Below are 42,180 nucleotides of genomic sequence, written 5' to 3' on the forward strand. Positions count from 1 at the left end.
CCCGGTCGAGCGCATGATGCGCGACGCCAAGATCACGCAGATCTACGAGGGCACCAACCAGGTCCAGCGCATCGTCATGGCGCGCAACCTGCCGTAGTGGCCTTGCCGACGGCCCCCGGCAGCGCGCCGGGGGCCGTCGGCATGTCCGGTCCCTACCGCTCGTCCTGCGGGAGGTGCGCCTTCGCGTCCTCGTACGTCCCCTCACCCGTCTGCTCGGCCGGGGCGTAGAAGAGGTGCAGCACGCCCGTCTCGAAGGTCTCCGAGGAGAGCAGCTTCAGCGGGATCGGAGTGTCGCCCTCGTCGAACAGGCGCATGCCCTTGCGGACGGCGATCGGGTGCACCAGCAGCTGAAGCTGGTCCAGCAGCCCCGCGGCAAGCAGCTGCCGGACCACGGAGACGGAACCGCTCATCGCGATGGCGCTGTCGCCCGGCTCCTTCTTCAGCTCCGTCACCGCCTCGACGAGGTCCCCCTTGATCAACTCGGAGTTCCGCCAGGTGAATTCGATCTGCTGTCGCGAGACGACGATCTTCCGGGCGTCGCCGAGGATCTTGGCGAAGGCAGCGTCCTCCCCGCCGGCCGCCTCCCGGCCGGGCCAGGCGCCGGCGAAGCTGTCATAGGTCCTGCGCCCCAGGATCAAGGTGTCGGCCCTGCCGAGGACGGAGTCGACGGCGGCGCCCATCTCGTCGTTGAAGTAGGGGAAGTGCCACTGGTCGGGCGCCTCCACGACACCGTCGAGCGAGACGAAAAGCTGCGCGATGATCTTCCTCATGCCGGCCTCCACACGTAATCGGTACTCTCACCTCAGTAGACGGCACGTGCCGGCCGGACTCATCGGTGACGCGACGTCGGAATCCGATGGCATGGAGATCGCGCGATGGTTCGCGGCGTCGATGTCGTCGTTCACAGTTCCTCCGGTGCTTGCTGGGGTAGGGCGGGCACTCGCTGCCCGTGCGGCCGCTCCGGCGCGCGAGCCCGTGCCGTGCGAATCACCCCAACAAGGCACCCTCACAAGATCTGCACCCATGCAGGGCCGCAGCTGCCATTCGGGACGTGAGGAATCCACTGCGCGCACAGGGCTTTGATGCGGTCATACGATCACGAACCGGACGCCGTGTGGCTGAGTGAATTCCCTGAGCGGCATCCTTTGACCGATCATCTCCTTGTCATGTCCACATGTTGATGAGCTACCGTCGTCGGGGATGCGGTTCCAACATGGGGGAGAATTGCGATGGTTGAGGCACCGAAGCAGATACTCGACATCAAGACAGCTGATCTGAAGGCGTCGGCTCCAACATTCCAGGAACAGAGCGCGGCGTTGCGGCTTGCCGCCAGGACTTTGGCAGAAAAGCTCGGCGAGCTCGGTACACCCTGGGGCGACGACGAGCAGGGATCGCAGTTCGCAGACATCTACCTACCACACGTGAAACAGATCAAGAAGTCGACAGGCATCCTGATCGACGGTTTGGCCAGCATTCACCTGGCAATGACGGACATGGCTGACGGGCACATCGAGAATGAGGCACTGATCGCCGCCATGTTCGCGAGGCTGAAGCCTGAAAACGGCCGGGACGGCGGCGCGCACGAGAGCAGTGCCAAGTGAGCGTCGAGGAGACCGCCAAGGACGTCCTCATGGAGATGGGGATGTGGTGGCCGGACGCAAACTCGGGCAGCCTGCGCGCGGCGGCAGGGCACTGGCGCGACTATGCTGACGCCGTCGATGACGTGTGTCGGATATCCAACGGTAAGGCTGCGTCCCTCATCCGCAACAACAAGGGCGAGGCGATCGACGCCTTCGAGGTCTTCTGGGGCCGGTACCACAGGGAGTGCGCCCAGGGCTGGCTGGACGACCTGGCGGTGGTGGCACGTCAGATGGCCAATGCGCTTGAAGAGTTCGCAGCCGCGGTCGACGACGCCATCCAGCAACTTTGGACAGAGATCGGGATCGCGGCAGCCACCATCGCAGCGGGCATCGGTCTGGCGGTCTTCACCTTCGGTCTCTCCACTGCCGCTTCGGCTGCCGCCGCAACCACCATCATCGAACTTGCCGCAGGGCTCGGGATCACGGTCTCGACGACTGTGGCCAACATCGCAGCGGTCACACTCACAGGAGTTGTCTTCGGCAGCATCGAGTCCGTGACGGTCGAGCTCGCGGTCGCTCAACCCTTGAAGATTTCAACCGGCCTGCAGGACGGTTTCAATCTCTCCCATGCGCAGGACGCCGCCGCCTACGGCGCCGTCTTCGGAGGCGCTCTCGGCGCGGGAGCCGGAACCGTACGAGCCGCATCCGACGCCGGCGGGTTCGTCAAGATGTTTCAGGGAATCCCGATCAACGTGCGGGGCCCTGCACTGGCCTACCCCAATGGGCACCTGCTGCTTCGGGAGGGTGATTACAACGCCTGGCCACGCTCGAAGCGAAGAGGGCAGCTCAATCCTCCCCAGCACAGGGCCGACATCAAGGGGGACGAGGGAAAGAACGGTTCGCACACCATAGACCGTCACGTGGACGTCACGACGCACTACCTACGGGATCGGCTGCGCAGCAATCCCAATATGGACGTGGCCTCGCGTTATGTAGACGAAGCGTCCGCGCAAAAGTTCACAGACGCCGCCATGGCAGGTCACCAAAAGGAGATCACCGCCTGGCTCGCCGGAAACAAGAAGAAGTTCGACCTTTCGGCACACTTCGACGAGTTCACTGGCGTGAGTATGACTCGACACAATTTCCGAAACGGTTTGCCGGTAGAATGGGTTACTGGCGTACAAGTCGTCCTTAAGCGCGACCCGTCGGCCGAATCAGGGTATCGAATCCTCACCTCATATCCCATCAGCTAACACAGAAACCAGTTGTGACACCAATGACGTCGTTCAACGACCGCTTCAAGGAGCTGCGGAACCTGCTGCGTTCCTATGAGGAGACCGGTTATACCTTCGATGACGCTCCCGATCGCCCCGGAGCGGCACTTGCTGCATTCTTGCGGCAGGCCGGACGTCACCCCGGCCGGGCAGCCGAACTAGCCGCAGAGATCGACGATCTCCTTTCGAAAGGGCTCTTCAGTGAAGAGATCGCGGAAGATGTCGATCTATTGCCACACATCAAGCCTCCCATTGGTGCGAGCGTAGAGGAATGCCTTCTCCTTATTCGTCAACATTTGGTTGACTTTCTTGAGGTGCCCGGGCGGCCCGCCCCGGTCACGCCGCCCCAGACGGCTTGGGAGTGGAAGGGGCGCTTCCCTGAACTCTCACACTTCCTGAGTGCCTACTTCCATCAGGATTTCGATGCTGAGTACGCCTCGCACAGAGAGGCGGTCGATGATTACCTTGACGGTGTTTCAGAGGGCGACCTGCGCATCGTCATCAAAGAGATTCAAGATTTTCTGGACATGAATACGGACGATATTTCTCTGCGTGATGCCAGTCGGACACTTGGTCTGTGTATCAGTCCACCAAAGGGCGTCTCCTTGCGGCGCTGGCTGAACGACGTACGCGAGATAATCGCTCATCATAAGTAGCCACTTTGGCGATGTCAGGGCTGATTCAAAGTATGAGTAATCAAGGGTCGCTACTGGTCAGCGCGGGCCGATGAGGTCGAGCGGGCGGCGGTGGGGGTTGTAAGAGAGGTGGCGGGGGTCGGGGCCCAGAAGATTGCCGGCCCCGGTCCGCGGTCCTGGTCCGGTGAACTTGATCAGGACCTTCTGGTCGCCGATGCCCAGGGAATGCGGCGCGGCGGCATCTTTGTCGGCGGCGTGCCGTGTGCCGCCCAGGCGGCTGCTGGCGGTAGCGAGCGACGGGTGTTTCTCGCGCGGCGGACTCGGCGGCGGCCGGCGTCATCAGGCCGACTGCCGTGACTCAGCACGTGTCGAGGTCCTGCCATGTGGCACGGCGTCCGGGTAACTCGGTGCCGATCTGGACGTGTCGTTGCAGGAGACCTTCCTTCCGGGTGCTGACCATGCGGAGCCGCAGGGCGTACCCGCGCCTGGCGTACAGCTCGCGGGGCGCCGGGGTGTGCTCGCCGATCAGCACTTCGTCGTAGGTGCCGCTGAGCGCGAAGTCCACCGCGGCGCGCGGCAGGGAGGAGCCCGAGTAGGGGCAGTAGAGGCGCAGGCTCAGTCCGGGGGAGAGGAGGAAGACGTCCAGGTACGTCCAGTCCTCGTTGGTCTGCTTGGGTAGTTGGAGCCGGTGGTCGAGTCCGCACGCCTCCAACCAGTGGCGCACTCCCTGGCTGAGATACACGTGGTCGGCGCCCCGAGCAGCGTCCCGCACCAGAAGGCGTCCGAGCCGTGGCGCCGCTTGAACAGCAGCGCGTTGTCGTGCGCTTGCGGGAGGATCACCGGCTGGTCGTAAGTCCGGCTGCCGAGCACGGCGACTTTCACCAGTCGGCTGTCTTCGCTGAACATGCGCCCCACTCGCTGTTCTTCAGCGGGCCGCGCGGCCAGTGCCGAGGCCCGGAACGACGAGTATGTATTGTCGCGGTCAGCGCGGGGACCGGTTTGTCATGTTCCGGGGAGGTGTCCCGTCGCGCGGTATGCGTGAACTTTCACATGCCGCACTGGCAGTGTCGTCCGAACCGCAGGGTTGTCGTGCGCTTCAGGCGGGAGTGGTGTCGGCGACCAGGCACAGGGGCAGGATCCGATGGCGAACTCGCCGATCTTCAGGGCTGCTTGACCATTGTGCGGCGAGTCCGAGCGGGTACTCGGTGTCGTGGCGGTGGCCGGGCGGCGGGGAGTCCGGGGTGGTGGGCCAGAGCGCGGTGACGGAGAAGCGGATGGCGTGCAGGGACGAGCCGATGTGCGGGTCGACGCCGTTCTGCAGGCATACCAGCCGGTGGAGCCGGGCGGCGGGCTCATAGCGGCGCAGGCCGGCGAGGAGGTCGGAGCCACGCCGTGGCGCTCCAAGTCGGGTGCCTGGGGCTGGGGTGGTGGCGGGCGCGGGGGTGGGCGTCGGAGCCGGTGGCTGTACGGAGCGGGGGCGGGCGCTGCCGGGGCTGGTTCAACGCCGCGAGCACCTCGATGCGGTCGCCGCCGAACTCAACGGCCGTCCACGCAAAACGCTCGGCTGGGAAACCCAGCCGAGCGCCTGCTCAAACTGCTCGAGGCCTGATCAACACGACCACGTGTTGCAACGACCCCCAGAAACCGCCCATGTGCGCGGCGGGCCCCTTGGGCGGAAGACGTCACTTGTCGGACACGGTGACCTTCTCGTCGTTCTGGATCTGCTGCACCAGCTGCCGCACCTTGGCCTTGTCCCAGACCAGGTTCCCGCCGCGGCTGCCCGACGTCGGCATGTTCATCGACGTGCCGCTGCCGTCGGTGATGCCCTTCATCGCGAAGAACATCTCACCCAGGTCGAACAGGGACATGTCCTTGTCCACGATCAGGGTGTCCAGGCCCGCGCCCATCGTCGGGTACAGCTTGAACGGGTTGAGGATCGTGCCCGGCGTCGCCGCCTGGTTCGCCATCGCCGACAGGAACTTCTGCTGGTTCTTGGTGCGCGCCAGGTCGGACTCGGCGAAGGCGTACCGGGTACGGACGTACGCCAGGGCCTGCTCGCCGTCGAGTGTCTGCTTGCCCGCCTGGAAGTCGGCGCCGGACTTCTTGTCCTTGAAGCCCTTGTCGATGGTCATCTCGACACCGCCGAGCGCGTCCACGATGTTCGCGAAGCCCGCGAAGCCGATCTCCGCGTAGTGGTCGATGCGCAGACCGGTGTTGTGCTCGACGGTGCGCACCAGCAGCTCGGGACCGTCCTCCGCGTACGCGGCGTTCAGTTTCACCCGCCGGCCCGTGCCCTGGAACGTCTTGCCGGACTCCGAGCCCACGAAGGTGGGTATCTCCACGTCCGAGTCGCGCGGCAGGGACACCATCGTGTTCCCGCTGCCGCAGGCCGCGAGGATCATCATCGAGTCCGTGCGCTTGCCCTCGGCGGAGCCGGTGTGCAGCTTCTTCTTCTCCTCGGCCGTCATGCCCTCACGGCTGTCCGAGCCGACGATCAGGTACGTCGTGCAGTCGCCCTCCTGCGGCCGCTCGATCACCTTGGCGAGGTCGACCTCGCGCCGCACCTTGGAGTCGGCCCAGAAGTACGTGCCGATCGCCGTGCCGAGCACTGCCACCAGCACCACGACCGAGCCGACCTTGAACCGGCGACGCCAGTCCGGGGCCGGGCCGGGCTGCCGGTAGGGGCCGCCCTGCGGCGGGATGCCCCGCCCGCCCCCGGGGGAGCCGTAGACCTGGCCCGTGTTGTAGCCGCTGTCGTACCCGGGCTCGGCATAGCCCTGGTCGTAGCCGCGCTGCTGCTGGGGCACCGAGCCGCGCGGAGGTGCGGCCGGGCGCTGGACATGGCGCATCACGCGCGCACCTTCGGGCTGCGCACCGGCGCTGCCACGGCCGTAGCCGCGTCCCGTGCCGCCGTCGTCGGTCCATCCTTCGGGCCAGTCGTTCATGCGGAACAGTGTGCCGGTGCGACGCGGCGCGCCGACAGGGCGGGTGGGGAATCACACCACGGCTGTAGCGAACCTGATGCAATGCGGCACCGGCATATGGTGGAGGGCATGACAGATCAGGCCCAGCACCCGGAGGCCGAAATTCCGGGTAAGCCCACTTCGGCATCACGTACCACGCTCAGCCACATCATGACCGGCAGTGACACGAATCTCCTCGGTACCGTGCACGGCGGCGTGATCATGAAGCTGGTGGACGACGCCGCGGGCGCCGTCGCCGGCCGCCACTCCGGCGGCCCGGCGGTCACCGCCTCCATGGACGAGATGGTCTTCCTGGAGCCGGTCAGGGTCGGCGACCTGGTCCATGTGAAGGCCCAGGTCAACTGGACGGGCCGGTCCTCGATGGAGGTCGGCGTACGCGTCCTCGCGGAGCGCTGGAACGAGTCGACGCCCGCCACCCAGGTCGGCAGCGCCTACCTCGTCTTCGCCGCGGTCGACGCGGACGGCAAGCCGCGGCCCGTGCCGCCGGTGCTCCCGGAGACCGAGCGGGACCGGCGTCGCTATCAGGAGGCGCAGATCCGGCGCACCCACCGGCTGGCCAGGCGGCGCGCGATCAAGGAACTGCGGGAGAAGCGGGCCGCGGAGGGCATGGAGGACTGACCGAGCGGGACACCGCTACGGGCAGACCACCTGGTCGCCCGTGACCGCGCCGAACTCGCCCTGGTGCGGATCCTGCGCCCGCACCGGCGTGACGCCCTTGTAGTCGGCGCCCGCCACCACCCGCAGCGTCGGCCCCTGGTTCTTCACGGGCCGCAACTCGCAGCCCAGGGCCGCCTGGAGCGACTTCGCCGACCGGTCCCAGCGCGGGTCGTACGTCACATGGGTGCGCCGCACCTGGCCCTTGCCGGTGTCGAGCGGGGCCCGGGTGGTGCGGAAGCCGGTGCCGCGCAGGTCCTTGTCGACCCGGTCGCCGAGGCCGGGCACCAGGGTGCCGTTGTAGACCTGCACCCGGATCTGCTGCGGCGAGACGTCGACCGGCGTCGCGCTCGGGAGCCGGGGGCGGTGCGGGGCCAGCGGCTTGTCCTCCCGCAGCAGCTGGAAGAGCTTCTTCGACTTCACGGGGTCCCACTTCACCGTGGAACCGACGCCCTTCACGTGGTGGCCCACGTCGCCGACGGGCACCGAGGTGAACTCCGACGAGGCCGGCGTGAAGCCCCGCATCGCCGTGCCCAGCGCGAGCATCTGCTCCGTGCCGAAGCCCTTGTCGGCCCGCACCGAGCCGAGCATCGTCGAGGTGACCCTGCGGAACTTCACCGGGTTGAGCAGGACCCCGCTGCTGGTCGCCCGGTCCACGAGGGCCGCCAGGAACCGCTGCTGGCGCTGCATGCGTCCGAGGTCCGCCGCCCCGTCGATATGGCGGGAGCGCACGTACTGGAGCGCCTGCCCCCCGTCCAGCTTGTGCGTGCCGACGCGCAGGTCCAGGCCGGTGTACGAGTCCTTCATCGGGCGGGCCGTGCAGATCTCCACGCCGCCGACCGCGTCCACCGTCTTCATGAAGCTGGTGAAGTCGATCTCCAGATAGTGGTCGATCTTCACCTTGGTCATGTGCTCCACCGTGCGCACGGTCAGCGCCGGGCCGCCCTCCGCGTACGCGGCGTTCAGCTTCACCGGGTGCGTCGCGTGGTGCTTGCCGGAGGTGATGTCGGTGTGCTCGGGGATCTCGGCGTAGCTGTCCCGCGGCAGGCTCACCACACTGGCGCGACCCCGGTCCTCCGAGATGTGCACGAGCATGATCGTGTCGGTGCAGCGGCAGGGCGCGCCGCCGAGCCGGTACTTCTTCTTCTGCGCCGGTGTGATGTTGTCCCTGCCGTCGGTGCCGACGAGCAGGATGTTCGTGCCGTTGCTGTCCCCGGGGCGGTTCTTCATGTCGCGGAACGGGTCGACCCGCCCGATCCCGGTGTCGAGGCTCGTCACCACCGCGTGCCCGATCCCGCCGACTCCGAGCACCAGCACCGAGAGCGAGGTCACCACCCGAGCGCCCCAGCGCGGCCTCTCGCGCCGGACCGGCGTCGCGCCCGCACGCCGTCCGGCACGCCCTGCCGGATTCTGTGCCGGGCGACGGGGGCGGGGCGGTGGGGGCGCCGGCGCCGCACGCCGTCTGACATGTCCCGCCGGGTTCTGTGCCGGGCGACCGGGGCGGGGTGGTGGGGGCAAGGGGACACCTCCGCGACGACAGGGGATCTTGAGCACCGTAGGTCCATACGATCTGCGTCACCGACCGCCGCGCCTGGCTGTCCCCCGTTCGCGGTAACGTGGCGGGCGATGAACGCCACGCCCGTCTCCGTGATCATGCCGGTCCTCAACGAGGAGCGGCACCTGCGCAACTCGGTCCGTCACATCCTCGAGCAGGACTACGACGGCGAGATGGAGGTGGTGATCGCGCTCGGACCGTCCACGGACCGCACCGACGAGATCGCCGCCGCCCTCGTACGCGAGGACCCGCGAGTGCGCACCGTGCCGAACCCGACCGGTCGCACCCCCGCCGCGCTGAACGCCGCCATCAGGGCCTCGCGCCACCCGATCGTCGTGCGCGTCGACGGCCACGGCATGCTCTCGCCGAACTACATCGCGACCGCGGTGCGTCTCCTGGAGGAGACCGGCGCGCAGAACGTCGGCGGCATCATGCACGCCGAGGGCGAGAACGCCTGGGAGGACGCGGTCGCCGCCGCGATGACGTCGCGGATAGGAGTGGGCAACGCCGCCTTCCACACCGGCGGCACCGCGGGCGAGGCCGAGACGGTGTACCTCGGTGTCTTCCGGCGTGAGGCCCTGGAGCAGCAGGGCGGGTACAACGAGGAGTTCATCCGTGCCCAGGACTGGGAGCTGAACTTCCGCATCCGCGAGGCGGGCGGGCTGATCTGGTTCTCGCCGGAGCTGAGGGTGCGGTACCGCCCCCGGCCGTCCGTGCGGGCGCTCGCCAAGCAGTACAGGGAGTACGGCCGCTGGCGCCATGTCGTCGCCCGCTACCACCAGGGCTCCATCAACCTGCGCTACCTCGCCGCCCCGACCGCGGTGTGCGCGGTCGCCGCCGGCCTGGTCCTGGGCGCCGCCGTGACCCCGTGGGCCCTCGTGGTGCCCGGCGGCTACCTCGCCGCGATCACGGCCGGCTCGGTTCCCGCCGGCAGGGGACTGCCGCTGAAGGCGCGGGTGCAGATCCCCCTCGCGCTGGCGACCATGCACATGTCCTGGGGGTACGGCTTCCTGACGAGCCCGCGCTCGCTGGCGAAGAAGGTCATCGCGAGCCGCCGCCCCTCGGTGAAGACCGCCGCCTGACCGCCCGCACCGGCCTACGGACGCCGGTCCGCCCCAAACGGGGCGGACCGGCGTCCTGTAGGGGCGCGCTGCCTCAGAAGCGGTACGGCGCGTAGATGTCCATGCACGCCTGCTTGTCGTCGCCCATGACCGTCTCGGTGTTCTTCGGCGGGCCCTCGGCCGGCTCGGCCCTGGGGAACGTGTCCCCGCTCCGCCAGTCGGCGCCGACGACCAGGGTCACGCCCGAGACGTCCGTCGACCTCTTCACCGCGCTCGTGGGCACTCCGAGCGCCTTGGCGACCGCGTGCGCGTCGCCCTGGAGGTCGGCGCTCGGGAACAGCACCTGAGTGCGCTCCTGGGGGTCGGGAGTCGAGTCGGCCTTCGCTCCGGTGAAGCCCTGCCGCGCCAGCAGGCCCGCGACGGCGTTGGCCCGCTGCGGTGTGGCCGGCCCGTCGGCCCCCGTGCCGTTGCGGACCATGACGCCGATGTCGGCGGGGTCGGCGGCCGGGTCCTTCGGCGTGGCCGGCGTCTTCGGCTTCGACGTCGGGGCCTTGCCGTCCACCGGGACGTCGTCGCGCAGCATCTCCCAGAGCCGGTCGGCCTCGCCCGGGGCGGGCAGCACATGGCTGTTCGGGTTGGCCGGGTCCGGGACGCGCGGCATGGTGAGCATCGCGATCCGGTCGGTCGGCACGTCCTTGAGCGTCATGCCGAGGTCGAACAGCTTCTTGACGGTGCCGATCTCCTCCGAGACCTGGAGGGACTCGGTGGCCGTCTCGGCCAGGTCCATGAGCCGGCCGCCGTCGGTGAAGGCGTTCTGGTCCTTGAGCTTGCGGATCACCGAGTTCATGTACATGTGCTGGGCCTTGGAGCGGCCGAAGTCGCTCTCGAAGGCGTGCCGGGTGCGCAGCCACTGGAGGGCCTTGACGCCCTGGATCTCGTGCGAGCCCCTGGTCAGCCTGAGGCCGGACCCGCCGGGCACGCCCGGCTTGGGGCCGTCGTAGACGTTGTGGTTGACGCAGACCTCGGCGCCGCCGATCGCGTCCGCCATGTCCACCACGCCCGCGAAGTCGACCATCATCCAGTGGTCGATGTAGACGCCGGTGAGCTCCTGCCAGGTGGCGAGGGTGCAGCCGGGGCCGCCGCGTCCGAGTGTCGCGTTGATCAGATCCCTCGTGGCGGCGTGCTTGTCCCCCGTTTTGGGATCGGTGCACTCGGGTATGTCGACCTTGGTGTCACGCGGGATGGAGACCACCGAGGCGTTCTTGCGGTCGGCCGAGACGTGCAGCAGCATCTGCACGTCCGCGAGCGGCGGCGCTCCGACGCTCTTCTTCGAGCCGCCGAGTTCGAGGTTCTCCGAGGAGTTCCTGCTGTCGGAGCCGATCAGCAGGACATTCAGCGGGGTCTGCCCCGCCGCGTTCGGGGCCGACTTCTTCACGTCGGAGTCGCCCGAAGTGCGTTGGCCCTTGCGGATGTTGCTGTTGAGGTGCTCGTAGTACAGGTACCCCGCCCCCGCGGTACCCAGGATCACCACGGACACGGTTGTCGCGACGCCGCGCAGGATGCGGCGTCTGCCGCGCTTCGCGCGCCGGGCGGGTGCCCGGCGGCGTTGGGGGCCGGAGCCCTCCGCCGCCGGGTCCTGCTCGCTCCCTGAGTCCTGCTCGTCGTCGACGGCCGTACGGGCGCCCGGGACGCGCCCGGCATCGTCCTCGTACAGGCTGTCGTCCCAGCCCAGATCGCGGGCGTGCGGTACGCGTCGCCGCGTCCCCTCCCCACGCACGCTGCTGTTTCCCACCCCTAGAACTCCCTGTGTTCAGGCTCTCCCCATGAGCCGTCTGCCGGTGTCATTTGGCGCACACCTTCTTGTCCGCCTGCACCGCGTCCTTCGGCGCCTTCGCCGGACCGGTGATGGGCACACCCGCGCCCTTGAAGTCGGGCCCGAGCGTCAGCGTCATCGCCTCCAGGCCCTGGGCGTCCTCCGTGCCCGGCTTGAGCGCCGCGGCCGGCAGACCCATCAGGTCCGCGAGCTTGCGGGCCTGGTCGGCCTGGTTGGGCGCGTACTCCAGCGTCGTCGCGGTGACGTCCGCCGGCGCGTTGCCCTTGTTGGTGGACTTGAGCACGCCCTCGGTGATCTGCAGCCACTCCAGCGTCTTCTGCGCGGAGCCGGCGGGGCCGCCGCCGTTGAAGACGTCGACGCGGACGTCCGAGGCCTCGGCCCTCGTCCCCTTGAGCAGCTCGGCCTGCTTGTCCTTGGCCGCCTTCTTCTTCTCCTCGACCTCGGTCAGCGACACGTCGTTCCTGACCATCGAGAACAGCGCGTCCGACTTGGACGTGTCCAGCACGACCGTCGCCTTGACCTTCTCCGCCGGATTGTCCAGGACGGGGACCGTGGCGAAGGTGAGGTTCTTCATGTCGAACTTGCCGAGCTCCAGACCGAGGTCGCGGAGCTTGAACATGTCGTCGATCTTGTCATCGACGGTCAGGGCATTGGTGCCCGCCTCGGCCAGTTTGACCAGCTTGGTGGGGCTCGTGAGCGTGTCGTTCGACTTCAGCTTGCGCATCAGCGAACTGAGGAACTGCTGCTGGATCTTGATGCGGTCGAGGTCGCCGCCGAAGCCCACCGCGTGCCGTGTGCGGACGAAGGCGAGTGCCTCCTCGCCCTCGAGGACATGATCGCCCGCGGGCAGGTCCAGCTTCGACTTGTCGTCCTTTATGTCCTTGTCGAGGCAGATCGGCACGCCGCCGACCGCCGACGAGAGCGTCTTGACGGCGTTGAAGTCGGCCACCATGAAGTGGTCCATCTTGATGCCGGTGAGCTCGGTGACCGTACGCATGGTGCAGCTGGGCGTACGGCCCGACTGGCCGAGGCTCTCGTTGAACCGCGTCCCCTGGGTCCCCGGGATGACCTTGCTGGAGCCGTCCTCCTGTGTCGTCGGACAGTCCGGGATGTCGGTGATGAGGTCACGCGGAATGCTCAGCGCCGTCGCGTTGGTGCGGTCCTTGGAGACGTGCAGCAGCAGCGTGGTGTCCGCGTGGCCGGGGCTGTTCCTGTCGCCGTAGCTCCCGTTGCCCTCGCCCGTGCGCTTGTCCGTGCCGATCAGCAGGATGTTTATCGCCCGGTCCTTGCTGAAGCCGCCGGTGCCGGCGTTGTCGTCGGGGACGGACGTGATGTTCGAGTTCAGGTGCTCGAAGTACAGGTATCCCGCGCTCACTGTCGCGACCATCAGCAGCGCGAGGGTGCCACCGGTCCACAGCAGCACCTTCTTCTTGCCCGAGGCGGCCTGCTTGCGCTTGCGCCGCCCGGCCTGCTGCGGTCCGCGGCCCTGGGCGCCACCCGCGCGGCGGCTGCGCTGCGCGGGGACCTCGGGGGCGGGGTTCGCCGCCCTGCGGCGTGTGGCGGTGCCGCCCGCCGGGGTCGCCGCCTGCGCGTTCTCGGCGGACCGCCGGGACCTTCTTGCGCCGGCGGCTCTGCTGGGGGAGGCTGTTGACTGCGCTGCGGATTGGTCCAGTCGCAGTTCGTAGTTGCCCGTTTGCGGGTTCATGACCCACTGGTCGGCGGGGTCGATCTCGTCCGCCCGTCCACGGCCTTGTGCATCCACGGTTGCTTGAGTCCTCCGTCGGTGCCACGCGAGGCGCCTCCCCCGGCAGGCGCTCGGTCCTTCGATCCAGCAGTGCGCGACACAGGGTCGGAAGCACCGGATCGCGTCACACTATCCGCCCAGTTCAACCGCGAGCGACGGTCGTGACAAATTCCACGGTCCTTACAAGGGGGCATTCCGCCCAATCCACCTGAGCTGTCGGTCTCCGTTCGGTCATTGCCTTAGTCACACATGCCCTCGGCCGCGTTGGTTCCCGGGAACGTCGGCGTCGGGGCGGGGCTTGTGCCGTCGCCTGCCTCCCGGTCCGTCTTCTCCTCCGGCACGACCGCGACCTCGGTGTCCTCCCTCAGCCGCTCGAAGAGCTCGCTCGCCTCCGGCTCCACCAGCTCGTCCCTGTTCGGATCGAGATGGTACGGCTTGCGCGGGACCGTCAGGAACTGCACCTTTTCCGTCGGTACGCTGCGGATCGACCGGGTCAGGTCGTAAAGGTCCTTGAGCGAGTCCAGACCCGCGTCCGTGGTGATGGACTTGGTCGCCGCGTCCAGCACCGGATAGAGCCGGGTCGGATTGAGCAGGACCCCGTTGCTCTGCACCTTCTTGACCAGCGCGCCCAGGAACTGCTGCTGGCGCTCCATGCGTTCGGTGTCGCTGCCGTTGCCCAGCGTCTTTCTCGCCCGTACGAACCCCAGAGCCTGCTCACCGCGCAGCGTCTGGCGGCCCGCGGGCAGCTTGAGTCGTGCGGCCTTGTCGTCGATCGGCTCGGTCAGACACACCTCGACGCCGTTCACCGCGTCGACCATGTCCTTGAAACCGCGGAAGTCGATCACCATGTGGTGGTCGACACGGATCCCGGTGAACCTCTCGACCGTACGGATGGTGCAGGCCGCGCCGCCGAACTGGAACGCCCAGTTGAACTGCGCGGTCTGCTGCCTGATCCGCTTGCCGTCGGGCTTGCCGCAGGCGGGGATGGTGACCATCAGGTCGCGCGGGATGGACATGGCGGTCGCGCTCTGCCGGTCCCCGGCGATGTGCAGCAGGATCGTGGTGTCGGAGCGCTGGCTGCCGTGCGCGTCCCTGCCGTACCTGTCGTTGCCCTCGCCCTCCCGCGTGTCGGAGCCGAGCAGCAGGATGTTCTGCGCGCCGGTGACGAGCGCGGTGGGGCGCTCCTTCTCGTACGCCTCCAGCTCCGCCGCGGCCGAGGTGTCGGTGGTGATGTTGCCGTCGAGCTTGCGGTAGAGCCACCAGCCGGCGCCGGCGGCAGCGAGCACCACGACCGATGTGCCGAGCGCGGCCCAACGCAGCCACTGCCGCCTGCGGTTGGACCCGCCGACGGCCTGCCCCTCCTCGTCATGGCTCCCGGACCCGCCGTCCACGCCCTCACGAGCCCCGGGGGCCTCACGAGCCCCGGCGGCGTCCGGGCCGGAGTGCGCATCCGTGGCGGCAGTGTCCGACGGCTCGGCCTCGTCCCCCGTCGGGCCGTCCGGTTCGGCGGGCGTACCAGCCTTGTCCGTCACGTGTGCGTCCGTCCTTCATGGCATCGGCGGCGCGCTGGGCCGCGGGACATCCGGCTAGACAGTTGAACCCGGCGCTTGGTTGTGCGTGGAAACGCGCTTGTCGCCGATCATCCACCGGAGTTGACGCCCGGGCCGGAGGGCTCGGCCCGGGTGTGCGCCACATGAGTGGACCTCAGTGGCTTGTCATACCGCGGTGCCCGTGACCCGCTCGCTCTCGATCCGCTTCGCCAGGCCGTCCTCGGACAACTCGCCCAGGTTGCGGCACAGTACGACGGAACCACCGGCCGCCAGCGGAGCGAACAGCCCCGCGGACAGTCCCTCCCAGGTGTCGTACGGCAGGCCGGACAGCAGCCGGGAGCCCGGTCCGAGCCCGAGCCGCTCCGCGTCCGCGCGTGCCCGCTCGACGAGTTCGGCGCCGGTCAGCTCCACACCGGCCACCGCGAGGGCGGCCTCGTCCGGGTCCACCGGCGCGTACGGGGCGAACCGGTCCCCCTGACTGGGCACCTCCACCGCGTAGTCGGCGTAACCGGCCGGCGGGACGGGGAAGCGGCGGCCGAGCGGTGCCAGCGACAGAGCGATCCGCTCGCCCCGGCACGCGAGCCCGGCGTCGAACTGGCCCGGACCGGCGACCACGTGGTCCGCACGGGCCGGATCGCCGCCGACGTCCGCGACGACGCCCACCGACGAACAGGCCAGCAGCCACACGGCGGTCTGCCAGTGCGCCGGCAGCAACAGCGCCAGGCGTTCGCCCGGTTCGGCGGCGAGGTCTCCCTGAAGGAGATTGGCGGTCTTGGCCACCCAATTGGCGAAGGTCGCGACGGACAATTCCACGCGCTCACCGGTGGCATCGTCGTAGAAGGTGACCAAGGGGCGTGCCGGGTCCGCGGCGAGCGCGGATCGCAGCAGGTCGGCAGGGGTACGGTCGCTGGCGTTCACCCGCGCAAGCGTACGCCGGGGGCGCCGGGCGGGGCCGCCGTACCGGTGAACGGGGTCCTCCGGTCGGCCGGGCGCGGGGCCGATTTCCCGGCAGGCGCTCTCCGCGCACCCGTCCCAGGCTTTCTGCCATGCGTGGATATCTGGCATCTTCGATCACCGTGGCGTGCGCGGCCGCGCTCGTCCTTCCGCTCTCGCTCACCTCCGGCGCTCTCGCCGCACCCCCTGGTGACGTTCCGGACGTCCTCGGCGGCACGCGGGGTGACGTCGCGGACGTCCTCGGCGGCGTGCGGGGCGACGTACCGGACGTCCCCGGCAGCACGCGGGGCGACGTACCGGACGTCCCCGGCAGCACGCGGTCGCTGCCGCTGCAGCCGCTCGGCACAGCGCCAGCCGACCGCGCGGTCCAGGCCCCGGTCCAGGGCCTGCCCCGTCAGGACGTGGAGCCGTTCTCCCTGGTCGGCATCGTCTGGGACGACGCGTCCGCACACCTGGACGGCACCGTCGAGGTCCGCACCCGCGGCATCGGCTCGTGGACCTGGTCCGCATGGCAGGAGGTCCAGACCCACAACGAGGACCACGCCGCCGACCCCGGCACCGCGGAGAGCCAGTCGGGCCGGGTGCGCGGGGCAACGGCGCCCCTGTGGGTCGGCGCGTCCGACGGCGTGGAGGTGCGGGTGCGCCAGTCCGACCGCCGAGCGGGCCGGCTGCCGGAGGGCATGCGCCTCGAACTCGTCGACCCCGGTGACGACCCGGCGGACACCGGGCCCATCACCTCTGGCCCCGGCGGCGAGGGTCCTGGCGGCGAGGGTTCCGGTGCCGAGGGTCCTGGCGGCGAGGGGCTCGGCGGCGAGGGTTCCGGTGCCGAGGGCTCCGAGGGGCGTGCGCCGGCCGGCGGACTGGAGATCCCGGCGCTCAACCAGCTGGACACGGAGGCGGAGGCCGCGGCGGCGGGCGACCTCGTGTTCGACGCCGTGACGGCCAAGCCCTACATCGGGCCCCGCCCGCGCATCATCACACGCAAGGGGTGGGGCGCGGACGAGAGCCTGCGCGAGCCGGACTTCGTCTACACGAACTCGGTGAAGGCCGCCTTCGTGCACCACAGCGACACCGGCAACAACTACAGCTGCCAGGAGGCGCCCTCCGTCCTGCGCAGCATCTACCGCTACCACGTCGAGAGCAGCGGCTGGCGCGACATCGGCTACAACTTCGTGGTCGACAAGTGCGGAAACATCTACGAAGGCCGGGCAGGAGGCGTCGCCAAGCCGGTGCAAGGCGCCCACACCCTCGGCTTCAACAAGAACAGCACCGGAATCGCCGTCCTCGGCTCGTTCAGTTCCTCCAATCCGCCGGCGGCCGCCGTGACCGCCGTGGCCAAGCTGACGGCGTGGAAGCTCGGACTGTACGGCGTCAACCCGAAGGGCAGGGTCACACTCGTCTCCGGGGGAAGCGGCAAGTACGCGGAGGGAACGAGGGTCACACTCAACGCCATCGCCGGACACCGCGACGGGTTCGACACGGACTGCCCGGGCGGCAGGCTCTACGGCAAACTCGGCACCGCCCGTACGGCATCGGCCACTTACCAGGGCCGCTGACCCGTACACCGGGGCCACGCGCGTCGTGACAGCGGCATCCCCTGCATAAACTGACCGGTCCCACCAGCGACCGTGCCGGCCCCAGCAGGAAGCAGAGACCGCGTTGAACCAGGCCCCAGAAGCGATTCTCCTGGTCGGAGGCAAGGGCACCCGGCTGCGTCCGCTGACCGTCCGCACACCGAAGCCGATGGTCCCCGCGGCCGGCGTCCCCTTCCTCACCCACCAGTTGGCGCGGGCGCGGTCCGCGGGCGTCGAGCACATCGTGCTCGCGACCTCCTACCTGGCCGAGGTGTTCGAGCCGTACTTCGGCGACGGCTCGGCGCTCGGACTGCACCTGGAGTACGTGACCGAGCAGGAGCCGCTCGGCACCGGCGGCGCGATCCGCAACGTCGCCTCCCGGCTGCGCTCCGCGCCCGAGGACCCCGTTCTCGTCTTCAACGGCGACATCCTCACCGGCCTCGACATCGGGGCCCTGGTCGACACCCATCGCGCGACCGGTGCGGACGTCTCCCTCCACCTCACGCGCGTGGACGACCCGCGCGCCTACGGCCTCGTACCGACCGACGACACCGGACGCGTCACGGCCTTCCTGGAGAAGCCGCAGACGCCGGAGGAGATCGTCACCGACCAGATCAACGCCGGCGCCTACGTCTTCCGCCGGTCGGTCATCGACGCGATCCCCGCCGGCCGGCCCGTCTCCGTCGAACGCGAGACGTTCCCGCAGCTGCTGCGTTCCGGCGCCCATCTGCAGGGAATGGTCGACTCCACGTACTGGCTGGACCTCGGAACGCCGCACGCCTTCGTGCGCGGCTCCGCCGACCTGGTGCTCGGCCGGGCCCCGTCCCCCGCGGTCCCCGGGCGGCGCGGCGACCGGCTGGTGCTGCCTTCCGCGCGCGTGGCGGCCGGCGCCAAGCTGACCGGCGGCACGGTCGTCGGCGAGGGCGCCGTGGTGGGCGAGGGCGCGCGCATCGACGGCAGCACGGTCCTCGCGGGCGCCGTCGTGGAGGCGGGCGCGATGATCGAGGCCTCGCTCGTCGGCGAAGGCGCGCGCATAGGCGCCCGTACGGTCCTGTCCGGCGTGGTCGTCGGCGACGGGGCGGTCGTCGGGGCGGACAACGAGCTCAGGGACGGCGCGCGGGTGTGGTGCGACGCGGTGCTCCCGGCGGGCGCGGTCCGCTTCTCCTCCGACCAGTAGCCTGACCGCATGGCAGGACGCTTCGAACCGGGCGCCGGCCGCGCGAGGGTGCGCGGCGGCGCGCCACGCGTACCCGCCGCCGTACCGCGTCAGGTCTCGGCCGCCCGCACACGCCGGTGGACACCGCCGTACCCCCTCGACCTGGGCCTGGTCCTCGGGCCGCTGCGCCGCGGGCCGGCCGACCCCACCTTCCGTACCACGCCCGACGGCTCCGTCTGGCGGGCCAGCCGCACGCCCGAGGGCCCCGGCACGCTGAGGGTCGCTCTCCGGGGCGGCACGGTGGAGGCCGAGGCGTGGGGCGCGGGCGGCGAGTGGCTGCTCGACCGGCTGCCCGACCTGCTCGGCGCGGCCGACACACCCGAGGACTTCACCCCGCGCCACCGCCTGGTCGCCGCGTCGCAGCACCGCCGCCCGGGACTGCGTCTGCTGCGCACAGGACTGGTGACGGAGTCCCTGATCCCGTCGATCCTGGAACAGAAGATCACGTCGGACGAGGCATACCGGGCGTGGCGGCGGCTGGTCCGCCGGTTCGGCGAGCCGGCACCGGGCCCGGACGAGCGGCTGCACGTCATGCCGGACCCGCGCGGCTGGGCGATGATCCCGTCCTGGGAGTGGCACCGCGCGGGCGTGGACGACAAGCGTGCCGCGACGATCCTGCGGGCGGTGAGGGTGGCGCGCCGCCTGGAGGAAGCGGCGGTGATGGAGCCCGAACAGGCCAGGGCAAGACTGGAGTTGATCCCGGGCATCGGCCCGTGGACGTCGGCCGAGACGGTGCAGCGCAGCAACGGCGCGGCCGACGCGGTGACGGTGGGCGACCTCCATCTGCCCCGGATCGTGGGCTACGCCCTGGCGGGCGACCGGAACGCGGACGACGCGGCGATGCTGGAGCTGCTGGCCCCTTACGAGGGCCAGCGCCACCGCGCGGCCCGGCTGATCCTCCTCTCGGGCCGCGTGCCGCCCCGCCGCGAGCCCAAGATGCGCCGGGTGGACATCGCGGCGTGGTGACCCCGCCGGGTGCGGCCCGCGTACTGTCGTGCCCCGGGCAAGGTCGCGGCCCGGACACAGACGGGCCCCGCGCACGGATCGGGCCCCGGGCACGGACGGGCCCGCGTACGGACTTCGCCGCGCCCCGCGCATGGACGGGCCCGGCGCATGGACGGGCCCCCGGCACGCACGGGCCCCGGGCACGCACGGGTCCCGCGCCCGCACGGGCCCCGCACGGACCGGGCCCCGCACGGGGGCGTGACCCGGTCCCTCCGACCGGGGGCTACCGCACCTCGATGAACGACGCCGCGTCCCGTGCCGGCCGTGCCGTGGGCGCGGCCGCCGGGTGACCGATCGCCACCGCGCCCATCGGGTCCCATGCGGACGGCAGCCCCAGCACCTCCCGCACGACCTCGCGGCAGAACATCGTCGACGACACCCACGCCGAGCCCAGCCGCTCGCCCGCGAGCGCGACCAGGAAGTTCTGGATGCCCGCGCCCACCGCGGTCACGAACATCTCGCGCTCGGCGGTGTCCCGGCGTTCGTCGCCGTACGCGTGCGCGCCCTCGGCCACCAGGCAGGGGACCGCCAGGTAGGGTGCGCGCCGCAGGACGTCCCCGCGCCGTACGCGCCTCGCGATCGCCTCCTGCGACGCGCCGTCGCGCCGCAGATCCGCGACCCACGCCTCGCGCATCGCGTCGAGGAGACGGACGCGGGAGGACTCGGACTCCAGCAGGACGAAGCGCCACGGCGTGGTGTGGTGCGGCGCGGGCGCCGTCACCGCCGCCGCGACCGCGCGGCGCACCGCCCCGCCGTCCACCGGCTGGTCCGTGAACGCGCGCACCGTACGCCGCTGGGTCACCGCCTCGCGCACCGCCTCGGACGTCCCGAGCCGGAACATGTCGTCGGCCGCGCCCCGTACGAGCGCCCGCGCACCGGGGCCGGCCTCGTCGACCACGTGCGCCAGTCCCCGGACGACGGCGACGGGCAGCCCCTCGGCCTTGCCCTTCACCAGGTCGCCCGCGGCGGCGAGTTCGTCGGCCGTGGCGACCACGGTCGCGGTCAGCGGGTTGCCGTACGCGTCCGTGCCGCCGCGCAGGTCGTCCAGCACGCGCACTCCCGCCGCACCGATCGCGACGTCGGTCAGCCCGCTGCGCCACGGCCGCCCGGACGTGTCCGTGACGATCACGCCGATGTCGACGCCCAGTTCGTCGCGCAGCCCCTCGCGGATCGCGCGGGCCGAGGCGTCGGGGTCCTCGGGGAGCAGGAGCACGGTGCCCGCGGGCGTGTTCGAGGCGTCGACCCCCGCCGCGGCCATGACCAGGCCCTGGCGGTTCTCGACGATGCGCAGGGCCCCCCGGCGCGCGACCACCCGCACCGTCTCGGCGTCGATGGCCGCCTCGCGGTCCGCCGCCTCGACGATCCGGCCCTCGGCCTTGCTGACGATCTTCGAGGTGACGAGCAGGACGTCGCCGTCGACGAGTCCGGGCGCGGTCGCGGCGATCAGCTTGGCCAGGTTGTCGCCCGGCCGGACCTCGCCGATGCCGGGCAGCGCCCAGACCCGGTAGGAGGGCGAGCTCACCCCCGTACCTCCTCGGCCAGCGCCAGGGCGGCGCGGGCCATCTCCGCGGTCGCGTCGGTGTCGGTCATCATCAGCGGCACGGCGCGGCAGCGGATGCCCGCCGCCTCGACGTCGGGCACGGCGGCCGTGTCGACCGTGTCGACGAGCCAGCCGTCGAGCAGCCCGGAGCCGTAGTGCCGGGCGACTGCCGCCGCCGTCGCCTCCACGCCCACGGCGGCGAGCACCTTGTCGGCCATGCCGCGCACGGGCGCGTCGCCGACGATGGGGGACAGGCCCACGACCGGTACGCCCGCCTCGGCGATCGCCTCGCGGATGCCGGGCACGGACAGGATGGTGCCGATGCTGACGACGGGGTTGGACGGCGGGAAGAGGACGACGTCCGCCTCGGCGATCGCCTCCAGCACGCCGGGCGCCGGCTTGGCCTGCTCGGCGCCGACCGGCACGACGGCCTCGGCCGGCACGGACGCCCGCAGCCTGACCCAGTACTCCTGGAAGTGGACGACCCGGCGCTCTCCGTCGAGGGTGACGGCGACATGCGTCTCGACGCGGTCGTCGGACATGGGCAGCAGCCGTACGCCCGGCCGCCACCGGTCGCACAGCGCCTCTGTGACGGCACTGAGCGGGTAGCCGGCGCCGATCATCTGGGTGCGGACGATGTGCGTGGCGAAGTCGCGGTCGCCGAGCCCGAACCACTCGGGTCCGACGCCGTACTCGGCCAGCTCGTCCTTGACCCGGAACGTCTCGTCGCTGCGTCCCCAGCCCCGCTCCTCGTCGATGCCACCGCCGAGGGTGTACATCACGGTGTCGAGGTCGGGGCAGACCTTCAGCCCGAACAGATGGATGTCGTCGCCGGTGTTGCCGATCACCGTGACGTCCGCCTCGGGCGCGGCCTGCAGGAGACCGCGGAGGAAACGGGCGCCGCCGATACCGCCGGCCAGAACCACAATGCGCATGCGCCCATCTTGGCAGGCGCGCCGACGGCCCCTCAGACGGGAAGGGACTCCTGCGCGCACCGGGCCGAGGTGTGCATGGGCATCTCGGTCAGGCCCGGGTAGTACACGTGCAGGCTGACGGCCGGCTCCAGGGAGTCGTTGACGACCTCGTGGACATAGCCGGGGGCGAAGACGCGCTGCGCGCCCGCGGCCAGGGACCGCTCGCCGCCCTCGGTGCGCTCGGTGAGCCGGCCGTCGAGCACGGTGAGCACGCCGGAGGAGGCGCCGTGGCCGTGCAGGCCGCTGCCCTGGCCGGGGACCCAGCTCAGCAGCCAGACCTCGTAGCCGGGGCCGGTCTGCAGGCGGTGGTACCAGCGGGAGGTGGCGTCGTACTCGACGAGGTGCTCCCAGCGCGCGCGGTCGGCGGCGATGGAGCGGGCGAGCCCGGCGAACTCGGCCACGGTGGCGGGGTGCTCGCGGGCGGGCTGGAGCAGGTGCTGGACGGCGAGGATGTCGCCGGCGATCTGGAGGTCGCTGTCGCTGTTCATGGGTGCGGGGGTTCCTCGGCAGGAAGTGCTGGGGTGTCGCAGAGCAGGCAGTGCAGGCAGTGCAGGGGCGATGCGAGAAGAAGCTGGAGCTCGTGGGCGTCAACAGCTGGAACAGCAACAGCAACAGCGCGTCTGGACAGCGCGGCGGAACCCGCGGAGGCGGGTCGCGTGGGGCGCTGAGGTCGCTGGCATGGGATCAAAGGTGACTGTTCCCCTTACCCAATGTCAACCCAATGCCCGATTTGGCGGCAATGTTTCATCACATCCGGTTACGGCGAACGGAGAAAGGTTTGTGCGGTCGCGGACCGGGAGACATGCGGCAGCAACCGTTCTCGCAAACGCCGTTGAGGCGCCGTGACCGTACTGTGATCCGGATCGCTTCGATGGCTGGATCGCAACATGATCGACGTTTGCGACGTCTACCCCTTGCGAGGGGGTGCGTGTGGAGCAGGCCGCTGGCATGTGTCAGTTTTTTGGTGATTTGAACACTTTCCGCATAGCCTTGGTTCCGCAGAGTGAATACCGGGCTCAATAGCAGATCGTGGCTTGACTGGCCCGGAGCCACACACTTGTAATTTCACTCGTGTCGTTCGGCCGAAAACGATCGCGGCAACATCACGGGGACGTAAAGACAGACGAGGGGCGCACATGACCGAGCTGTTCCAACAACTGCTGGTCGAGGACGCGGACGAGGAACTCGGCTGGCAGGAGCGCGCGTTGTGCGCCCAGACCGATCCCGAGTCCTTCTTCCCCGAGAAGGGCGGTTCCACGAGGGAGGCCAAGAAGGTCTGCCTCGCCTGCGAAGTCCGCTCCGAATGTCTTGAGTACGCCCTCAACAACGACGAGCGATTCGGAATCTGGGGCGGCCTCTCGGAGCGCGAGCGCCGTCGGCTCAAGAAGGCGGCGGTCTGATCGCCGGCCGGCAGCACTCGGCCAAAAAGTACAACCGACCACAAAGTAGACGGTCCGTCGTCTGTGCCCGTGCACAGGCGGCGGACCGTTCACATGTCAGCCGTTAGTGTGGGGCCCCGTCCGTGACGCACCAACGCCCCTTCGGGGCGACCCTGGCCGGAGGACCCGTACCTCAATGTCCGCCACCACCGCCGCGTTTGTCCCGGCACACGCGCCCGAGTTCCCGCGGCACGTCGTCACTGCCGTGCTCGTCTCCCACGACGGCGCACGCTGGCTGCCCGACGCCCTCGCCGGACTGCTCGGCCAGGAACGCCCCGTGCAGAACGTCGTGGCCGCCGACACCGGCAGCGCCGACGACTCGGCGCAGATGCTCACCGACGCCCTCGGCGCCGACCGCGTCCTGCATCTCGCCCGGCGCACCGGCTTCGGCGCCGCCGTCGACGAGGCCGTCCGCACCGCCGGGGTGCTCACCCCCGACGAGCTGCCCTACCTGAAGCGGCCCAGCGGCTGGGACCCCGTCACCAGGACCTGGCGCGACGAGGCGTACGACATGCCCGAGCTGCCGCACGGCGAGCCCGTGCAGTGGCTGTGGCTGCTCCACGACGACTGCGCACCCGAGCCCACGGCACTGGCCGAGCTGCTGCGCGTCGCCGACTCCGACGCGTACGCCGCGGTCGTCGGCCCCAAGCTGCGCGGCTGGTACGACCGCAAGCAGCTCCTCGAAGCGGGCGTCTCCATCGCCAACAGCGGCCGCCGCTGGACCGGGCTGGACCGGCGCGAACAGGACCAGGGCCAGCACGACCAGATCCGCTCGGTCCTCTCCGTCTCCTCCGCGGGCATGCTCATCCGCCGCGACGTGTACGAGGAGCTCGGCGGCTTCGACCGCAGGCTGCCGCTGATGCGCGACGACGTGGACCTGTGCTGGCGCGCCCACGCCGCCGGGCACCGGGTCCTGGTCGCCCCCGGCGCCGTCCTGCGCCACGCGGAGGCGGCCGCCCGCGAGCGGCGCACCGTCGACTGTGTGGGCCGGTCCGTCGCCAGCCCGCACCGCGTCGACAAGGCCGGCGCCGTCTACACCCTGCTGACCAACACCCGCGGCGCCGCCCTGCCCTGGGTCCTGCTGCGCCTCGTGGTCGGCACCCTGCTGCGCACCCTGGCCTATCTCGTCGGCAAGGTCCCGGGCCAGGCCGTGGACGAGGTCATGGGTCTCTTCGGCGTCCTGCTGCGGCCCGAGCGACTCCTCGCGGGCCGTCGCAGACGCGGACAGCGGGCGGTCGACGCCAGGGAGCTGCGACCGCTGTTCCCGCCGCCCGGAGCGACCGTCCGCGCCACCGTCGAACAGGTCGTCTCGGACCTCGGCGGCTCGGGGGCCGACTCCGGCGGCTCACGGCACGGCGTCGTCGAGTCGGGGCCCGGCGACGACGACGCGGACTTCCTGGAGGTCGAGCAGTTCGCGCGGCTGAAGAAGATCGCCCGCAAGCCGGGGCCGCTCCTCTTCGCCGTGCTCCTCGTCGTCTCCCTCGTCGCCTGCCGCGGCCTGTACGGCGGCGGCGCGCTGGCCGGCGGCGCCCTGCTGCCCGCACCCGCCGACGTCTTCGACCTGTGGAGCCGTTACGCGGACGGCTGGCACCCGGTCGGCACCGGCGGCACCCAGACCGCACCCCCCTACCTCGCGGTCCTCGCCGTCCTGTCGGCGCTGTTCCTCGGCTCCACCGGGCTCGCCCTGACCGTGCTGCTCGTCTGCTCGGTCCCGCTCGCCGGCCTCACCGCCTACTTCGCGTCCCGGCCCGTCGTCGAGTCCCGCGTGCTGCGCGCCTGGGCGAGCATCGCGTACGCCTTCCTGCCCGCCGCGACCGGGGCGCTCGCCACCGGACGGCTCGGCACCGCCGTCCTCGCGATCGTGCTGCCGCTCGTCGCCCGGGCCGCCGTGGCCGCACACGGACTGCGGATCAAGGGCGGCGGTCGCGGCAGCTGGCGGGCCACCTGGGCGTACGCCCTGCTGCTCACCTTCACGATGGCCTTCACGCCCGTGGTGTGGCCGCTCGCCGTGCTCACCGGCATCGCCGTGCTGGTCCTGCGCCGGAACGACATCACCGCCTACGCCCTGCGCTTCCTCGCTGCCGTCGGCACCCCGATGCTCGTCCTCGCTCCCTGGTCGCTCTCCCTGCTGACCAGCCCCTCCGGGTTCCTGCGCGAGGCCGGTCTGGAGTTCGGCAGCGGCTCGGCCGGCGCGCTCGACCTGCTCGGCATCAGCCCCGGCGGCCCCGGAGCCGCAGGGGGCGTCCTGATGCTCGGCATCGTGCTGGCCGCGCTCGCCGCCCTGCTGCGCGAGGAACGGCAGTTCGCCATCCGCGCCTCCTGGGCCGTCGCCCTGGTCGCCCTGGTCCTCGCGGCCCTGACCAACGGCTCCGGCTGGGCCGGGCCCGCCACCCTCGTCTACGGCATCGCGCTGCTGTCCGCGGCCGTGCTCGGCGCCGAGGGCGGTCGCACCCGCGTCGCCGCCCAGAGCTTCGGCTGGCGGCAGCCCGTCGCCGCCCTGATCGCGTTCGCCGCGGCGCTCGCACCCGTCGCCGCCGCGGCCGGCTGGATGATCGACGGCGCCGCGGGCCCGCTCACGCGCCGCGACCCGGTCCAGGTGCCCGCGTTCGTCGCCGAGGAGAGCGACACCCGCGACCAGCCCCGCACCCTCGTCCTCGGCGGCACCTCGGCCGCCAAGGTCTCGTACACCCTGGTCCGCGGCTCCGGCGGCCGGCTCGGTGACGCCGAGCTCGCCGAGGCGGGCGGCGGCGACACCCGCCTCGACAAGATCGTCGCGCACCTGGTCGCCGGCTCCGGCGCCGACCAGACCGACCAGCTCAGCGGCTACGCGATCCGCTACGTGCTGGTGCGCGACGGAGTGCCCCGCCAGACCAGCCGCGTCCTCGACGCCACACCGGGCCTGAGCCGGCTCAGCCAGCTCGACGGCAGCGCGCTGTGGCGTGTGGACCGCCAGGTCGCCCGCGCCACGATCGTCGACGGCAGGAGCGATCCGCTGCCCGTCGCCTCCGACGCCGTCGAGGCGCACACCGAGATCCCCGCAGGCGGCTCCGGCCGCGTCCTGCGCATCGCCGACCGCGCCGCCGAGGGCTGGCAGGCCACGCTCGACGGCCGCGCGCTGAAGAAGACGACCGTCGACGGCTGGGCACAGGGCTTCGAACTGCCGGCCGAGGGCGGACGGCTCGACCTGACCTACGAGGACCCGGCGATCCACACGGCGTGGATCTGGGCTCAGGCGTTCCTCGCGCTCGTCCTGGTGGTGCTCGCGCTGCCCGGCCGTCGCCGGGAGATCGACGACGACCTCCCCGAGGAGGAACTCGCCGTTCCCCTCCAGCCGGAGGCCGGCGAGGGCCGCAGGGCCCGCCGGCTGCGCGCCCAGGCCGAGGCCGAGGCGGCGGCCGTCGAGGAGAGCCCGCCCGGCCCCGATGCGTACGCCCAACAGCCCGACGTTCCCGCCCCCTTGGCCACCGGGCAGGACGAACAGGCAGCTCCCTACGCGGCGGTTCCCCAGCAGGGTCACGGCGACTGGCAGACCCAGCAGCCCTACGGCGACGGCAGCTACGCGTACGGCGCCGAGCAGTACCCGGGCGGCCAGTACGTCGGCGAGCAGCCCTACGGCTCCCAGCAGCCCTACGGCGACGGCGCGTACCCGCAGCCCCACCAGGGCGGCCCGTACGGGACGGAGTCCTACGGCGGCGAGCAGTACGAGCAGTACCAGGGCGGACACGGCCACGACCCGTACGGATACGGCGAGCAGTACCCCGACGGCGGCCCGTACCCCGAGCCGCCCGCCCAGGCCCCCGGCACGACGCGAGGCGAGTCAGAGTGAAGCGCACGACCATCTCCCTGATCGCGGTGACCACCGCCCTCGCGGCGGTCACCGGATTCGCCTCGCTGACCGTCCCGGACGGCACCGAGCCGACGCGCGGCGACCTCGCGCTGCCGCTGCCCGTGGAACGCTCCAGCCTGCTGTGCCCGGCACCCAGCAGCTCCGAGATCGCCGAGACCCGCTACACCTCGTTCACGCCCGTGCGCAAGCAGAGCGGCGGACAGAAGGACGCCGGCGCTCCGGCGGACTCGGCCGAACTGCGGCCCGCGGCCGCTGTGCTGGACGACACCGACGCCGCGCCGGCCAAGGACGGGAAGAAGAAGGACGCGGACAAGGAAGCGGACAAGGACGGAGCGAAGAAGCCCGCCCCGGACAAGCCCGTCGTCGCCGTGAAGGAGCCCGGCAAGCCGGTCTCCGCCGAGACGGACGGCGGCGAGGCCCCCGCCCTCGTCGGCACCGCCACCGGCTCCCTCGCCCCCGGCTGGACCACCCAGCAGACGACGTCGGTCACCGCGGGCAGCGGCCGGGGGCTGCTCGGCGTCAGCTGCACCGGAGCCGACACCGACTTCTGGTTCCCCGGCGCCTCCCTCGCCGAGGGCCGCCAGGACTACGTGCACCTGACCAACCCCGACGAGACCGGGGCCGTGGCCGACATCGAGCTGTACGGCAAGGACGGGGCGCTCAGGACGACGCTCACGGAGGGCATCCCCGTCCCGGCCGGCTCCAGCGTCCCCGTACTGCTCCCGACGCTCACCGCCGACAAGGCGGACGAGGTGACCGTCCACGTGACCACCCGCACCGGCCGCGTGGGCGCGGTCGTACGGGCCGCCGACGAGGACGACGGCAGCGACTGGCTCGCCGCCTCCGCCGATCCCGCCGGCACCGTCGTACTGCCCGGCATCCCGTCGGACGCGACGTCGGTGCAGCTGGTGGCCTTCGCCCCGGGTGACGACGACGCCGCGCTGAAGGTCCAACTCGCGGGCCCCACCGGGACGATCACCCCGGCCGGACACGAGTTGCTGAACGTGAAGTCCGGGATGACGGCGAGCGTCGACCTCGCCGACATCGCCAGGGGAGAGGCCGGCTCGCTGATCCTCAGCCCCGCGGAGGAGGGACGCGCCACGCCCGTCGTGGCGGCGCTGAGGGTGGTGCGCGGCAAGGGCGAGGAGAAGGAGATCGCCTTCGTCCCCGCCGCCGCGCCGGTCGGCGAGCGGGCCACCGCCGCCGACAACCGCGCGAAGGGCTCGGTCCTCTCGCTCACCGCCCCCGGCAAGGCGGCCGAGGTCAGGGTCACGGCGTCGGCGGGCACGGAAGGCGGCGCACAGGCCGTCAAGACGTACTCGGTGAAGGCCGGTACGACCCTGGCGATCACGCCGCTGGTGCCGGCCGGGCTGAAGGGCTCCTACGCGATCACCGTCGAGACGCTCTCGGGCGGACCGGTGCACGCGTCGCGCGCGCTGGAGATCGCGGACGACGGCATCCCCATGTTCACGATCCAGAACCTGTCGGACGACCGCGGCACGGTGGTCGTCCCGGAGGCGGAGCAGGACCTGTCCGTGCTCGACGACTGACGATGCGCGACGGGCCCGCGCGCCGCGGCGGGCGGGCCCACGTCGTCGTCGGTCGCTCATCCGGCGGTGGTGAGCCCGGAGCGCCGGCGGGAGGCCGGTCAGTCCTGGCCGTAGCGGGGGTCGACCGACTCGGGCGAGAGGCCGAGCAGTTCCGCGACCTGCTCGACGACCACTTCGTGCACCAGCAGCGCCCGTTCGTCGCGGCTTTTCGTCCGGATCTCGACGGGCCGGCGATAGATCATGATCCGCGCCGGGCGGTCCTTCGCCGCGGGCTCCGCACTGCCGAGCGGCACCGAGTCGTCCGGCGAGCCCGGTACGTCCAGGACCAGGAAGTCGACATCGGCCAGCTGCGGCCAGTGCCGCTCCAGGCGCTCCACGGAGTCCTGCACCAGGTCACGGAAGGTCTCCGAGCGGCTGGCGGCCAGCGGGACCTGCGGCGGGGCGACGGGCCCGCGCATGCCCCGGCCGTGGCGGTCGCGGCGGCGCGGTCTCGGCTCGGTCGGGCGGGGCGGTACAGGACTGTCCATCACCGACGCAGGGTAACTCTCCCGCGCGAGCCGCGACCGGCGCGCGGGCCCCGGCGACACCGCTTGTCGCCAATTGACCATTCCGGCCAAGGTTCGGCTCGATTGCGCGATCCGGGAGATCGGTGATCTCGGCGCGACTGACTTTATTCACCCCAAGTCGTGACCGGCTGCTGTGCGGCCGTCGTCCGTGTGGTTCTCTTTCCGTGCAGGTCAGGCCAGTTGCAGGAACAGCCGTTTTGTCGGATGTCACACCACGACACGGGGGAGTGACCTGGTGGAGAGTCGTCGCAGCCCGCTCAAGAGTGCGGTACCGTCCAACGTCGTGAGCCCTGTACGTCGCTGTTCGCGCACCGCGTGCGGCCGCCCTGCCGTCGCGACACTGACGTACGTCTATGCCGATTCGACTGCGGTCCTCGGCCCGCTCGCCACCTACGCCGAGCCCCACTGCTACGACCTGTGCGCCGAGCACAGCGAGCGGCTGACCGCTCCGCGCGGCTGGGAGGTCGTGCGGCTCACGGACGGCTCGGCCCCGCCCCGCCCCAGCGGCGACGACCTCGAAGCCCTCGCGAACGCGGTGCGGGAGGCGGCCCGGCCCCAGGGACGTACCGCCGAGGCAGGCGGACAGGGCGGCCGCCGCTCGGCGGACCCGATGGAGGTCGCGCGCCGCGGCCACCTGCGGGTGCTGCGCTCCCCGGACAACTGACCCGCACCTCTCCCGCGCCCGCCGGCCCCTCGCCGCCCCTGCCCGGCCGCTCCCGCCCGCTCCGCCTCTTCCGCGCGGCCGCGCCCTCCGGACCGCCGCCCGGACGCCTTCCCGGTCTCCCACCGCCTCCTCAGCGCACTGTGCTCCGGCCAACTGGCCCCCGCAGCCGCCCGCTTGACCGGTGACTGCCGCGTCGGCCGCCGCGCCCGGCACGTACGGCACGCTGCCCGGCCGGACGCGCCGCAGCGGATCACATCCCGGAAGCCCGGTCCGGGCACGAGGCGCGCACGTCCGGCGGGTAGTTTGATGCGACCGCCAAGACTTCAGGAGGATTGGGCCGTGGCTGCTGATCTGTCGCAGATCGTGAAGGCGTACGACGTCCGCGGAGTGGTGCCGGATCAGTGGGACGAGCAGGTCGCCGAGCTCTTCGGCGCCGCGTTCGTCCAGGTGACCGGCGCCGACGCGATCGTCGTCGGCCACGACATGCGGCCGTCGTCGCCCGGCCTGTCCGGCGCCTTCGCGCGCGGTGCCGCCGCACGCGGCGCCGACGTCACCCTGATCGGCCTGTGCTCGACCGACCAGCTGTACTTCGCCTCCGGGCACCTGGGGCTGCCCGGCGCGATGTTCACCGCGTCGCACAACCCCGCGCAGTACAACGGCATCAAGATGTGCCGCGCCGGTGCGGCGCCCGTCGGTCAGGACACCGGCCTCACCGACATCCGCGACCTCGTCACCGCCTGGTCCGCCGACGGCGCGCCCGAGCCGGCCGCCCGGCGCGGCACGCTCACCCGGCGCGACACGCTCGCCGACTACGCGGCCCACCTCCTCTCGCTCGTCGACCTGTCCGAGATGCGCCCGCTGAAGGTCGTCGTGGACGCGGGCAACGGCATGGGCGGCCACACCGTCCCGACCGTCTTCGGGTCCCTGCCCCTCACGCTCGTCCCGATGTACTTCGAGCTCGACGGCACCTTCCCCAACCACGAGGCCAATCCCCTCGACCCCGCGAACCTCGTCGACCTCCAGGCCCGCGTCGTCGCCGAGGGCGCCGACCTCGGCCTCGCCTTCGACGGCGACGCCGACCGCTGCTTCGTCGTCGACGAGCGCGGCGAGGGCGTCTCGCCGTCCGCGATCACCGCCCTGGTCGCCTCCCGCGAACTGGCCCGGCACCCGGGCGGCACGGTGATCCACAACCTGATCACGTCCTGGTCGGTCCCGGAGGTCGTACGCGAGCAGGGCGGCACGCCGGTGCGCACCCGGGTGGGGCACTCGTTCATCAAGGAGGAGATGGCCCGCACCGGTGCCGTCTTCGGGGGCGAGCACTCCGCGCACTACTACTTCCGCGACTTCTGGAACGCCGACACCGGCATGCTGGCCGCGCTCCACGTGCTCGCGGCCCTCGGCACGCAGGACGGCCCCCTGTCCCGGCTGGTCGGCCGGTACGACCGGTACGCGGCCTCCGGCGAGATCAACTCCCAGGTCGACGACCAGGCCGGCCGGTCGGCCGCGGTACGGGCCGCCTTCGCCACCCGCGAGGGCGTGACGACCGACGAGCTGGACGGCCTGACGGTGACCACCGGCGACTGGTGGTTCAACCTGCGGGCCTCCAACACCGAGCCGCTGCTGCGACTCAACGTCGAGGCCCGGGACGAGGCGCTGATGACGAAGATCCGCGACGAGGTCCTCGCGCTCGTCCGCGCCTGAGCCCGCCCGCCGGCCTGCCCCGAGCCGCCCGGCCGCGTCGGCGACGCCCGCCAGCCGGCACGCCCCCGGCGCGCCGGACCGCCGGGGGCGCGGCCAGAACGAGCCTCACCCCGCTTCCCGGCGGTAGGCTGACGAGGCCCGATCCGCAAGACCGTGACCGCACGTCCGGCGCGCCCGAACCGCAGCCCGGACCTGTGAGACGCCCGAAGGGACACCGCTGACATGCCGCTCGAAGCCGGCCTCCTCGAGATCCTCGCCTGCCCGGCGTGCCACGCGCCGTTCGACGACCGTACGGCGGCCGAGACGCCCGAGCTGGTCTGCACCGCCGCGGACTGCGGTCTGGCCTACCCCGTACGGGACGGCATCCCGGTCCTCCTGGTCGACGAGGCCCGCCGCCCCGCATAGCGCGGTCGTCCCGCCGCGCGGGACCGGCCCTCACAACCGACACATCCCCCGCACGCGTACGGCGATCGGAGGCCCCACCCCATGCTCGACGAGTCGCTCCTCGACGCCCCGGACGCTCTCGCCCGCATCGACCACCGAGGCCTCCTGCGCGGCGCCGCCGAGGCCGGGGCGCGGGTACGCACCGCGGCCCGGCACGCGGCCGAGGCCGGAGTCGCCGAGCTCACCCCCGAGGGACGCCCGCGGGTGGTGCTCGTCGCCGGGCCCGGCACCGCCGCCGTCGGGGTCGCCGACCTCATCGGCGCCCTCGCCGGGGCGTCCGCCCCGGTCATCGCGCTGCGGCCCACGGGCGTGGCCCACGCCGCGGGTGCCCTGCGCTGGGCCCTGCCCGGCTGGGCGGGCTCGCTGGACCTGCTGCTGGTCGTCACCACCGACGGCAGCGAACCGGGCCTCGCCCTGCTGGCCGAGCAGGCCTACCGGCGCGGCTGCACCGTCGTCGCCGTCGCCCCCCGCACCTCCCCGCTGTCCGAGGCGGTCGACGGTGCCCACGGACTGGTCGTCCCGATGGCCACCGCCCCCTACGAGCTCTACGAGGAGGGCCAGGCGGCGAGCCCCGCCGCCCTGTGGGCCCTGCTGACACCGCTGCTGTCCCTCCTCGACCGCGTGGGACTCCTCGAAGCGCCCCCCGAGACCCTCGCCAAGGTCGCCGACCGGCTCGACCGCACCGCCGAGCGGTGCGGTCCCGCCATCGCGACGTACAGCAACCCGGCCAAGACGCTCGCCGCCGATCTGGCCGACAGCCTGCCCCTCATCTGGACGGAGGGCGCGGGCGCGGCCCCGGCGGGCCGTCGTTTCGCCGCCGTCCTCGCCGAGCTCGCCGGTCTGCCGGCCCTCGCCGCCGAGCTTCCGGAGGCCTTGCCCGCCCATGGCGTGCTCCTGGTCGGGGACTTCGCGGCGGGGGCGGACCCCGAGGACTTCTTCCGTGACCGGGTCGACGAGCCGCAGGCGCTGCGGGCCCGCGTCGTCCTGCTGCGCGACCGGCCCGCGGGCGGACTCACCGCCGCACCTGCCGCCCGCGAACTGGCCCTCGGCCACGACACGCCGATCAGCGAGCTCGAACCGGAGGACGGCTCGGAGCTCGAGTCGATCGCCGAGCTGCTCGCCGTGACGGACTTCGCCGCCGTGTACCTGTCGCTCGCGGAATCGGGCGCCCGCGGCCCGGTCGACCAGCCGTAGGCGATCTCGCGCAGCGGACACCCGCCGGACACCGGGCGTCCGCCGAACCGACGCCCCGCGTACGGGAGCCCGCCGTATCAAGGGCCGACGAACCGGAGCCGGTGCCCCGCAGCCGGCCGTACCGCCCGCACACAGCCGTACCGAAGAAGGACCGGGAAGCCCATGGATCGCCTCGCCAACACCGTGCGCCCCTACGCCTGGGGGTCCACGACCGCCATCCCGGAGCTGCTCGGCGTCGCTCCCACCGGCGAGCCGCAGGCCGAGATGTGGATGGGCGCGCACCCCGGCGCGCCGTCCCACGTCAGCCGTGGCGGCGAGAAGGCCCGGCCGCTCTCGGAGGTCATCGGCGACGCACCCGAGCGTGAGCTCGGCGCGGCGGCCGTCGCCAAGTTCGGCCCCCGGCTGCCGTTCCTGCTGAAGCTGCTCGCGGCAGGCGCTCCGCTGTCCCTCCAGGTCCACCCCGACCTCGCCCAGGCGAAGGCCGGATACACCGCCGAGGAAGAGGCCGGCGTTCCGCTCGACGCCCCGCACCGCACCTACAAGGACGCCAACCACAAGCCCGAACTCATCTGCGCGCTCACGCCGTTCGACGGCCTGTGCGGCTTCCGCGCCCCCACCGAGGCGGCCGACCTGCTCGCCGGTCTCGACGTGGACTCCCTCAAGCCGTACGTCGACCTGCTGCACGCCCACCCCGAGGAGGCCGCCCTCCGCGAGGTCCTCACCGCCGTACTGACCGCCGACCGTGAGGAGATGGCGGCCACGGTCCACGAGGCGGCATCCGCCGCCGAACGGCTCGGCGGCCCCTACGCCCCGTACGCCTCCATCGCCCGCCACTATCCCGGTGACCCCGGTGTCATCGCGGCGATGCTGCTCAACCATGTCCGACTCCAGCCCGGCGAGGCCCTGTTCCTCGGCGCCGGCGTCCCGCACGCCTACCTGACCGGCCTCGGCGTCGAGATCATGGCCAACTCGGACAACGTGCTGCGCTGCGGACTGACGCCCAAGCACGTCGACGTACCCGAACTGCTGCGCATCGTCCGCTTCGAGGCGACCGACCCCGGTGTGCTGCGCCCCGAGCCCTCGCCCACGGGCGAGGAGGTCTACGAGACCCCGATCGACGAATTCCGCCTCTCCCGCTTCGTGCTGGCCGCCGACTCCGCGCCCTGCGACCTGACGGCCCCCACCCCGCAGATCCTGCTGTGCACCGCGGGCGGGGTGACGGTGGGTGAGCTGGCGCTCCGGCCCGGCGAGTCGGCCTTCGTACCGGCCGGGGAACCGGTGCGGATCACGGGCACCGACGGCGGCCCGGGGACGCTCTTCCGCGCCACTGTGGTGGCCTGAGGCAGCGCTCCTTCGGGGTGCTGCAACAATGGCGCACCGCAAAGGCCGGGCAAAGCCCGGAAGGAAGCGATCGACGTCAGTACGAAGGGACACCCGGCACACATGAGCGCGTCAGGCGGCACCAAGGCGATCGTGGCGGCACTCGCCGCCAATCTCGCGATCGCGGCAGCGAAGTTCGTGGCGTTCCTCTTCAGCGGGTCGTCCTCGATGCTCGCCGAGAGCGTCCACTCGCTGGCCGACTCCGGCAACCAGGGACTCCTGCTGCTCGGCGGCAAGAGGGCCCAGCGCGAGGCCACCCCGCAACACCCCTTCGGCTACGGGCGCGAGCGCTACATCTACGCCTTCCTCGTCTCCATCGTGCTCTTCTCCGTCGGTGGCATGTTCGCCATCTACGAGGGCTACGAGAAGATCAAGCACCCCCACGAGATCACGGACTGGTACTGGCCGATCGGCGTCCTCGTCTTCGCGATCATCGCGGAGGCGTTCTCCTTCCGCACCGCCATCAAGGAGTCGAACGAGCTGCGGGGCAAGCTGAGCTGGCCGCAGTTCGTCCGCCGCGCCAAGGCCCCCGAGCTGCCGGTCGTCCTGCTGGAGGACCTCGGCGCGCTCGTCGGTCTGATTCTCGCCCTGGTCGGCGTGAGCCTGGCTCTCACCACCGGCAACGGCGTCTGGGACGGCATCGGCACCCTGTGCATCGGTGTCCTGCTGATCGTCATCGCCGTCGTGCTCGCCGCCGAGACGAAGTCCCTGCTGCTCGGCGAGGCCGCGGGCACGGAAGAGGTCGACAAGATCAAGGCCGCCCTGGTGGACGGCGACGTGGTCACTCGCATCATCCACATGCGCACGCTGCACCTGGGCCCGGAGGAACTGCTCGTCGCGGCGAAGATCGCCGTCCGGCACGAGGACACGGCTGCCGAGGTCGCCGCGGCGATCGACGCCGCCGAGAGCCGCATCCGCGAGGCCGTGCCGATCGCGCGCGTGATCTACCTGGAGCCGGACATCTACGACGAGTCCGCGGCGACGGGTGGCGACCGCGGCAAGGCGCCGGGCGGCTCCGACCACTGAGCCGCTGACAGCAAGGGGAACGGCCCCGGACCGGTGAGGTCCGGGGCCGTTCCCGTTGAACCGCTTTCGCGTTACGGGGTGTACACCGGGGGCGGGCCGTACGCGGCCCGGCGCCTGCGTCCGACCAGCCACCCGGCCAGCCCGCAAGCCGCTCCCACCAGCCCGGCCACCACCGCGAGCACCATGGCCGCGCCGAGCGCGAGCGGCACGTTCGCGTCGTCGACGATCCGGCCCTGCACGGCCGTGAACGGCACGGACCCTCCGCCCGACTCGTCGTCGAAGGACCGGGAGTCGCGGGAGTTGCCCCGGTTGTCCCCGAGCATGTACAGCCGGCCCTCGGGGACGGTCGCCTCGAAGGGCATCCCCGCGACGGGGTCGGCGTCCCGGACGTACGGCTCCGGCAGCGGCTTCCCGTTGACCGTGATCGGCCCGCCGTCGACGCGGCCCACGACCCGGTCGCCGCCGACGCCGACCACGCGCTGGATCACGGGCAGGTCCCTGTAACGGGCCGGCATCCGATAGAGCACGACGTCCCCACGGCGCACCTGCGAGCCGTCGACCCTTTCGTAGAAGAGCCGCTCACCGACGCCGTACGTCGGACTCATGCTCTCGCCCGCGACCGTGACCCCCGCGTAGTTCGCCCGGAACGTCAGCAGCGAGCCCATGAACAGCGCCACGCCCAGCGGCACCAGCACCCATCCGGTCATCCGCAGACCGCGCCCCGGTCTCCCCGATCCCAATGTCGTCCCCTCCCCGGACCAGCAGTGCCCCCGGCGACCGCCGTCGAGGGCGGTGCGGGCGCCGCGCGAAGTGCGCGCGGCGCCCGACCCTACGGGACGCCGGTCCCCGGGCCTCGCACAGCATCGGTCTCGTGATCGTGCGGATGCTCCCGCCGGTCCCGGAGTCCCGCCGATTCCGGAACCAGCCAGGACCGACAGCGGACCCGGACGGATCCGGAAGCCCCGGAGCGAGCCGTAGCATCGTGCGCGGATTCCAGCCACATCACAGGCGCTGAAATCGCTGTCGGGTCAGGCCCGGAACCGCTGAATCTGGCCGGAACCAGGGCCCGGGCGGGCTGGGGTCGACTGGGCTGATCGGTGTAGATTCGTAACCGGTCAGACGTCGCTGCTGATGGCGGTCGGGCGGTCCCGCGCGGACCGGCCGAGGGAGAGAGGGCCTCCGACGGACTGTCCTGCGGACTCCCGGGCATTCGTATGCCCAGGCCGCCGCAGAGCAAGCCGTACCCACCCTCGACCCGAACCACGAGGAGCAGCTCGCATGTCGACTGTCGCCAACGGCCAGGACTTCAAGGTCGCCGACCTTTCCCTCGCCGCCTTCGGCCGCAAGGAGATCACTCTCGCCGAGCACGAGATGCCCGGCCTGATGTCGATCCGCAAGGAGTACGCCGCCGCCCAGCCGCTGGCCGGCGCCCGCATCACCGGCTCCCTGCACATGACCGTGCAGACCGCCGTGCTGATCGAGACCCTGGTCGCCCTCGGCGCCCAGGTCCGTTGGGCCTCCTGCAACATCTTCTCCACCCAGGACCACGCTGCGGCCGCCATCGCGGTGGGCCCCAACGGCACCCCCGAGAACCCGCAGGGCGTCCCCGTCTTCGCCTGGAAGGGCGAGACGCTGGAGGAGTACTGGTGGTGCACGGAGCAGGCCTTGACCTGGCCGAACACTCCCACCGGCGGCCCGAACATGATCCTCGACGACGGTGGTGACGCCACCCTCCTCGTGCACAAGGGCGTCGAGTTCGAGAAGGCCGGCTCGGCCCCGGACCCCTCGACCGCGGACAGCGAGGAATACGGCCACATCCTGACCCTCCTCAACCGCACGCTCGCCGAGAACCCGCAGAAGTGGACGCAGCTCGCGTCCGAGATCCGCGGCGTGACGGAGGAGACGACGACGGGCGTCCACCGTCTCTACGAGATGCACCGTGAAGGCACGCTGCTCTTCCCGGCGATCAACGTGAACGACGCCGTGACGAAGTCGAAGTTCGACAACAAGTACGGCTGCCGGCACTCGCTGATCGACGGCATCAACCGCGCCACCGACGTCCTCATCGGCGGCAAGACGGCCGTCGTCTGCGGCTACGGCGACGTCGGCAAGGGCTGCGCGGAGTCCCTGCGCGGCCAGGGCGCCCGAGTGATCATCACCGAGATCGACCCGATCTGCGCCCTGCAGGCGGCCATGGACGGCTACCAGGTCACGACCCTCGACGAGGTCGTCGAGACGGCCGACATCTTCGTCACCACGACCGGCAACAAGGACATCATCATGGCCTCCGACATGGTCAAGATGAAGCACCAGGCGATCGTGGGCAACATCGGTCACTTCGACAACGAGATCGACATGGCCGGTCTGGCCCAGGTGCCCGGCATCGTCAAGGACGAGGTCAAGCCCCAGGTCCACACCTGGACCTTCCCTGACGGCAAGGTCCTGATCGTCCTGTCCGAGGGCCGACTGCTCAACCTGGGCAACGCCACCGGACACCCGTCGTTCGTGATGTCCAACAGCTTCGCGGACCAGACGCTGGCCCAGATCGAGCTGTTCACCAAGCCCCAGGACTACCCGACCGACGTCTACGTGCTCCCCAAGCACCTCGACGAGAAGGTGGCCCGTCTCCACCTCGACTCCCTCGGCGTCAAGCTCACCACCCTGCGCCCGGAGCAGGCGGAGTACATCGGCGTCAAGGTCGAGGGCCCGTACAAGTCGGACCACTACCGCTACTGATCACCACCGCGACACCGATCACCTCCGATCGTCACTGATCTGATCGGTCCGGATCTGATCGCCGGTCCGCCGCCGGAATCCTGCGGCGGACATGACCGGTACCAGGCAGGCCCCCGCACCCCCGTGTCGGGGGCCTGCCCCTTACCTCTCCTCGAACGGTCCGGTCAGGGCGTGTCGCCACGCCGCCGAGCCTCACCGCACAAGGACACTCACGCCCCCATGCCCCGCGGCCGCTATTCGCTCCACGATCCGCACGATCACACCCCCCTCGGTGAAGAGCACTTCCAGTGCGCCCCCGGCCCCTCCGGCTGGCGCTACGTCTCCCGCACACTCACCCCCTCCGGCGATGAGGCCGGCACCGTCGACCTGGCCATCGACGAGCTCGGCCGCCCCATCCGACTCGAACTCCACGCAGCGGGCTGGCAGGTCCGAGGCGCCGCCCTGGACGGCGTCACCTGGGTCCGGACCGACCCCTCCGGTGCCCATGCCACGGAAGGCAATGTGCGCGCCCACGCCTTCACCGGCACTTCCCCCGCCTTCCTCGTCGCGACCGCCCGCCTGCTGCGTCTCACCCCCTCCGCCCACGCGACCCGCGTACGCATGGTCGCCTTCACGGACCCGGTCCTCGCCCCCCGCACCGTCGACCAGTCCTGGGCCCTGATGAAGAGTGAAGCGCACGCCACTGACAACGGACCCCTGACGGTGGACGAATACCAGGTCAGCGCCCTGGACACGGGCGAGCAGCACACCGTCCACATCGCCGGCGACGTGGTCCTCGCGGCGCCGGGCATCGAGCTGGAAGACCTCGAAAGCCCACCGTCGGTCTTCCCCTGATGGCGGGCTCTGCTGCGGCGGGGCCTCGGACCACCGGCCCCCACACGGGGAGGCCGATCGGTCGGGCGGGGGTCAAGCGGGCGGTACGAATCCGGTCGACGACGGCAGCTTGACGTCGACGGGCTCCGGATGCCCAGCCGCACCCCTCGGGACAGCCGCACCCGCCGCCGCCACTCCGGCACCGGTGCCGGCCGCCAGGCCGGGACTCGCCCAGGAAGCATTGCCCCCACCCGAACCGGATTCGGCGGATCCGTGCCCTGCGGATCCCTCACCCGAACTCCGGCGCCCTTCGCTGCCCGGCCCGACGTGAGCGGCCGGCTCCGGTCCCGGGCCGATACCCGCCCCGGTCGTGTCCGGCCCCGCCGTGTCTTGCGCTCGTGACGGCTCCACCGCACGCGCCTCCGCGGCCGCAGCGGCACGGTCGCCGGCCTCGGCGGACCTGGCCGCCGAGGCGAAGGCACGTCGCGCATCGCGTGCCTGCCGCTCGTTCACCACAGCCGCCAGATACGCGGCGGGCGGCACACCCTCGGGCGCCGGCGTCCCCGTACGCGCCGCCAGGTCGCCCGCGAGCCGCTGCGCCATGGACCAGCTCACGGCGGAGTCCAGCTGCCGCATGCGCGTCAGGTACTGGCGTATGGCGAGCCACAGATCATCCGGCACACCGGACAGATCGAGCCCGGAGAACCGTCCGACCAGCCACGGTGGCGGCGGCGGCACCACCAGGGCCGCTCGGGCAGACGGCACCCTCTCCCGTACCACCAGCGTCCCGGCGAAGACGTCGCCGATGCGCCGCCCCCGCGCCGAGACCAGCGAAGCGATACACGCGATGACCCCGAACGTCATCAGGATCTCCACCACGCCTATCGCCCCGCGCACCAGGGCGTGCCGGAAACGGATAGGCCCCCCGTCGTCCCGCACGACCCGCAGCCCGCAGGCCAGCTTGCCCAGCGACCGCCCATGGCTGAGGGTCTCCACGGCGATCGGCGCACCCACGAGCACCAGCAGGAACGTCGCGATCGCCACAGCCATGACCGCGGCCTCGTCCAGAGACGCGGTGGCCACCGCCAGCCCGATCGACACCAGCAGGTAGGCCGTCCACACCACCACCAGGTCGATCACGGTCGCGAGCGCACGGCTCGGCAACCTCGCAGGCTGCAACCCCAGTACGACCGCGTCCCCCGTCACAAGCCCGCTCACCGCTGCCACCCCTCGTGTCTCTCGACCTTCCCTGCCCCTTGATTCCTCAGTCTGCCAAGCTGACCGACAGCGCGCCGCAGTAGTACGGACCGTACGCACCCAGTGCCTGGAGCAGCAGCCGACCATGGACCTCGACGTCTTTGTCACCGCCCACCGCGCAGAGTGGGACCGCCTCGACCACCTCCTGCGCAGGGGAGGCCATCTCACCGGAGCCGAGGCCGACGAACTCGTCGCCCTGTACCAGCGCACGGCCACGCATCTGTCCCTTGTCCAGTCCAGTGCCCCGGACCCGGCGCTCACGGGCAGGCTCACCCAGCTCGTGGCGCGCGCCCGTGCCACGGTCACCGGCACCCGGCGGTCCGGCTGGCGGGACGTCGTCACCTTCCTTGCCGCGGGCTTTCCGGCGGCGGTCTATCGATCCCGTCACTGGTGGATACCGACAGCTGTTCTCTCCACGTTGCTCGCGGCCGTGATCGGCTGGTGGATCGGAGCCCACCCCGAGGTCCAGTCCACGATCGCCGCTCCGGAGGAGCTGCGGCAGCTGACCAAGCCGGGCGGGGACTACGAGACGTACTACTCCAGCCACCCCGCGGCGTCGTTCGCCGCCCAGGTCTGGACGAACAATGCCCGTGCCGCGGCCATGTGCCTGGCCCTCGGCGCGTTCCTGTGCGTCCCGGTCATCTGGATCCTGTTCGTCAACGTGCTCAACCTGGGGGTCGGCATCGGCCTGATGGCGTCCGCCGGCCGCCTCGACACGTTCCTGGGCCTGATCCTTCCGCACGGGTTGCTGGAACTGACGGCGGTCTTCGTCGCGGCGGGCACGGGTCTCCGGCTGGGGTGGACCGTCATCGACCCCGGTCCGCAGTCGCGACGGACCGCTCTTGCCCAACGAGGACGGGCCGCGATCGGGATGGCCATCGGCCTGGCCCTGGTCCTCTTCGTCTCCGGTGTGATCGAGGCGTTCGTGACCCCGTCCGGGCTCCCGACGTGGGCCCGGATCAGCATCGGGGTGGCCGCTGAGCTGGCGTTTCTGGCATACGTGTACGTCCTCGGCGGGCGAGCCGCCCGGGCCGGCGACATGGGCGACGTGGATGAGGCGGACCGGAGCGCGGAGCTGCCGTCCGCGGCATGAGGGGCGGATGTGCAGAGAGGCCCCGTGACCTGCTAGTCTCCTCTTCGCCCACCGGACCCGTTGACACGGGAGCAGTGGGGAGGTAGATTCAGACAGTTGCCTGGGCTGGACAGGTTCGGGCGTGAACATCTAGAGTCTCTCTCGCTTCCGCCGGGATCCGATTCCCGAGAAGCCATTCCGAATCTTTATCCGGATCAGCACGCCGATTTGGTCGGCTGAAATGCTTCTGATAAAGTCGGGCCCGCCGGAAAGGGAAGCGCGAAAGCGAAGAACTGGAAAGCACCGAGGAAATCGGATCGGAAAGATCTGATAGAGTCGGAAACGCAAGACCGAAGG

Annotated in this window: 35 protein-coding genes; 21 read left to right on the forward strand and 14 right to left on the reverse strand. The window is 71.2% G+C overall.

Features of this window, described 5'->3' with window-relative positions; all coding sequences use genetic code 11:
- Positions 1–97: acyl-CoA dehydrogenase family protein (locus AB0K02_RS30625; RefSeq protein WP_157849844.1), on the forward strand; the 97-nt coding region annotated here is incomplete at its 5' end.
- 55 nt (positions 98–152) lie between these two features.
- On the opposite strand, the gene AB0K02_RS30630 is transcribed toward AB0K02_RS30625, so the two are convergent.
- The gene (locus AB0K02_RS30630) at positions 153–770 is read right to left on the reverse strand and encodes a dihydrofolate reductase family protein (protein WP_365995833.1); all 618 of its coding nucleotides are present in this window, start codon (positions 768–770) and stop codon (positions 153–155) included.
- A 459-nt stretch (positions 771–1,229) separates the two neighbouring features.
- On the opposite strand from AB0K02_RS30630, the gene AB0K02_RS30635 reads away from it, so the two are divergent.
- The 3 genes from AB0K02_RS30635 to AB0K02_RS30645 are packed head-to-tail and all read left to right on the forward strand — an operon-like array spanning position 1,230 to position 3,510.
- On the forward strand, positions 1,230–1,601 hold the full coding sequence (locus tag AB0K02_RS30635) for a hypothetical protein (RefSeq protein ID WP_365995834.1): 372 nt from the start codon (positions 1,230–1,232) through the stop codon (positions 1,599–1,601).
- Complete coding sequence (locus AB0K02_RS30640; RefSeq protein ID WP_365995835.1) at positions 1,598–2,833, forward strand: RNase A-like domain-containing protein; 1,236 nt, start codon at positions 1,598–1,600, stop codon at positions 2,831–2,833. Before AB0K02_RS30635 ends, AB0K02_RS30640 begins: the two co-directional genes overlap by 4 nt.
- A 23-nt stretch (positions 2,834–2,856) precedes the next feature.
- The gene (locus AB0K02_RS30645) at positions 2,857–3,510 is read left to right on the forward strand and encodes a contact-dependent growth inhibition system immunity protein (RefSeq protein ID WP_365995836.1); all 654 of its coding nucleotides are present in this window, start codon (positions 2,857–2,859) and stop codon (positions 3,508–3,510) included.
- Positions 3,511–3,847: 337 nt separating this feature from the next.
- On the opposite strand, the gene AB0K02_RS30650 is transcribed toward AB0K02_RS30645, so the two are convergent.
- Positions 3,848–4,261 carry a hypothetical protein gene (locus AB0K02_RS30650; protein ID WP_365995837.1) on the reverse strand — a complete coding sequence of 138 codons (414 nt, stop codon included), beginning with the start codon at positions 4,259–4,261 and terminating at the stop codon, positions 3,848–3,850.
- Between the two features lie 910 nt (positions 4,262–5,171).
- Positions 5,172–6,434: an LCP family protein gene (locus tag AB0K02_RS30655; RefSeq protein WP_365995838.1), complete on the reverse strand. Its 1,263-nt coding sequence runs from the start codon at positions 6,432–6,434 to the stop codon at positions 5,172–5,174.
- 108 nt (positions 6,435–6,542) lie between these two features.
- On the opposite strand from AB0K02_RS30655, the gene AB0K02_RS30660 reads away from it, so the two are divergent.
- Entirely contained in the window at positions 6,543–7,091 is a 549-nt protein-coding gene (locus AB0K02_RS30660; RefSeq protein ID WP_365995839.1) for an acyl-CoA thioesterase, read from the forward strand.
- Positions 7,092–7,106: 15 nt separating this feature from the next.
- Here AB0K02_RS30660 and AB0K02_RS30665 read toward each other — a convergent pair whose 3' ends face one another.
- Positions 7,107–8,462, reverse strand: coding sequence for an LCP family protein (locus tag AB0K02_RS30665; protein WP_365995840.1), 1,356 nt, complete (start codon positions 8,460–8,462; stop codon positions 7,107–7,109).
- Between the two features lie 291 nt (positions 8,463–8,753).
- Here AB0K02_RS30665 and AB0K02_RS30670 point away from each other — a divergent pair, with 291 nt between their 5' ends.
- Entirely contained in the window at positions 8,754–9,764 is a 1,011-nt protein-coding gene (locus tag AB0K02_RS30670) for a glycosyltransferase family 2 protein (protein WP_365995841.1), read from the forward strand.
- Positions 9,765–9,837: 73 nt separating this feature from the next.
- Here AB0K02_RS30670 and AB0K02_RS30675 read toward each other — a convergent pair whose 3' ends face one another.
- The 4 genes from AB0K02_RS30675 to AB0K02_RS30690 all read right to left on the reverse strand — a co-directional run bounded on the left by AB0K02_RS30675 (position 9,838) and on the right by AB0K02_RS30690 (position 15,789).
- Positions 9,838–11,535 (reverse strand): LCP family protein, encoded by a 1,698-nt coding sequence (locus AB0K02_RS30675; protein ID WP_365995842.1) that lies wholly within the window; start codon positions 11,533–11,535, stop codon positions 9,838–9,840.
- A 49-nt stretch (positions 11,536–11,584) separates the two neighbouring features.
- A complete protein-coding gene (locus tag AB0K02_RS30680) occupies positions 11,585–13,339 on the reverse strand; it encodes an LCP family protein (RefSeq protein ID WP_365995843.1) in 1,755 nt (584 codons plus the stop codon).
- Between the two features lie 221 nt (positions 13,340–13,560).
- On the reverse strand, positions 13,561–14,853 hold the full coding sequence (locus tag AB0K02_RS30685; RefSeq protein WP_365995844.1) for an LCP family protein: 1,293 nt from the start codon (positions 14,851–14,853) through the stop codon (positions 13,561–13,563).
- Positions 14,854–15,036: 183 nt separating this feature from the next.
- A complete protein-coding gene (locus AB0K02_RS30690) occupies positions 15,037–15,789 on the reverse strand; it encodes a TIGR03089 family protein (RefSeq protein ID WP_365995845.1) in 753 nt (250 codons plus the stop codon).
- Between the two features lie 128 nt (positions 15,790–15,917).
- On the opposite strand from AB0K02_RS30690, the gene AB0K02_RS30695 reads away from it, so the two are divergent.
- The 3 genes from AB0K02_RS30695 (at position 15,918) to AB0K02_RS30705 (ending at position 19,581) form a co-directional block, all read left to right on the forward strand.
- Positions 15,918–17,381 (forward strand): peptidoglycan recognition protein, encoded by a 1,464-nt coding sequence (locus AB0K02_RS30695; protein WP_365995846.1) that lies wholly within the window; start codon positions 15,918–15,920, stop codon positions 17,379–17,381.
- Between the two features lie 103 nt (positions 17,382–17,484).
- Positions 17,485–18,576, forward strand: a complete 1,092-nt coding sequence (locus AB0K02_RS30700) for an NDP-sugar synthase (RefSeq protein ID WP_365995847.1) — start codon at positions 17,485–17,487, stop codon at positions 18,574–18,576.
- Positions 18,577–18,585: 9 nt separating this feature from the next.
- The gene (locus tag AB0K02_RS30705) at positions 18,586–19,581 is read left to right on the forward strand and encodes a DNA-3-methyladenine glycosylase 2 family protein (protein WP_365995848.1); all 996 of its coding nucleotides are present in this window, start codon (positions 18,586–18,588) and stop codon (positions 19,579–19,581) included.
- A 262-nt stretch (positions 19,582–19,843) separates the two neighbouring features.
- On the opposite strand, the gene AB0K02_RS30710 is transcribed toward AB0K02_RS30705, so the two are convergent.
- Genes AB0K02_RS30710 through AB0K02_RS30720 form a run of 3 tightly spaced genes read right to left on the reverse strand, consistent with a single transcriptional unit; the run spans position 19,844 to position 22,622 of the window.
- The gene (locus AB0K02_RS30710; RefSeq protein ID WP_365995849.1) at positions 19,844–21,142 is read right to left on the reverse strand and encodes a coenzyme F420-0:L-glutamate ligase; all 1,299 of its coding nucleotides are present in this window, start codon (positions 21,140–21,142) and stop codon (positions 19,844–19,846) included.
- The gene (gene cofD / locus AB0K02_RS30715; RefSeq protein ID WP_365995850.1) at positions 21,139–22,095 is read right to left on the reverse strand and encodes a 2-phospho-L-lactate transferase; all 957 of its coding nucleotides are present in this window, start codon (positions 22,093–22,095) and stop codon (positions 21,139–21,141) included. The genes AB0K02_RS30710 and cofD overlap by 4 nt, the downstream gene beginning before the upstream one ends.
- Positions 22,096–22,127: 32 nt before the next feature.
- Positions 22,128–22,622 carry a cysteine dioxygenase family protein gene (locus AB0K02_RS30720; RefSeq protein ID WP_365995851.1) on the reverse strand — a complete coding sequence of 165 codons (495 nt, stop codon included), beginning with the start codon at positions 22,620–22,622 and terminating at the stop codon, positions 22,128–22,130.
- 648 nt (positions 22,623–23,270) lie between these two features.
- Between AB0K02_RS30720 and AB0K02_RS30725 the strand changes: the two genes are divergently transcribed.
- The 3 genes from AB0K02_RS30725 to AB0K02_RS30735 all read left to right on the forward strand — a co-directional run bounded on the left by AB0K02_RS30725 (position 23,271) and on the right by AB0K02_RS30735 (position 28,970).
- Positions 23,271–23,534 (forward strand): WhiB family transcriptional regulator, encoded by a 264-nt coding sequence (locus AB0K02_RS30725; protein WP_018846780.1) that lies wholly within the window; start codon positions 23,271–23,273, stop codon positions 23,532–23,534.
- 175 nt (positions 23,535–23,709) lie between these two features.
- Positions 23,710–27,399 carry a glycosyltransferase gene (locus tag AB0K02_RS30730; protein WP_365995852.1) on the forward strand — a complete coding sequence of 1,230 codons (3,690 nt, stop codon included), beginning with the start codon at positions 23,710–23,712 and terminating at the stop codon, positions 27,397–27,399.
- Positions 27,396–28,970, forward strand: coding sequence for a DUF5719 family protein (locus AB0K02_RS30735; RefSeq protein ID WP_365995854.1), 1,575 nt, complete (start codon positions 27,396–27,398; stop codon positions 28,968–28,970). The genes AB0K02_RS30730 and AB0K02_RS30735 overlap by 4 nt, the downstream gene beginning before the upstream one ends.
- Positions 28,971–29,068: 98 nt before the next feature.
- On the opposite strand, the gene AB0K02_RS30740 is transcribed toward AB0K02_RS30735, so the two are convergent.
- Complete coding sequence (locus tag AB0K02_RS30740) at positions 29,069–29,497, reverse strand: metallopeptidase family protein (protein WP_365995856.1); 429 nt, start codon at positions 29,495–29,497, stop codon at positions 29,069–29,071.
- 274 nt (positions 29,498–29,771) lie between these two features.
- Between AB0K02_RS30740 and AB0K02_RS30745 the strand changes: the two genes are divergently transcribed.
- The 6 genes from AB0K02_RS30745 (at position 29,772) to AB0K02_RS30770 (ending at position 35,945) form a co-directional block, all read left to right on the forward strand.
- Positions 29,772–30,200 (forward strand): DUF3499 domain-containing protein, encoded by a 429-nt coding sequence (locus AB0K02_RS30745; RefSeq protein ID WP_365995857.1) that lies wholly within the window; start codon positions 29,772–29,774, stop codon positions 30,198–30,200.
- A gap of 339 nt (positions 30,201–30,539) precedes the next feature.
- Entirely contained in the window at positions 30,540–31,901 is a 1,362-nt protein-coding gene (locus AB0K02_RS30750) for a phosphomannomutase/phosphoglucomutase (protein ID WP_365995858.1), read from the forward strand.
- A 222-nt stretch (positions 31,902–32,123) separates the two neighbouring features.
- Positions 32,124–32,306, forward strand: a complete 183-nt coding sequence (locus AB0K02_RS30755) for a Trm112 family protein (RefSeq protein ID WP_365995859.1) — start codon at positions 32,124–32,126, stop codon at positions 32,304–32,306.
- Positions 32,307–32,387: 81 nt separating this feature from the next.
- Complete coding sequence (locus tag AB0K02_RS30760) at positions 32,388–33,539, forward strand: SIS domain-containing protein (protein WP_365995860.1); 1,152 nt, start codon at positions 32,388–32,390, stop codon at positions 33,537–33,539.
- Positions 33,540–33,701: 162 nt separating this feature from the next.
- A complete protein-coding gene (manA, locus tag AB0K02_RS30765; RefSeq protein WP_365995861.1) occupies positions 33,702–34,880 on the forward strand; it encodes a mannose-6-phosphate isomerase, class I in 1,179 nt (392 codons plus the stop codon).
- 102 nt (positions 34,881–34,982) lie between these two features.
- Positions 34,983–35,945 carry a cation transporter gene (locus AB0K02_RS30770; protein ID WP_365995862.1) on the forward strand — a complete coding sequence of 321 codons (963 nt, stop codon included), beginning with the start codon at positions 34,983–34,985 and terminating at the stop codon, positions 35,943–35,945.
- Between the two features lie 71 nt (positions 35,946–36,016).
- Here AB0K02_RS30770 and lepB read toward each other — a convergent pair whose 3' ends face one another.
- A complete protein-coding gene (gene lepB / locus AB0K02_RS30775; protein ID WP_365995863.1) occupies positions 36,017–36,652 on the reverse strand; it encodes a signal peptidase I in 636 nt (211 codons plus the stop codon).
- A gap of 571 nt (positions 36,653–37,223) precedes the next feature.
- Here lepB and ahcY point away from each other — a divergent pair.
- Complete coding sequence (gene ahcY, locus AB0K02_RS30780; RefSeq protein ID WP_365995864.1) at positions 37,224–38,681, forward strand: adenosylhomocysteinase; 1,458 nt, start codon at positions 37,224–37,226, stop codon at positions 38,679–38,681.
- A 219-nt stretch (positions 38,682–38,900) separates the two neighbouring features.
- Positions 38,901–39,515, forward strand: coding sequence for a hypothetical protein (locus AB0K02_RS30785; protein ID WP_365995865.1), 615 nt, complete (start codon positions 38,901–38,903; stop codon positions 39,513–39,515).
- Positions 39,516–39,587: 72 nt separating this feature from the next.
- On the opposite strand, the gene AB0K02_RS30790 is transcribed toward AB0K02_RS30785, so the two are convergent.
- A complete protein-coding gene (locus tag AB0K02_RS30790; protein WP_365995866.1) occupies positions 39,588–40,712 on the reverse strand; it encodes an RDD family protein in 1,125 nt (374 codons plus the stop codon).
- Between the two features lie 124 nt (positions 40,713–40,836).
- Here AB0K02_RS30790 and AB0K02_RS30795 point away from each other — a divergent pair, with 124 nt between their 5' ends.
- Positions 40,837–41,844 (forward strand): stage II sporulation protein M, encoded by a 1,008-nt coding sequence (locus tag AB0K02_RS30795; RefSeq protein ID WP_365995867.1) that lies wholly within the window; start codon positions 40,837–40,839, stop codon positions 41,842–41,844.
- Positions 41,845–42,180: the final 336 nt, after the last annotated feature.

The organism is Streptomyces sp. NPDC049597, from assembly GCF_040675505.1.
Classification (GTDB): domain Bacteria; phylum Actinomycetota; class Actinomycetes; order Streptomycetales; family Streptomycetaceae; genus Streptomyces.

Bases quoted from the DNA above. Each gene is read 5' to 3' on its own strand.
- AB0K02_RS30630 (WP_365995833.1), bottom strand. From the start codon at position 770: ATGAGGAAGATCATCGCGCAGCTTTTCGTCTCGCTCGACGGTGTCGTG.
- AB0K02_RS30635 (WP_365995834.1), top strand. From the start codon at position 1,230: ATGGTTGAGGCACCGAAGCAGATACTCGACATCAAGACAGCTGATCTG.
- AB0K02_RS30645 (WP_365995836.1), top strand. From the start codon at position 2,857: ATGACGTCGTTCAACGACCGCTTCAAGGAGCTGCGGAACCTGCTGCGT.
- AB0K02_RS30655 (WP_365995838.1), bottom strand. From the start codon at position 6,434: ATGAACGACTGGCCCGAAGGATGGACCGACGACGGCGGCACGGGACGC.
- AB0K02_RS30660 (WP_365995839.1), top strand. From the start codon at position 6,543: ATGACAGATCAGGCCCAGCACCCGGAGGCCGAAATTCCGGGTAAGCCC.
- AB0K02_RS30670 (WP_365995841.1), top strand. From the start codon at position 8,754: ATGAACGCCACGCCCGTCTCCGTGATCATGCCGGTCCTCAACGAGGAG.
- AB0K02_RS30695 (WP_365995846.1), top strand. From the start codon at position 15,918: ATGCGTGGATATCTGGCATCTTCGATCACCGTGGCGTGCGCGGCCGCG.
- AB0K02_RS30705 (WP_365995848.1), top strand. From the start codon at position 18,586: ATGGCAGGACGCTTCGAACCGGGCGCCGGCCGCGCGAGGGTGCGCGGC.
- cofD (WP_365995850.1), bottom strand. From the start codon at position 22,095: ATGCGCATTGTGGTTCTGGCCGGCGGTATCGGCGGCGCCCGTTTCCTC.
- AB0K02_RS30720 (WP_365995851.1), bottom strand. From the start codon at position 22,622: ATGAACAGCGACAGCGACCTCCAGATCGCCGGCGACATCCTCGCCGTC.
- AB0K02_RS30725 (WP_018846780.1), top strand. From the start codon at position 23,271: ATGACCGAGCTGTTCCAACAACTGCTGGTCGAGGACGCGGACGAGGAA.
- AB0K02_RS30730 (WP_365995852.1), top strand. From the start codon at position 23,710: ATGTCCGCCACCACCGCCGCGTTTGTCCCGGCACACGCGCCCGAGTTC.
- AB0K02_RS30740 (WP_365995856.1), bottom strand. From the start codon at position 29,497: ATGGACAGTCCTGTACCGCCCCGCCCGACCGAGCCGAGACCGCGCCGC.
- AB0K02_RS30755 (WP_365995859.1), top strand. From the start codon at position 32,124: ATGCCGCTCGAAGCCGGCCTCCTCGAGATCCTCGCCTGCCCGGCGTGC.
- AB0K02_RS30760 (WP_365995860.1), top strand. From the start codon at position 32,388: ATGCTCGACGAGTCGCTCCTCGACGCCCCGGACGCTCTCGCCCGCATC.
- manA (WP_365995861.1), top strand. From the start codon at position 33,702: ATGGATCGCCTCGCCAACACCGTGCGCCCCTACGCCTGGGGGTCCACG.
- AB0K02_RS30770 (WP_365995862.1), top strand. From the start codon at position 34,983: ATGAGCGCGTCAGGCGGCACCAAGGCGATCGTGGCGGCACTCGCCGCC.
- lepB (WP_365995863.1), bottom strand. From the start codon at position 36,652: ATGACCGGATGGGTGCTGGTGCCGCTGGGCGTGGCGCTGTTCATGGGC.
- ahcY (WP_365995864.1), top strand. From the start codon at position 37,224: ATGTCGACTGTCGCCAACGGCCAGGACTTCAAGGTCGCCGACCTTTCC.
- AB0K02_RS30785 (WP_365995865.1), top strand. From the start codon at position 38,901: ATGCCCCGCGGCCGCTATTCGCTCCACGATCCGCACGATCACACCCCC.
- AB0K02_RS30795 (WP_365995867.1), top strand. From the start codon at position 40,837: ATGGACCTCGACGTCTTTGTCACCGCCCACCGCGCAGAGTGGGACCGC.